Below are 56,585 nucleotides of genomic sequence, written 5' to 3'. Positions count from 1 at the left end.
CGATGGTCTCCTCATCGAAGCCTGCGTCGATGAAGTGGTGATAGCTGACGCTCTCCCATCGGGTTTCGTCGATCGCCGCCAAGTCTTCGGGTCCATCGGAGATAGACACCAGGTGGCTGCCGGCGGCTGGCCGGAATCGTTCCGCATCGCCCCGGGAAAGGAATAGGCATAGTGGTTCTGGGGTTGTCATGTGACCTCGGCATTTGGGTAGAAGACGGACGTTGGCGCCGAAGCCGGCGGTAATGTGCAGGTTGCCAGTTCCTACCGGGACGCAATTTCGAATTCGACCCCTTTCCTGGTCTGCGATGCCTGTTCCATCACTCGTGATGTATGGAAAGCGCGTCGAGCGAGTTCACCCCCTTTTGGGGTGCGAATAAGCGCGCAGCCACCTGCGCGAAGCCTGGAAGATCTATGGAAGGGTTACGCGAGTGAATAAAGCGCGAGCTCCGCGACTGGGCTCATCGTGGGCACAGCGCATCGGTCGGCATCCAGCGAGAGCGCACGGCATGCTGAGCATGTCTACACAGGAGAACGAGATGAAAGCGATTAGCCGTTTGTTTTGGAGTTTGGTAGCTGGCTCCTTCCTGGGTACCGGGATCGCGGTTTTCAGCCAACTGATCGGCAAGGGCGGGGAAGAGCTTGGCTTCACCGCCTGGACGTTCTGGTACTACACAATCGGCCTGGGGCTGTGTGTCGGTTTGCTGGTCGGCTTCGATACCGTCCGTAAGTACGCCGCTTGGATGCTGGCATTCGTCATCGCGATCGGGCTCGTCATGAGCGTCGGATTTGTGGGCATGATGGATGTGCATGCCACCGGCGATATGGTCGAGCGGATGCAACAGCAGCTTGAGACTATGGCGCAGTTGATGGCTCAGGCGGTGATGTATGTGGCGCCGGGCGGGGTGGCCCTGGCCTACGGTCTGGTCGCTTATGACACGGTGCGGTCGGGAGCAGGGCGCCGCTTGGCGGCGCGTTGACTGGCGCATCCATCCGGCTGAGGCCTAGCGATGCGTAGGCCTATCCTCTTAGCTGCGGCGCCCGCCTTCTACCGCGGCGCCAACTGATCGAGGCTTCCAAACGCATCTTGCATCAGCAGCGCTTTCACCGCGCGGGTGCGGCGGGTCTGCAGCAAGTTCGGGGTGCCGCGCAGCATCTCCACAGCGCCGGCAATCTGCCTCGTGCGAGATCTCAGCCAGTTGGCGTCAGAGCTGATCGTGGCCCCAGCGTTGCAGGTCAGCAGGGCCTCGACCTTGTCTCGTAGCTCGTCGGTCATCACCACCCGTCCCAGGATGTGGAAGTCGTTATGTTCAAGCGTACGACAATCGGCGGCGGTCATTGCGGCGAGGTTAGAAGGGATACCGGCGCAGAACGCCTTGGTACCCAAAAGGCCGATCGCCTCCTGCAGCAGCTCGCCCGCTGACAGCGAGCCAGCCTGCAGGGGGATGATCACCCTGGCGCCGACGTCTATCCAGCTCCGTATGTCCCGCGCGTACCGGTGCCAAAGGAGCAGGGTCGCCTGCTGATCGCCCACTACGTCTGGGGCGACGATGCTCAGGTTTTCCGGCCGCAGGGTCGTGGTGCACAAGGCGCGATAGAGCGTGAGAACCCTGGGCCAATCCATGGGCAGCTGCCGGCGGAAAGCCGTGAACGCGCCTGAATCGACGAAGACTTTCCCGCCCCTGTCCAGGTGATCAGGCAGGGCCCGCAGCTGCTGCCTGAGCGTCACTCGATCGGCGACGACCCCAATTGCTATCCCGACGTCGAGAGCGGCTTGCAGGTCGCTGTCGGCGGTGAAGCCGGAATGGAACGCGATATTCCAGGGGAAAGGGGAGGGCATGGTCGGCGACTCGCTTAGGAAAATGCCTACCCTGTCAGCCTTTTGAAATACGCAAGTCACAAGCGCAATAAGTGAAGCTCTAACGCCTCTAGCCCGGTATCTGGAGCGCGGACTTGCATTTTGAAAACTCGTGGGACCGTCGATCTACCCCAACAGAGGTAGTAGATATGACGAACCAGTGGTTTGAAGCGAAACGCCTTGAAAGGCGATGGGCTGTCATCCGTCGTGCCTTGGTCCGACGCGGCACCAACTTGACTCAGTTAGCCGAAGCTAATCAGCTATCCAATTTGCGGACCGCCGCTAGAAAGCCTTTCCCAGCCGCGGAAAGCGCTATCGCGCTAGCACTTGGGGTGACCGTCGAGGCGCTCTTCCCAGAGCGCTATGGAGTCGTTTGGTCTGAGCGTGCCCAGAACACCTTCAATGCGCTCCTCGATCATCTCGGCGGCGCCACTGCTGCACAGGCTGGAATGAAAGGGTTTGGGATACATGTAGCCCAGTGGGAGACGCGGCCGGTTGATCTGGCGGACTACCCGGAGGCCGAGCCGGATCGCCTGCGCTGGATCAAGTCCAATTTGCGTCGACGTCAATTTGTGCTTGAGCACCTTGCCCATCATGCGGGCGCACGCCGGAGCGCGCTCGACGGTCTGGGCAAAACGCCCCATGTCGAGTTGCAGCGGATGATCGCGCGATGCCTGGGCGTCGCGCCAAAGGCCCTATGGCCTGAGCGTTACCACAAGGATGGCGAAGCGATCGTCAAAGGGAGCGACGCTGCGGAGCAGCCGGAGCGTACTATCGAAGAATATGATCGACTCAGCCTTCGGACAGGGCTCTGGTTGCCGTTACGCGATCTTGTTGGCTTGCCTGGACTGCAGGGACGCTTTACCGCTATCCGACGGCACGCAATTGCTCAACGGTGGGTCCTCCGTTCCCGCTTCGAAGTTACTGAAGTGCTTTTCTCGTCGCTACCCGCTGAGACGAAAGTGCACCTGTTATCCCTCAGCTCCGATCCGGAAATTGAGAAGCGCCTGACCCTCGTTCATCCAACTGAGCAAGTGAGCCTGTCATGCGCTCACATGGCAGAAAGCGTGCTCGCGGAAGTGAAATCAGCCGACGGCGGCGTTCATCTCAACCTCAGTGACGGATCCGGCGCAACCTACAACATACGGATCTGCCGCACGGCGATTCCAGCGCTTGCCGTCGCGTTGCTCGGTCAGGCGAGCGATGGCACTGAAGTGCTGGATTAGCAAAGTTAGGTTCAGCCCTTAAAGCGGTAGGAATCGAAACCATCGAGCTCTTTGGCCTTGCCATGCTGTGTAAAGCCAAGGAGCTACGTCCATGAACACAGCTGCAGTCTTTGCCGCGCTATCGCGCGCAGGTATCGAATCCTTCCCCTGGTGCCCGGTTGAGAGCGAGCTTTCGCCAAAGCAGATGCATCGTCTGTTGCAGCGGCTGCTGACTGAGCCCTATGCCGACGGTTACCTCGCGATCAGCGAAGGTGTCGACTACGGTGCGTTAGCCCGGATACTGACCAAGCTTGGAATCCCAGGAGCTCCGGCATTGGTCCGGCGCATGGTAGACCACGCGCTACGGTTGGATGCAGAGGCTGAATTTCTCGCCGCGCACATGGAGCGTATTCGCACCAGAGCTGAGCGGCTCTATCAGGCTGGTTATCTACGCAACGCTCATGTGAACGATCGTAGCGCTGGCGACCATGACGGTCGCACCTATCAGGTGCTCGAGCTCATCAACGAGACGCTGGACCGGTCCAATTTGCGGCAGACCACGCCGAAATGCGTGCGGACTCTCGCCGGCTTGGAAGCTGCGCACCGTCAGACGCTGGGTTGGAGGCGGCACCTACCTCGCCCGGGAGTCCTGGGTTGGCTCGGAGCGATCGCCTTTGCCGATGCCGCTGCGGCGCTTTGGAAAGGACGTCTGATTTACGGCCTGGCAGTGGGCTCGGTAAGCCTTGCACTACTTGGCTTAGCCTGGAGCGAGAAGCGACGTGCGTCGAGGGGTAGGAAACCTCGCGCCGCACCGCGCGACGATTTGATGTGCGTGTCGCCGCCAGCTGTAGGCCAAGTCGTCCAAGTCGAGCGCGGTAACAAGGCCACCTGATGCAGATCATCTTCGGTATCGACGCGGCTGAGCAAAAGAAGAATCGTCAGGTCCCGGTCATGTGGGACAGCGACAAACTGGTGAATGGCCACACCCTCCTGGTGGGGATGTCCGGCTCGGGCAAGACCTACACCTTGCGCAAGATGATCAGCCACATGCTGCAGTCCTGTGGCAGGCACATTCCGCGGATCCACATCTTCGACGTGCACGGCGATCTGTCGATTCCCGGGGCGTCGGAGGTTCGTTTTTCCGAGCGCACCAACTACGGCCTCAATCCGCTTCGCGTGAACCCCGATCCGCACTTCGGCGGTGTGCGAAAGCGCGTGCAGTCCTTCCTTGCCACCATGAATCGCAGCATGCGCCAGATGGGGCCCAAGCAGGAGGCTTGCCTGCGCAATGTGCTGAACGACGTCTACGCCCAGTACGGCTTCAGGCAGGAGGATCCGAGTACCTGGATCGTGGAGGAGGGCGCCGCGGTAGTCATGACTGACGGTAACGACGATCGCTTGTTCATCGACGTGCCCAAGGGCGAGAAGGACGAGGCCAAGGCCCTGGGCGCGCGCTGGTCGGGCGCCCCGTTGTACAGCTGGTGGGTACCGCAGATCGAGTACCAGGGCGCCATCACCCGTTGGCCGCCCAAGCTCATGGGGCGGGCTCATCCCAGTATCCGCGACGCGCTACGCATGGCGCAGAACATCCTACAGCAGTCGTTTCTAGGCTCCGGCGCCGAGGCCGTCACCTACCTGGAGGTGGCCAACCGCGCCGCCCAGGGACACCGCAAGAAGGTGATCCAGGCCCTGCGCAAAGGGCAAAGCCAGTTCGACGAAGAAGCGGAGAAAACGGAGCTCGACAAGAGCAAGCGCAAGGCCATCGACAGCTATACCGCCTATATCGATGCGATCACCACCGGCAAGGAGCTCGACAGCCTGATGCGCTACGACAGCACTGATGTGCTGAAGTCGGTGGTCGATCGGCTGCAGAACCTCGAGGCGATCGGCATCTTCAAGTCGGGAATTCCGCCCTTCGACCCCACCAATCCGGTATGGCGCTACAACATCCACGCCCTGTCGATGGAGGAGCGCAAGCTGATCGTGCTCTTCCGGCTGGAGGAGCTGTTCCTGGCGGCTGTCGAGCGCGGCGAGCAAGACCACATCGTCGACGTCGTGATCCTGGATGAGGCCCACATCTACGCCGACGACGACCCCGAGAGCCCGATCAACCGCATCGCCAAGGAGGCGCGCAAGTTCGGCCTGATGCTCGTAGCTGCCTCGCAAAGCCCGACGCATTTTCCTGAGGACTTCGTCGCATCCGTTGCGACCAAGGTCGTCCTCGGCATCGATGAGATGTACTGGCGCCAGAGCGCCACCAAGCTTCGTTTGCGGGAGGACGCCCTGGCCTGGGTGACCCCGACGAAGACCATGTTGGTTCAGCTGAAGATGAAGGGGGAGACCCAGAATGACTGGTTCTGGTGCACGATTGCTTAAGGGGCTGCTGCTGGCCGCGTTTGCCAGTCTGCCGCTGGCCGGGGCCGTTGCGGCCGAAACGCCGGACGAACTCCCCCTGCTTGATCGCCTGGAGGCGGTGGCCATCCCGATCGGCCGCGGCGCTGTGCTGCAGGACGCTCGGGGCTGCCTGTGGGGGGTACGGCCAGGCCAAAAGGTCCCGCAGCTCGTGGCCATCTCCGATGAGGCTGGCCACGCGTTGTGCCGCGGTGCTGCGTCAGGTGCTGAACCGGGGGCTGAGCCGGAACCGCAGGTGCGCCGCACCCCGCTGGTGAATTAAGCGCGCGATAAGCGATAAGGGGGTCTACTGCGCACTATTGGCGGTATTTGTCTGGCGAGCTATCCCTTCATCGGATCAGCCGAACGAATGACTCGCCGTCCGTATCTGGTGATGCATGCGTTTCCTCTAGCGGTGGCCTCGATGTGCCTGGTAGTGATTGCTGAAGATGAGCCGCTTCTTGTGGAGATGCTGACCGAGATCTTCGAGTCCGAAGGCCTCGACGTCACTGCCTTCGCGACGGCGGACGATGCCTGGCGACACCTGCAGATCGCGGCGCAAGCGCCGGATCTCTTGTTCACCGACGTGCGAATGCCCGGAGCCATGGATGGGTTGGCCCTGGCCAAGCAGGTGATGGCGCGCTGGCCAGCAACTTCGATCGTCGTATCGTCCGGCGATGTCTCAGCGACACCGGAGCTACCGAAGGCCTCGTTCCTTCCTAAGCCGTGGTCGTTCGGTCAGCTGACCACCCTGTGCCGCAACGTCCAGGCGCTCCACCAGCGCCGGGACTAGCCTGCGCGCTGAACAGCTCGGAGTTCTTCGGCACCCGGGCCGTCGAGCATCGACAGCAGGTGCTTCACCGTCTGACCTGGCTGCCGCGTGGCGCTTATCGCCGCGCGCCAGCGCTGGAGAGGATGACCCAAGCTCTGACAGGCGCTCCATGCCCACGCCTGCTGCTGCAGATCGTCAAGCTCAAACCAATTTACATCGTGGCCGTCGGCCGAGTCGGCGTGCAGCCGCTTTGCCTGGGCGGTCACGGCAAGCAGAAACTGGATGTGCTGCTCTGGAGAGAACGTCATGCCGGCGTACCTTTATTTCTGGGGTGGTGACGCCTACTACCGGGCTGGCGGCCGAACCTAGACGGTCTACAGTAGTACGATGACCTTAAGGAGGCGTTATGGCAGACCTTGAGTTTCTTCCCCAGCAAGCGCGGCTGCGCTGGGTCGCGCTGATTGAGCAGATGGCCGTTATGGGCCTTGGCCACCTGGTTCGCCTCTACGGGCAGCTGGAGGGATACATCCTGGCCCTGCTCGATGTCGGTTCGATTACCGCACCACAGCACCGACATCTCGTCCGCCTGGCCAGCGAGTGGTTCGCCCAGTGCCGGGCCGAGTACCTCAAGCGCAAACAGAAGCCTCGGCGGCGGATAGCGGGCGCGGTTCGAGACAGGATCGATGAGAGTCACAGGCGGCCAGAGCGCGCCTGAGCTGAGCTACTTGGCGTGGCAGTAGAGAGCCGCCAAGGAGTGATCGAGCCAGTCCGGCGAGGCCGGTGGCTCGTTCAGCAGGTTCGGGTGCGAAGCTGCCAGGCTGGCGGCGTCGAGCTGCTGGGAGCTCGACGCCCGATCCGCTGACATCGGGCAGCCGTCGACGGCGTTGCCCCCGGACAGCGATCGGCTCAGCGGGCCGGCGGAAAATGCGATGCTGATGGCGCCGCAAAAGCCGACTGCGAGGAGCGTCCCGCTCGTGGTGCCCTGGGTGATTCGCTGAAGAAGGTGCATGCTGCCGAGCTCCGGTTTGATCGACAGCAGCAGGGTAGCCAGGGCCAGTCTTCGAAAAGCCTGAGTTCGACCCAGCGCCGGGCGTTCAAAGCTGCGATGTAGGCTGGAGCGCAGGGTTGACCCACAGGCCGTCGAACCCGCGAAAGAGTGCCGCTGCGCCCATCACGTGCTCGAGGATGTTCTCGACGCAGATCCAGCGTCGCCCGGCTTCTTCGGCGGCCCGCCCGACCATCATGCGGCCGGCGAACAGATCCACCACCAGGTCGTCCGCCTCAGTCAGCCACCGTATGAGGAAGTCCGCCAAGGCGAAGGGGAAGGGCGCGCTGTGCGCTGGTAGTCCGGCTTCGACCAGCGCCTTCCGGTGCTCACGGCCGCGTCTGCAGCTGTGGCCAATCTGCAGCACGTTTTTCGGTATGGCACCCTCTGTGGGCGCCGCGAAGCTACCCGGGCGCAGGCGGTAGGCGCCGTCGCCATAGGAGGTCTGGCGCGTCTCGCCCCCGGCCGCGATGAGCCTGGCTTGCCGATCAGAATGCGGTACCAGGACCCGCCGGTTATTCGCTTTGCATCGAAGCGGATCAGGCGAGAACCAGTAGCATGGCTCCCAGGCAACGTTGAGCTGTTGCCGGCTGAGGCTCGCCCACTGGAGGGGGCCCGGTGCCTTGCTGCGGTTCTCCCACACCAGGCGGTCCATCAGGTGCAGGCCAAGACGATCTTCCAGGGCGATGACGAGACGCTCCAGATACGTGGAACGCGCCGGCGATCGGTGAAGGAAGATGTCGTTGGACAGGTTCAGGACCAGGCTACCGGTGCTGGCAAGGTTGCCCAGCAAGGGCTCGATCGTGCGACAGATGAAGTCGGTGAATTCGCTCGCCTTCGGATTACCGTATCCCCGTGGTTGCTGCAGAGGATAGGGTGGGGAGGTGAGTACGAGGTCGATGCGCGCTTCCAGCCCCTGCAGCGCCTGCGGCGAATGGCCAAACAGCGCCAGGCCCAGCGACGTGCTGAACCCCAGCAGCGTGACCTGCGGCGCCGCTCAATGCATCCCGCGCTTCGCCTTTTCGGTCAGTTGCCACACCCCTCGTTCATGTGGAACGCGCTCGAGGATGCCGCAGGCCTTGAGGGTCTGCTGATGCCAGCTAATCTCGCGCGTTACGGGGCTGCGGGGCTGACCGGCCGCGCCAATTGGCTGCTTGGCGTGAACCTCCCGGTCCTTGAGCCCTGCGGCGGCGCCGACGAGGCGGTAGAGCTCCGCGTTGGCCAGCGGCCGATCCGGACAGTTCCGGAAGGCCGCTTCGACGAGAGGGAAGAGGTCGAGCTGTGGAGATTGGACCATGGTGAGGACGGCTCAAGGTGGAGGGATACGCCTCATCTTTCCAGGCGTACCGGAAATGCAAGGGCGTGGCCTAATCCAGTAGGCGCTCAAGGGCCGGCTGGTAGGCGAACGGCGCGAGCGATCCGCCGATGCGAATCTCCTCGTCGGTCAGGGGACGATGGTGCGGCGCGGTCGCGGTCGCAGCGAACGTCGGGTCGGCCCTCAGGACCTCCAGCAATCCGTAGTAGAGGTAATGGAGCCGGGAGTGGTCGTCGTGGTCGTTGCGGCTGTGCGCGACGGTGATCAGCTGCGACAGCGCCAGTAGTGAGCACAGGTAGCTGGCTGCTTCGAGCGAAAGGGATTCTTCGACCTGGCCTAGGGTCGCCGTCACAAGCCCGTCCTCGACAGGCAGCACCAGGGCGAAAGTCCCGTTGAAGTAGCGGCGAAGCTGATAGGCGCCATTGCGGTACCCGGATCCCAGCACCTGGCGCATGTTGGTCAATACCAGGTCCTCGAACGGTAGGCAGTAGCAACCGAGGAGGTTGTAGAGCTCCTGGGTGGTGGGCTCGCTGGTGACGACGAGCTGCAGCGCGTGATCATTTCTGTGCATAGCAGATTCCTCAAGTTGAACCTGCTCAGCATCCACGAACCGCGGTAAATGCAAACGGCCATTCATGCCGCTTGCGGGACCGGTTCGAAGGGGGCTGTTGACCCTGGGCGCCGGCTTGACTAGGTTGCCTTCCCTTTGGCCTGTTGCGGCGCAGCGCCTAAGGAACCGGAGGCGCGATCAGCGCTCTGACGAGTCAGGTTGCAATTGGCTGCGGATCAATAAGCTACCCATGACCCCGCGCGAGAAGCGCAGCACCTGGGTGGAAGAGAGGATATGGAAGCAGCAACGATGGAAGAGAGCGTGGCGTCCCATACGCCGCGGTGGTCGGATTGGCCGCGATGGATCAAGCAGGCTGTCCCGTTATTCGTGCAGGTGCTACCCGCCTTTGTCGCATTGACGCTGCTGGCAGCGTTCACCACGGTGAGCATTCTGCTCATCTTGGGCAAAGCGGCCTTTCACCTGGTCAGCCTGTGCTCGCCGTTGATCTTCCTGGTGCTGGCGCTCGCGCTCCGGCGTGCAGGGATGCTCGGAGACCGCTCCGTCCTGCGCACGGCCGTGGGCACCGGGTCACCGTGGCGAAATTTCTTTCGGGTAGCGGCGCCGCTTGCCCTGGTCATCGGCATTGCGCTGAACGCGCTGGCGGTCCTGGCGATGCTTGGCTCCGATATCGGCGCCTGGAAGCGCGGGGCGCTACCCCTCACCACCTTGCCGCTGGACCTCTTCAGCGCGGAGAAACGCCCGCTGCTCGTGATGCTCTACACCACCGCGGTGGAACAGCAGCTGAGCCTGATGCCGCTCTTCGTCATCATGGGCGGCCGGCTCGAGCCGTACCTGGTGGCTGCAGTCATGGCCGGTCGAGAGACATGGTCTTCCGCGCGGGCCGTTCAGGCACAGCTCAGCAAATCGCAGAAGCTCGTGCTCGGCCCGATGCGGCTGCTGACGCTGTGCGGAGTGACCCTGCAGGCGACAGCGAGAGCGCTGGATGCCACCAGCAACTGGCTTGGTGTCGCGCTGCTTCTGGTAAGCATCGGTGGCTGGCTGTTCTACTGCTGCCTGATCGCCGTAGCCGCGCGCGACATCACCGACCCGCACCCGCGATAGCGCCTTTCTGCGCGCGAAAAAAAACCCGGCCATGAGCCGGGTTTTTGCTGCTCCGCTTCCGCGGAACAGTGTTGGAGCCTGATGCGCCAGTCGCCTGGGCCCTGCAGTGCAGGGTGGAGGCGGGTTCGCCCGTTCCGACAGGAGATCCTGATCGGATGTAGCGAACCCTCGCACCATCTCTGCAACTGCAGCTGTTTTGTAGGTAAAGATCACCCGGGGCACCGTCTGCTGGCCCCACCGTCGCATAGCGAAAGATTCTTTCGCTATGCGACAGGACCTCTACCGAAGTAGAGCTCCCAGCACTTATGGCAGTGGCCGCCTTCTGGACGTATGAAACCGGGGGCGCGTGGGCATTTGATGCGCGCGCGACAAATCGGCTAAGGATCAGCGGAGTGATCGGCAACCGAGTTGAGTGTAAGAATCTTACAGAGGAGCAGTGGGCCTGAAAGAGCCTGCTGCGAAGAGAGTGCTGCCATGCAGCTGGTGGAGCATCCAAAGCACAGGCGTTGGATTAAGAGCGCCGATGATGACAGCGCCGGCGGTGCCGCACAAGGCCCGCCGGCGTCGGTCCGCGTGATTACTCGCTCTGGAGCCAGCTTTCGACGGTATCGGCACCGTGCTCGGACTTCCAGGCTTTCAGAAGCTTGTGGTTGCCACCCTTAGTCTCGATGATCTCACCAGTTTCGGGGTGCTTATAGCGCTTGAGCGTACGCGCCCGGCGCTGTTGCGGGGCTGCGCCCGAGTTGCTCTTGGACTTGCTGCCAGAGGCAGAGCCGGCGTTGGGGTCCAGGATTGCAATGACGTCGCGCAGCGACTTGTTATGTTCGCCGAGCAGCGCTCGCAGCTTCTTCTCGAAATCGAGTTCTTTCTGCAGGCGTTCGTCGGTATTCAGCTGTTCAAGACGCTGTTGCAATTCTGCAATAGCGGCTTCGGTCTGACGGTATTCTTGGATCAGGGACATCGTGATCTCCTCAAGATTAGGCGGTGGCTGCCGTTATAGCCTTTTCATTTATAAATGACTAGGAAAAAACGCAAATTAATTATTGGGCGTCACGGACGCGCCAATGGCGGTTGAGTTTGGGGGGAATACCCCATTGCGTTTTTGGGGAAGCGTGATTCCATGGATAAAACCAACACAGGAGTAACACCATGAAAATTGTTCGGCTGGTGGCTTTGGCCGCCGCAGTAGCCGCCGTTGCCGGTTGCGCTACCAATAACACGGAGTCGAAGCCGGTACCCGATTCAGCACTCGTTGCTCCCCACTTCAAAGCGTGGGACGGCAAGACATCTAGCCTGATGTTTGCGAACGAAGAACCGCTGCGCTTTTCGAGTAGTGTCACTGCCGCGGATAAGCTGTTCGCAGTGTTTGGTATGCCCAGCCTGAGCACGGTCAAAGAGAAGGGCATCCGAAATCCCTATCTGCGCCAGGCCACCAAAGAGCAAGTGCTAGACGCTATCCGCCCCGCTACCAGCCCCAAGGCGGGCTACAACAACGACGGGTCGCTCATCGCCTACAACCTCATCGGCGGTGGTATCGGCGCTGCCGGGACCGCAATCACAGTGCTGGGGGACGCCACGTTCGATCCCCGGACCAAATTAGGCTTCGCATACTGCTTCGGAAAGAAAACCGAGACGGCCGATCTGAATGATGCCGTTCAAAAGTGTGGTGAAAAGGTCACTGGCCTGGTGAATAGCCTGTTTCAGCCAACCACACGGGTACTGAACATAGGCTTCGGCCAAGTTCGCGCTGGAATCGTCCGGTCCGGGACTGTTAGCAAAGTTGGCGAGATCTTCATTGGAACGGAGGCCTACGCGACTGACGGCTATGCCCCGCAAGACCGCGGGGGATATCCGGCCCGAATCGTAGCGATCCCTATTCAGCAAAAACTGGCTAGCGGTGTAGGCAAAATGACCGGCGCCGAACTAGGTGAGATTGGGCCAGTGGAATGGGCAGAGCTGCTTAAGCAACAGCTTCCCAAGGATATGGCCTTTTATCTCCCCAACGGCGATCAGCCGGTAGCGGTCTACTAACGAGCCGGATATCCAGCATATGAAATATGTAGAGATAGTCTTTGCGGCGACTGTAGTAGGCGCCCTGGTCGGTTGTGCCGGCCAGCCTGCAGCGTTGGACCCGAATGCCAAGGCGGTGACGCCGGCGCCACTGGCTTTGAAGGTGTGGCCGGGCTCCGATAACGCGGTGCAATTTGCCAATGAAAAGCCACTTCAGTTTTCTGCAGATGCAACGGCTGCAGAAAAGATTTTCAGCGTGCTGGGGATGCCGAGTTTTCAAGCGGTCCGCGCTGGGGCCTTTAGCATCCAGGCCGTGCAGAAAACGTCCGCCGAACAGACCCAACAGAACATCAGCTCGGTTGCGAGGCAGGCTCCGGCCAATCGTAATGCTGCTGAGCTTACCGCCTTCAACGCCCTGGGCGGGAATGTCGGTGCTGCGGGCTTGGCGGTCACCGTCCTTGGGAGCAACTCTTTCGACCCGCGAACGGAGATCGGTACCTTCGTTTGCTTCGAGCCCAAGTCCGGTACGAAGGATGCTGCGGCCGCTGTACAGAGCTGCGGGAACAAGCTGCTAGGTATGATCGAGCGGACGTTTGAGCCTATCCGCGCGGACGAAAAATCAACTTCTGCACGCCGCTTCATCGGACCGGTCGCTACGGAAACCGGAAAGAAGATCGCGCAGCTCTACGTCAACACCGAAGGTGTGTTTGTTGGCGATGGGTACGCGCCGGTCGACCGTGGCGCCTACCCGGCAACGGTGGTGGCGATAGGCTTCGACGCGCTGGTGGCAGAGGGCTTCGGGAAGAGGATGGGCTGGGTTGTGGGGGACGTAGGTCAGGTCGACTTGGGGAGTGCGTTAGGAAGGAATTTGCCTCGCAGCACAGCCTTCTTCCTTCCCAACCGCGAAACCCCCATCGCGTTTTACTGATGTGGCCGGGGGGCGGAGCTAGATTGCTCCGTCCCACACGCCTGCGCATAGCGCGGGCACGGCCGGCGCGAACTTGTCAAATCTGAGGTCCCAATGGCAGAACGTGTGTCTCGAAACTGCTTCTTTGTCCTACGCAAAGAGCTTCGCTGCGTCTCTTGCAAGTTCTGGACGCTCTCCCTTGAGTTGCGACAGCTGCAGCGTCGGCTGAACATTCTCGACGCTAAAGGGCAAGGCCTAGGCCTTTCGCAGGTGGACGTGAGGGCCTATCGCGATGTCCAGGTGCTCCAGTGGGCGCTCGAGGAAAGGCTAAAGGCTCTGGCGGTCACGTTGAAGGCATATGGCGAACAGCTTGTCGTGCTCCTTGCCGATATCGGAAAGGACACCACCCCAGAAGAACGAATGGCACTTTTGGGGGGACGGCCACAGGCTGTTTCGAGCACGGCGTGGGCGGGAAGCTGTCTTGAGCAGCTCGCGCTGCGGCACCGGGTCGAAAGCGCTTCGGAGGCCTCTATCAGCGGGCCGATAGCGACTGCCCTCATGGCTCACTGCGGGCAGTTGGCAGTTCCCGTGGCGAGGGGCAGAAGTACTGCAAGGAGGGCGACGGCTTTCCAGGTGGCGCGATCGCGTCCGGTCCGGCTTCGCGTTGTTGACCGGGAGACCTTCTAAAGCGGGTTCCACCCAATACAGGGACGGGACTCGAGACTTTGCGGCGGCCGGCTTGCTTATCGTTTGGGAAACCATGACCTATGGATCTCCCATGAAACCAGCATTGAAAGCTCATCTCCTCACCCTGGTATCCGCCGTAGCTGTCTCGCAGATCATCACTGCGGGCCTGTTCTATTTCGCCGGTGAGGAGTACCTCAACCGCAAGATCGCGGCCGGCATCGAGATTGGCGTGTTCGCCAAAGAGCGCGCCGAGAAGCAGGCCTGGGTCGAGGCACAGTTCGCTCGCTTCGGACGCGCGGCGGACCAGGTACCGAACGATGCCCGGGTTTATGGGGATCTGAAGGCGCGCTTTACCCTCGCCGAATTTTCCGATCTGGAATGCCCATTCTGCAAACGCCTGCACCCAAACCTCAAAGAGATCGTCGATAAGTCCAACGGTGCCGTTAACTGGCAGTGGCGCCATATGCCGCTCGGCTTCCACAACCCCGCAGCCACCGATGAGGCTATCGCTACTGAGTGCTATGCGGAGCAGAAAGGCAACCGGGGCTTCTGGGTGATCCTCGACCAGATCTTCGAAGAGTCGGCCGGTAACGGCGCCGGCGTGAAAGATCTGCCTGGTTTGGTATCCAGACTCGGCGGCGATATGAAGGCATTCAACGAATGCATCAGCAGTGGGAAGGTCAAGGACCGGATAGCGGAGCATGTCCGCATGGGCGAGAAAATCGGAGCGACGGGTACGCCTGCGACGGTAGTGATCGACAACCTGACCGGCGAGAAAGAGTTTGTCTCGGGCGCCCAACCGATCAGCGCGTTTGTCACGATCATGAAGCGGATGATGGCCGCTGAGCAGGCCGCGGCGAAGGCTGAGGCGGACAAGGCGCAAGGGAAACATCAAGACCAGGGCGATGAGGTTTCGCGAAAGATCCTTGGCTTTGGGTCCAAGGCGGACCAAGCACAGTAGGACCCGGTATCTGGTCTGCTGGGCAGGTGCGGGTGTCAGGGTAATCAACCAGTGTGATTGCCCCTGCTCCCAGCCGCGCAATCACCCCTAGCACCTGCCGCGTACCGGATCCATCGCTCGCCCATGCACCCGCGGGCAACGCTGCTCAGCAATGCCCACCTTCACTCAGCGCACGCCGGCGCCGAGCTGGCCAGGGTCATGCGTTTTTCCCTTCTGCCCATCTAAGCGTGCTCGGGTAGCAACGCTAGTCAGCCGCCTCTGCGAGCTCGATCGCTCGCCTCCGGCTTCGCTCGAAATCCCGCATGATCCCCAAGATGACAGAGTTGATGGCCAGCTGATGCTTAGCTCGCGTCGCTGCGACGTAGAGCAGGTTGAGCTCATCACGGCGCGCATCCGGCGCGAGCTCAGGATCCAGGGGGTCGGGATAGTCTTCGCCCAGGTAGACGTGTGTCCACTCAAGGCCCTTCGAGCGGTGCGCGGTCGAGAGGATGACGTCGGCGTCCTTTTCGTCCTTCTGGGTCAGTGCCCGCAGGCGCGCCAGTCGCTTCTCGATGTCCGGGAAAAGACCCACCACCTTAATAAGCCGGGCCATCTCGCGATCCTTGCTTTCCTTGGCCATGGCGAGATAGGAGGTCCAGTCGGCGAAGTCCTTCAGGAGGCGCTTGGACCGTACCTTGTCGGTCTTGCCCTGGCTGAACCAGACCAGGTCCTCCAGGTCGCCGATCTGGTACGCCTCAATGCCACCGACCCAGTAGAGCGTCTTTCCCTGAGGAGCGAACTCCAGCGCGGTCATGATCACCCCAGAGACCGTCCGGCAGAGGTACGCAGCTCCTCGAACGCCGTCGTCGAGCTGAGTTTTGATCTGCGTCGGCCGGCCAGCGCCGATGATCTTCAGCTGCTCGCCCTTGTAGCTCAGGATGATGTTGGCCACGGTGGCCACCGCCGGCCCGAAGCGGAAGGACTTCGTCAGGTAGAGATCGACGGAGTCATCCAGATCCGGATCGGACAAGGCGTTGTCAGCGCCACGGAACGCATACAGCGATTGATGGGGATCCCCGACGAATATCACTCGGCACGACTGATTTTTGATGAGCCCCAGCGTGATGCCGTTCAGATCCTGGGCCTCGTCCGCGAGGATCACATCGAAGCAGTCACTGAGGTCCGGTTTACTCAGGTAGTAGAGCTTGAGATACGCGTCGTGAAGGTGGGGTACGGTCGTATCCTGGGGATCGATCATGCGCCGCCAAACCTCTTTGGCCTGGAGAAAGACTTCCGCAATGAACGCCGGAGGCATTTCGGCCATGGGGCGTCCGTTGTACAGCGGCAGGTGATCCTCGTGGAACTCCTCCAGGTCACTGCAAAGGTACCCGTTGACCGTCGCAATGACCGCGTTGATCAATGCCCAGTCATTCGTTCCCAGGACGGCGCGCATGTCTGCCGGCCGCAACGACGCGCCAAGCTTGTGCTGGAATTGCCGGCCTACTGCTTTGAAGGCCAGCTGGTGGGAAGTCATGCATTTCACGTTGGACGGGAAACGCGCCTTTCCCTCGTCGGCAATGCTTCGGTTGTAGGCGACGTAGAGAAATCTCAACCTCGGGTACCGCTTGGTATAGCCCTCCAGCGAGGTGGTCTTGGAGGCTCCGGCGAAAGCCTTCACGCGGATCCGCGGGGCCTTGCATTCGTGGAACGCTAACTGCTCCGCTGTCCATTGAAATTCCACGCAGCATCCTCCTCTGGCAATGTCCCGATGCTATCGACTGCGGAGGGCGAAAGGCCGGCGGTTCGGGCCGGTAGAGGGCACGAACTGACGGTACCGCTGCGGTGTTGTTGAGTACGCTGGACCCCAATAAGGCCATTTCGAACGTCGCCGTGATGAGAAGCAGGTGTGTGATAGCTGAGGTAGCGTTGATGCTTGTCCTTGGCGGCTGGCTGACACCTGGTATTGCGGTGAGCGCGCTACCCACCGAGCCTGCGGCGCCTGCAGATACCTCTTCCGGCGAGTGGGTTGATCCCATTGCTCTGAACGTCGCGAACCTTCGCACTCGCGCGTGTGCTGGGGATGTTTCCGCGTCCGCCGCCATAGGGCGACTCTACCTGTTTGGCAACGGCACCTTTGAAAGAGACCTGACCCGAGCGATGCCTTTCCTGCGGTACTCCGGTGAAAGAGGAAATAATCAGGCCGCCGCCGATTATGCGATCTCTTTGGTCACGGCCAGCCGTGAGCCCGACATCCTGTTGCGAGCAGCCGAGTGGGCTAAATTTTCGGTTTATAGAAACCCCACCTATCAATCAATGCAGGCGCTGCAGCTCGTGAAATTAGCGGCGAAAGGGGTTGACCTTTCTGCTGGCTTACAAGCGGGGACCCGCAGGGCGATACTTGCTAACTTAGGAACTGTGCCAGATGGTGAAGTTGGTCCTTGCAGAAGCCTATAGCGCTGCGAAACCCTGGGTCTCGTTATTACTCCATGCAGTAGCAGCGATGCTATGGCTCAATGTTGTTCCTTGGGCAGATCCCCTATTGTTGTTTTTTGCTTTGCCCGGTCTGGCATTCGGGGTTTCGATAATAGCCTATACCCTTGTCCTTTCGACACTGCGCCATTTGGATACCAAGAAAAATCGGGCTGGTTACATAAGGCTGTGTCGACTCGCATGGGAAACGCCGGTGGTCGTATCCGAAGAGTTTTCAGAGCCAAACCTGACCCCGCTTCGAAAAACGGCGCTTCCACCATTAGATAGGAACCGATGCTGGTGCTTTGAAGTAATAAGTAACAAGTATCCCCGTTATGTGGCTAGAGGGTATTTGCTTCCAGACGAGGATCGGCTGCACCTGGCTCTGGTGATTGGTCTTCCTGGTCAATGGCACGAGGCGTGCTATTGCACCGCGTCGTGTGACGTAGAGGGATCGGTGTATCGCGTCAACCAGCTTTATGGGCCGTTGAAGGGTTGGATAGGACAGGGTTCCCAAGTTGGGCTTGATTTAAATTCGGATAGTCCATCCATCTATGGCCAGTCGTTTGGGCACTTGAAAGTATCAGTATCGAATGTGCCTCCGGTATTAAGACGTTTCGCCAATATGCCATAAATCGACAGGAGAGGCTTCAGGCGTTCGTATAGGCCTGTCGGCTGGGCAACAGGCCCTATCGGGGTTTCTGCGGCACGCTATTGTTCAGCCTTTCGAACTCTTCCGTCGTGCCCATGTTGAGTACAGCTCGTAAGTGGAAGCGATCATGTTCTGCGTTACCAAGAGCAGCTTCCTTTTGATTGTGGTGGGGATCGTCAGCGAGCCTAAGCGCTACCATCACCTCACAGTGCCCTAACTTTGAAAGCTCGGTAGCAGAAACAGAAAGCTTTTCGCGACGCTTACCTTTCATATTTCCAAACTCCAATGGTTTGCCTGCCTTTACCTTAATCGCACCAAGCAAAAACGCAAGATAGCGTAGCGCGAGTGAGCGCTTGCGTTTTCAATAACAGAGGTATGCTGGTTTTAATAGCGAACCAAGGACTTAGGATATGCGCCAGAACTGGAGTGAACCGATACCCCCACCTCTTCGCGGAGGACAGGTCGTGTTGTCTGAACGGGATATCGAAACCGATGTGCCGGTGCCGATGCACGGGCGGGTAGACCAGGTATTCCTTGCCGGCGGCTGGCTGGTGGTCGTTGACACAAAACGGAGGGCGGCCGCGCGCGTTTACCTCAAAGACGTCATTCAGCTGAGCGTGTACGCAGCGATTCTTTCCCGCCAGAGCCAAACAGTTCTGGGCTCTAACTGGCCCGTGGCGTCGGAGGGCTACGTGCGATTGGTGACCCCACAGGGCGTCACCTATACGGCCGTGCGGCTTCTGCCCAGCAGCGTGATCATTAGCCTGTGGAACCGCTACTGGATATTGAAAGGGCAAGGTGCGAAGGCCCGTCCCAAGATACCGGCGGCGGGGGTGTGCAAGGCTTGCGTAAAGCGTACGGGCTGCCCGGTAGGACAGCGCCTGTGATTGGATGCAACGCGCCCAGCCGAGCTGCTGGGCGTGTCACTTAGTGGCGTGTGGCGGAGGGGGCGGCGGCGCGTGCGTCGATCTGATGGCCGACGCCAATCTCGACCTTCTCTTCGACTTTCGCGATGTGCGCGGCGGCTTCGTCTGAGAGCTTGAGGAATGCCTCGTAATCGGCCTGGGGAATCTCTACTGCAACAGTGCCTTGGGCCACGTTCGGGACCGCTGTAGCTCGTAGCCGCTCGGAAAAGCCGGTGATAGTCGAGGCCATCTGAGAAACAAACCGTTTGCCGATGCGACGTGTCGGCCTACCGATGTCACGCTCGGTGAGACGTACTGGCCTGTTCGGAGCCGGCGTTCCGGGTGCCTGCCCGCCGCCTTCAATGCCGCCGTCGGCGACAGCTTCCTTGGCCAGGAGGGCTACCTGATTGTGGTAGGCCTCGAGGATGAGTTTTTCGGCATCGGACGGGTGTGCGCGGGCAACGTCCAGTGCGGTGTGGGCCTTGATGACACCCTGGTCGATCAGCTGCTGGATCGACTCCGGCAGTCGAAGCAGACGCAGGCTTTCCCGGACATGGGCGCCGCTGAGCTTGATTGCTTTACCGATGGCTTCCGTCGTCCAACCTTCGTCGACCAGCTTCTGATACCCGTGCGCACGTTCAATTTGCGTCAGGGGAAGTCGCTGGTCAGCCGTGAGCGCCCGGACTATGGGTGAGGTGAGACCGCGGGCTTCGTAGACTTCCACACGCTTAATCATCACGCCTCGCTCACGAGCGATCATCGCGGCGCGGATACGGCATACCCCTTTGCGGATGTAGCAGCGGCCGTCGACGACTTGCACCTCGACCATAGGGATATGGTCGTTGTCCATCCAGGCCTCGACCAGGCTTGCGATATGCGCTTGCACCTTAGGCGATTCGTAGATGCGCATTTTGCTTCTGGGGTCCTCTTCCAGAATCGCAGGGTCGAGCCAGGTTTGCGTAGCGGAGCCGACGACCTCCGGATTGGTCGCCCCGATCGCCTTGCAGAAGGCAGTCAGGCTATTGATCGAGCGTTTCACTGGTTCGATGGGTGCTTGGCTGTCGTTCATCTCGGTTTTGCTCCGCGCTACGTACGTCGTGCTCTGATCTTTCGATGGACGTATTGCGCAATGAAACCCGCCGCGAATTCGGCCGCAACTACCAGCGCGACCTTCGCGCCGTTCTCCCCATAGCTCAAGGTGAGTAGGTACCAGCTACCCGGTACCGCTGCCGCTATGAAGCCGAGGAGAAAGGCGATGCTGTCGGATCGATTGGCTGTCGATTTCATTGCAGAAGTCCTGTTGAGATGCTCAATGTACGCAAGGCCGCAATAACGCAAGTCGCGAGTTCATGCCCTGGCCAGGGGTGAACCTGGGCCAAGCGCCGAGTAAGTCGCGGTACCGTCCCTGCAACGTTAAGGGGGATCCCATGCAAAAACTCTTCGTCGCCTTGGTAGCAGGGAGCTTGCTTGTTGCTTGCTCGAGCCACAACAAGGACACCGTGCCGCAGCCGCAGACAACTTACGTTCCAACCCGTCTGGCCCACGAGTTTTACAGTAGCTGGGGGCATGACGGCCGCGGCGGCGCAGCTCTACGGAAGCTGGCGTATCAGCACGTGATGGGAAGCGAGGACGTTGTGATGACGACCCATGGTAATTACCACGATCTGCAGGTGGCGCCGGACGGCCGAGGCCCGAAGGACAGCGTGGCGGTCACCGCGGTCACCTATGGTATGGGGCGTGCGATCGACCAGGCCCTGGCATTCTCGCCGCCGGCGCCTTCAGCTCCGGTCAGCAAGCCGGTGGTTGCCGGCAGCGAGGCCGAATATCTCGTCGCGTACCGAAAGTTCTGCAAGGGTGCCGGTATGGCCCTGACGGAGCGCGAGTGGGAACTGGTGGCAAAGGGCGGTCCTAAAGGTGTGCCGCCTTCTCTCCGCGGGAAGTGCCTGCAAGCGAAGTGATAGGGAGGCGCCGGTCGTTCGCCGGCGCGCCATCGCAGCAGTCCTACTGGCCTGCAATGTACCGGTACAGCGCAGAGCCATAACTCACCCAACCTACCAGCACGCCAGCGGCTATTCCGCTCGCAAGCAGCGCGAGAAACAGGATCGGTAGCTTGAGACCAAGCATCCGCTGGCTTGTCCATGGCAAGGACGTAGCGTCGTCGCGGTGCCGCTCTGGATTGAGGTCAACAGCGATATCGGGATAGTCGTCCGCCTGACGCGACCTTGCGTCGAAGATCACCATGTCTGCTATGGCACCCAATGTCTGCTCGTTTCGGGCGATGCTCGCCTGCGCTTTCCGTAACGACGCCTGCTCCAGTTCGCCCCTTTTCTGTGTTCTGCCACTTCGTGTCATCAAGGTGCTCCGGTCTTAGGAGCAGCGAGTGTATGGCGCCGTCCACGCCCGTTAGCGGCTAATCCTGGCCAATTTCGGGCTGTAACTCAGCAACCCTTCCCCGCTTGACCTGAAAAAATGACATCAACTTTGGAGGCCTTGATGCGTTTTTTCAAAAGATGGTTCGCGCCGAAAAAAACCGCGGCGAAGCCTCTCGCCAGCGTGCGTGATATTCAACTGCTCGACATGAGCGCGCCTGAGATCCAGCAGTACATCCAAGCTGGCGATGAAGCGCTGCTCCGGTACCCGCCGTTTCAACGAGGATGGCCAGCCCGTGTCCCGGGGACAGTGTTGCTGCAGCCTCACAAAGTGACCCTTCAGAAGCTCTCGAGTGGCGTACGCATGCCCAATCGAGGCTTCGATCGCTTACTGCTTCCGGTTTTCGAGGGAGTAGCTGAGTTCGTGCACCTGCTCCCGGCTTCCCAGTCACATCATCACCGGGGCCCAGGTGGGTTACTTGCGCACTCGTTGGAAGTGGCGATGTTCGCGTTCAACAGCTGCAAATGCACTTCTTTCGACTACGCCTTGTATCCGGCGCAGCGATTGGTGAGGGAAAACCGTTGGTACGTCGCCGCGGTGTTGGCCGCTCTCATGCACGACCTGGGCAAGGTGCTTAGCGACGTCGTCGTAGCGGACGAGATGGGCGATCGCCATTGGGACCCTATGGGCCCGTCCATCCCGGTCTGGGCTGCTGAGCACGATATCGACCGCTATTACCTGAGCTGGACGCCGAATCGCCACGGCATTCACCGGGACCTCGCGGCCACGCTCATAGCGCGCTTTCTGCCTCAGGAGCTGCTGATATGGCTGCGGGCTGAAGGCGCGGACATCTACACCGAGATGGTGAATGCCATGTCCGGACGCGAGGGCGATAAAGCCCTCGCGTTGATCGTTTCGAAGTGCGACTCGAAGTCTGTCGAGCTCGACATGCAGAAGCACGGCGGGGACGCATCTCGTCAATTTGGCATGGGCAGCGGCGTGCCGATACCGGCGCTGGTGCTCGATACGATGATTCATTTCCTCGCTACGAAAACGTGGCGGATCAATGAGCCTGGCCAGCGGGTATGGATCATCGGTGGGGAAGTCTATGTCGTATGGTCCCAGTCAGCGGCGGAGGTCGCGGAATACCTTCATTCGCAGGGGGTGAAGGCAATTCCCAGGAGTGCGGACGTCCTCGGCGGCATACTGCTAGATCACGGTGTCGTCGCCAAAGCCGACGATGGCTCGATGTATTGGCACACGACCATCGACATGATCAACGTCGGGCGGGAAAAGCCGATCACCCTCAAGTGCCTGAAACTGGTCAATCCGGAGGCACTCTTCAAGTTCGAAACGCCGCCGGCATCGGTGGCCGCTACTGTGGGGTTACCGCCGAACGAATTGCGCTTCGACTTACCACACGCGCGCGGTACTGCTGCTGCGTCAGTAGAGGTATTGCCGGAAGCACCGCACCAGGAAGGTGTTGATGCCACGCTACCAGCCCCAGCCCCAGCGCCTACCGCTTCCAAGGATAATGGGAAAGACGCTAAGCACCCTGGTGGACCCAAAGCACCCAAAGCGCCTGGTAGGCCGCAAACGGTAGAAAAGGTTGGCCTTGTACCCCGTACGGCGACGCATAGCGGCGGTGGGCTACTGATACAAGGTGCGGCGCCTGGCGACGACATAGCGTCTGGATCTGTTACGAAAGAGCCCCACGTTGTGTCGCTGTCGTCCACGCTCGACAAGCGTTCGTCATCGAAGGGCAGGTCTACCGGTTCTTCGAAAGAAAACGCAGGAAGCCGCGACGGCGGCGCGGCCCTCGCCGAGCAGCCTGATGTCCCCCAACCGGCCCCCACAGGGTCGCCGGCGGATCCCCAGCATCCGCAGTCATCCGCAGAACAGGTGACCGAACGTTCAGGGGCAGTCATACCGATTTCACCTGGTCCAACCGTTCGGCACGCTGATGCGGTCTACGCCCACGATCACTTCGATATCGATGACGAGGTGCTGGAACTCGTTGGCATGGATCTTCCGGATCGGGCCCTGGTAGCGCCGGCGGCCACACCAGCTGATCCAGCCATGCCGGCCGTGATGCTATCCACGCCGCCGACAGAGCATTTACCGCCGATACAGGGCAGTGCGGACAGCCCTGTATCGTCGATGGTCATACCCGCGGCGCTCATTGGCTCGGGCGAATTTAGCTTCGGTCAATTGCGTGCTGTCGGCAGCGCCGAGGGCATTGCGCTACCGGGGGACTCGCCCCTAGCGGTCGAGCTGCCCGCCGAAATGGAGCGGAAACGCTACCCGGTTCTGGATGGACAATCGCCTGACCAACCGAAGGCTACCAGGCCGCCGATGAAAGCAGCGACCGGCGAAATTGACGTCGTGAAAGATTCTTACACTGCCTCCCCAGCCTCTCGTCCAACGCAGAGAGTTCCTGCTCCCAACCAGGCCGTGAACATCGAACCGGACGCGACAGCAGCACCTGGAAGGACGCTGAAAGAATCTCACAGAGGTGAGGACGCTGGACGTGAACCAGCGTCACCACGGCCGAAGGCTCGTTCGGGTGATCCCCGCAATGGGGCGGATACCCGCGCGGCAGCGCCGGTTACGGGCGAAGGCATTGACGACAAGGGTAATAGCGCACTCGCCAGCCAGCCACTACCCGCGGGAAAGGTCGGTGGTAGGGCTGAGCATGCCCCTACTGCACGATCGGCCGGTAACCCAGGGGATGGGAAGCGTCCCGCCGCCGGAAGCCAAAATCCAGCCGGTTCAAGACCAGGACCGTCAAAGGCCACGCGACCGAGCACTTCGCGCGAGCAGCCGCCACCTGGGCTCTTAATCAGTGGCGCGGCTCCTGGACCGGCGCCGATGATCATCGGGCAGCCGCGAAAGCCACGTCCTGCTGTCCAGGATGCTGTAAGCCCACCTCCGCCCAAAGCACCTTTGAAGCCGCTGGAGCGAAAGGCTGTACCCGAGGTTGCCGCTTCAGAGGTCACTGCCTATCTCGCCCTCTGGCCAGCCCTTGCAGCGAAGCTCCTCTGGTACACCCGGCCGGAAAACAAAGACCTGTTGCTGCAGCGAGACGGGAAGCCGTACTGCCTTCATAGCGAGCCAGGGTTTACGCTGGACGACCGCGATGCGCTCATGGCCGCGAGCTGGCTATTCGACGACTTCACCGGCACCTATACCGGCCTACATCGCAAAGGCTTCCTGCTATCGCGGTATCTGGGGGCGCTTCTCGAGCAGGTTACGAGTGGCGCCTATGACCACTCATCTACCGTGGCACGTGACGCTCACGAGGCGAATCAGCTGCAGGCGACCGCCGACGCTGTCCTCTCGAGGTGTCCGCCGAAAAAGACGGACGGGCGGACCCTGGTCTCCATCTCGGACCGCAGGATGCTCCAGCTCGCGTACGAGCTGAAAACCAGCGAACTTACCCTGAGGAGGGCGCTAATCGCGCACTACCCGTACCTCAAGGTCGGAAACAATCACGTCATTGACCTGACTGAGTTTCCCGCATGAGCGAATGGACTTATGAAATGCCCTGGCGGCCGAATTTCGAGGCGATCGAAATTGCGGGCTGGGTCTTGGGTATGGCTGGGACCTGCGCTGTCCATTTCAGCACGAACCTACCTGCGCAGCCGTTCTACCTGTCCTTGGGTGTGATGGGTGGTTTCGCGCTTCGGCGCGTGCCTGCTGCGCTGCACCTGTACCGGGTAAGGCAGGGATTACGTGCGAAGAACGCCGCGATGATGGGCCAAGATGAGCTCATCGAGCAGATGCTCGCCGATCGCGAAAAGATGTACATCGGCGTGGGCTTCAAATGGACGCAGCGTGAAGGTCAGCAGGTATTCGAGCTGCTCAAGCGGGATATCACGAAGCTCATGCCCCCGGTTCCCGAGGGCTTCATGGGCTCACCCTGGATCCACGGGATCTCGCTGCAACCGGATAAGCCGATTGGGTATAAGCACACGCTCGCTTCGCTGCATACGCTGATCGTAGGCACCACGGGTAGCGGGAAGACCCGCCTGTTCGACCTGCTGATCAGCCAGGCCATTTTGCGTAACGAATCGGTGGTCATACTTGATCCGAAGGGCGATAAGGAAATGTCGGAAAACGCGCGTCGGGCGTGTGAGCTTGCCGGTGACGTCAGCCGCTACAAGCACTTCCATCCTGCATTCCCAGATTCCTGCGTACGAATTTCTCCAACGCAGAATTTTGGTCGCGCCACAGAGCTCGCCTCACGCATCGCCGCATTGACTGATGGCGAAGGACCATTCCAGGCCTTCGCCCAGATGGCCGTGAATAACGTCATCCAGGCCATGCTGTTCTGCGACATCTTCCCGACGCTGGTGCAGATTCGCCGCGCACTCGAGGGTGGCCTGGCTCCCTTGGTTATTGAGGCGATCACGGCGTACGGCAAGTCCGTTCACCCAGCCTTCGACGCGCTAGCAGCCGCGGCCGTCAGGCAGGCGAGGACCGACGAGCTCAAGGCGAAGGCCATGATCACTGTCTACCGCAATGAGATCGTGCCGCTGAAGCCAAACTCCGACCTCGAGGGCATCCTGTCCATGTTCGAGCACGATCGCGATCACTTCGGAAAGATGATCGCGACGCTGCTTCCGGTGTTGAACATGCTGACGGCAGGTCACATGGGGCCCATTCTTTCGCCGATCGAAAACGACAGCGGCGACACCCGGGAAATCACCGATTCAAAAACGATCATCGAGAACAACCAGGTGCTCTATCTTGGCCTCGATTCGCTGTCCGACTCGATGGTGGGCTCCGCGATCGGCTCGATCTTCCTCGCCGACCTGGCGGCGGTCGCGGGCCAGCGCTACAACCTTGAAAGCAGCGAGAACCTAAAGCGTCGGCCGGTGAACATCTTTTGCGATGAGGCCGCGGAAATCGTCAACGACCAGCTCGTTCAGCTTCTTAACAAAGGGCGGGGCGCCGGAATGCGCATCTACGTCGCAACCCAAACCATCGCCGACTTCGAGGCTCGCATGGGTTCGCCGGCGAAGGCGCGCCAGGTGCTGGGCAACACCAACCATGTCATTGCGCTCCGGATCACCGATCAGGACACGCAAAAGTACATCGCCGAGAAGATTCCGCCGACGTACTACAAGTACGTCATGCGCACCCAGGGCAACTCGACCAAAGACGATCCGCACATGCACTCGCTGAACGTTGGCGAGCGCCTGATGGACGAGGAGGGAGAGCTGTTCCCAGCCCAACTATTCGGGCAACTGCCTGACCTTGAGTTCCTGGCTATCCTGGCCGGCGGCCAGGTCGAGAAGGGCCGGATCCCGGTCCTGACCAAACCCAAAAATTTCGACAAGGCTGTGGCTCGGGCCCGCCTGCTGGCTGAAGAGGCGGCTTGATCCATGCGTACTCGTTTTGAATCCTTATCTCGCCTGCTCAACGGCGACGCGAAAGCCAAGACCCTGTTGGGAGTTCTCGAGTGCGATTGGCCCACCGCGCTGCAGGTCGTCCCTGCCGCGTTTCGCGTCGAGCAGGAGATGACCAGCGACCCCGACTGTCGGGACGTTCTGACCCGATCGCTGCGCTCGTATCAGGCTGCGCTCGGCAAACCAGATCGAGACCGGCTTGTGGCCTTCATGGGTACCTTCCTGGATGGGCTGGCAGAGCTGCTCGAGCAATCGCCTGCGCCTACTGCGGCGCTCCTCGAGATGCATAAGCGCCTGCTCAGCGAGGTCGAGAAAACCAAGGGTGCGGCGGTGCGGGATCGCCTGGAAGCGCTGCTGCTGCCGCCCGACACGTCGATTGGCGTCGTCTGGCGTAGCATCCAGGAGCACCGCAATGGCTGATATAGAAGAAAAGATGCCCGCCGGAATCTGGCTAACCCTGGCCTTCGTCTGCGTCGAAATCCTGTTGATCGCGTGCATCGTGCCGAACGCATTCATCGACCGGGCGATCTTGAAAGAGCAGGACTGGGGGGAGGCCATGATGGGCAAGGCAGCCAGTGACCAACTGATCGACGATACGGCCAGGCTCTACAGCACCATCCATCTCGAAAGCGGGCTCAATGAGACCGTCCGTGACTTTTTCCTGGGAGGCAAGCAAACGCCTGGGTGGGAGTCACTCGAACGCCAGTGGGGAACATTCATAGCGGGGCGGGGAGAGGCAGTGCTCAAGGTCTGCTACCACATCTACTATCGAAGCCTGCTTTTGCTGATGTGGATGCCCTACATGCTGGTGATCCTTGCGCCGGCCGTGCTGGGCGGATACATGGCCTGGAATATCAAACGCTACAACTTCGATCATTCCTCGCCATTCTTGAACACCTACAGCTCAAAAATCATCTCATGGGTGGTCATGGCACTCGCGCTATCGTTCATCGCGCCATTGCCCATACCCCCAATGATCGTTCCGCTGGTGGTGATCTTCCTGATCCCCATAGCAGCCAGCCTCCTCATCGGTAACCTGCCGAAACGCCTCTGACCTTCCAGCAGGCGAGGCGGGCGCAGCGCCCGGCAACCTTTCTGATCGCCCCGGCCAGGTTTGAACCCTCGGTCGGGGTGGATTGACCGCAAAACGCGCTTGCGCCTGAGCACCATAGCTTCAACAGCTGAGGTGCATCATGAGCTCTAGAATCCCTATCACACTCGCCGGCCTTGCGATCGTCTTGAGTACCGCGTCAGCGCTATATAGCGCTCATGCCCTACGCGAGCAGCAGCAGCTCGTCGACCACCTGAATGGCCAGGTCGCAAGGATCCAGCCGTACGCGTTTTCGCGCTCCGATCTCGACGCGCTCCTTTCCAGGCAAAGCTTATCTGTGGCACCCCCGGCGGCACCGGAGGCACCACCAGCGCCTATGAAGCGTGAGAGCGCGCCTATCGCCGGCGAGCGTCGCTATGGCGATGCTACCGCCCAATTCAGCCTGATCGAGTACTCGGACTTCGAGTGCCCCTACTGCAAGCAGTATTTCGCGGTACCCAAGGCCGTGGTCGACAGCTCGCGCGGCAACGCGTCGGTTGTGTTCAAGCATGTTCCGATCCATGGCGAAGCGTCGCGCCGGGAGGCCTTCGCCGCAGAGTGCGCAGGGGCCCAGGGCGGTAACGATGCCTTCTACCGCATGGCCGGCGCCATCTTCAGTTCGACCGCAGGTAACGGTACCGGGACCGAAAAGCCGCTCGCAGTGATCGCCTCCAGCATCGGCCTGGACGGCGCGGCCCTTTCGCGCTGCATCGACAACCAGGAGCCGCTGCAGAAAGTGAAAGCGGACTTCCGCGAGGCGGTTGAGCTGGGCATCAAGGAAACACCGACCACCATCGTTCGCCATAACCCAAGCAATAAACAAGTAGTTCTTTCTGGCGCCAAAGGACCCGAAGACATTCTTCGCGCCATGGCGAAACTCGTTCAAGGCAATGGAGCCGCTCAATAATGCAGCCAATCGATATCCCCCAATACGTTGATGATCCGCCTCACTTGTTGTTTTGGCAGGCAGATGAAGTTGCTCCTATCGGTATTGGCCTCGTATTTGGCATGTTCACTGGATATGCCGCGGTATGCACTATTGCGGGTTATTTATTGACTCGGTGGTATCGAAAGTACCGAGACGATCACCCGGATGGCTTTATGGTTCATATGCTCTATTGGGCGACGGGATATGCCGGTGCCAAAGCTAGAACCATTCCAAATCCATTTATCCGAGAATTTAACTGAGGTCGCCATGCTGTCTGGCAAATTCAAAAACACCTATCGCGGGACCATGTCGGAGAACGCCTTTCTTCGCAAGATCATCGTCGCGCTGATCCTGGTGGAGGTTCTGACCGTCATCGGCTGGCTGCGCAAAAGCACCGTCGTTGACATGCAGCCCCCGACGCTTGCTGAGCGCGCCTGGGTCGATCAGGACCGTGCTTCGGATAGCTACGTCAGCGCCTGGGCACTCTACATTGCTGATCGACTTGGCAACGTTAATCCGAAGTCTGCCGAGATCATTAAGGCGACGCTCGAGCCATTGCTCGCCAACGATATTTATCAGGACGTGCTCAATAAGATTGATAGCCAAGTCCACCAGATCCGACAAGATCGAGTGACTCTGGAGTTCGAGCCACGCCAGGTCCTGCAAGATAAGCAGGAGCCGACCAAATATTTTATCGTCGGCAAGTCCAAGATGACCGGTCCGAGTGGCCAACCTAAACAACTTGATATGACCTATGAGATCGAGTTGAAGATCAAGAATTACAAGCCGGTCATTGCCTTCCTCTCTGTATATGAGGGCCCGCCGCGCACCGAAGAAGTTAGAAATCGCGAAGCCAAGGCCGCAGATACTCGCAAGCGTTTGGAGCAGCAGCGCAATGAAAACTAATATCCAAACCCTCACACTGATCGGCGTCGCGCTGTTTTCGTCAGCATCGATCGCCAACGCTCGTGAGCTCAACATCCCGCAGACCCCAGTGGCCGAGTCGCGCACTCAGGAAATCGCCGCAGTGCCCGGCCGTGATGTCGACCCGGCCGACTACGGCCTGCAGGAAGCTGACGAGCAGGTGGCGCGCCAGGCTCTGGCCGAGCAGCAGCAGAAGACGCTACCGAGCGCCGCGGCTGCGCAGCCTGCTGTTGCGCCCGCTGCACACGCATCCACTCCGACGGTGGCCTCCAGTACCGTGCAGAAGCAGGACCAGGTCAAGGCAGCGCCCGAGAAGGCGTCTACCGACCTGGTTCATGTCGCCGGGGGCGGCCGTGATCTTCCCGCGGTCCCGGCCTCGGTCGCCAAGACCTCTGGTGCGCCCGAGGCCGCCGCGCCGCCGGTGAGCTCGCGCCAGGATGTGGTGGTGCAGCCAGGCGTCAACACGATCATCCCTGCGGCGCTGTTTCACCTGAACCGCATCGTCACCCCGTTCGAGAACCCGATCGTCCAGACCACCTCCCAGGCAACGATCAAGCAAAAGGGCAACGTGATCTACGTGTCGACCAACAGCGAAAGCCCGGTGACGATGTACATCACTCCCAAGGACGACGAGTCGGTGGCCATCAGCCTGACGCTGGCGCCTCGCAAGGTGCCGCCGATCGAGGCCAACCTGATCATCGGCCAGGTGCCCGGGAGCACCAGCCCGTCCAGCGCCGGTGGCTTCGGTTACGGATCGCGCTACAGCGGGCAGGCCAAGAAGTGGGAGGAGGGCCAGCCCTACATGGAAACCATCAAGGGCATCATGCGCGCCCTCGCCCTGGGCGGTATTCCCAAGGGCTATTCGATGGCCAAACTGCAGAGCGGCGAGAAGCTTCCCGCGTGCTATCAGCAGGGCCTGAACTTCGACTTCAGCCGGGCCCAGGTGATCATGGGCCACAACTTCCGCGTCCTGGTGGGCGTCGCTCAGAACAACGGCCGCGCGCCGGTCATGTTCGATGAAACCAGCTGCACCCATCCCTCGCTGGCGGCTGCTGCGGCCTGGCCGCGCAACATGCTCGAGGCCGGTGAAAGGACCGAGGTTTACATCGTCACCCGTGTGGGCGAGGCGCCGGCGGAAGATTCGTCCCGTCCGAGCCTGCTGAACTGAGGAAGGCACCATGATCAAGCAAACATGGGCCAACCTGAGCCCGCAGAAAAAAAAGTGGACCGTCATCGGTGTGGGGATTGGAGGCGTGCTGTTGTTCGTCTGGGGCCTAAGCAGCCTGGGTGGCGAGGTACAGCGCAAGACCAACGCCAAGCCGACGATCACCAACGTCCTGACAGACGCGGATCCCCGTGGGGTCGGGTTGGATTCGCTCAACGCCGAGCAGCGTGCGCAGAGCAAGGAGCTCAACGACCTCAAGCTGACGCTAAAGAACCTCATGAATGGCACCCAGGCCCAGCAAGCGACCGCCGCGGGCCTCAAAGAGATTCAGGGGCAAATAGGGGAGCTGACGGCCCAGCTTGAGGCAACGCAGGCTGCTCAGCAGAAGGCCGAGCAGGACAACCGCGACCTCAGCAAGCAGCTGCAGGAAGCGCAGTCCAAGGCACCGACTCCCGACAAGGCCGCCGAGCTGGAGCGCAAGGCTGCGCAGCAGCAGACGCAGGCGCAGGAGCGCCAGCGCTACGACCGCACCCTGATGGATCCGAACCGCAACCAGGGCAATTTCTTCGCCAACGCGCCGGCGCCGGAAAAGGAGCCTGAGAAGCCGGGCGCAGCACCCAAGAAGGAAGAGCCGCCGAAGATCATGTCCTACGGGGATGAGGCGCCTGCTGAAGATCCTGATGCCGACGCCAAGGAAGAGGACGTCTACCTGCCGGCCGGCGCCATCCTTTCCGGCGCGATCATCACTGGTATCGACGCGCCCACCGGTAACGGAGCACGGAAAGATCCTTTCCCTGTCCTGCTGCGGGTGAAGAAGGAGGCCGTACTGCCGAACCGCTTCCGCGCAGACGTTCGCGAGTGCTTCCTCATTGCCAGCGCGTTCGGCGACCTCTCTTCGGAACGCGCCTACATGCGGGCTGAGACGATCTCCTGCGTACGAGATGACGGCGGGATCATCGAAAGCGGTATGGACGCCTATGCCTCTGGTGAGGACGGCAAAGCCGGGGTGCGTGGCCGCCTTGTCTCCAAGCAGGGCGCCATCTTGGCTCGCTCGCTGATGGCCGGCTTCATGCAGGGCGTCTCGGACGCATTCAGCGTGCGCCAGGTACCGAGCATCAGCATCGCCAGCAGTGGCAGCGGGACGAATGGCCGGACGGTATCGCCCGTCTATGAGCAGGCCTTCAACTCCCAGGCCATGCAGGGGGCCATGATCGGCGGTACCGGCAAAGCCCTCGAGCGCATTGCGGACTTCTACCTGGAGATGGCCGAGAACCTCTACCCGGTCATCGAAGTGGACGCTGCCCGAGAGATCGACTTCGTCGTCAAGAAGGGTGTGCAGCTCAAGCTGAAAACGCTGAGCAAGAACAAAACCTGAAGCCGGCGGGAGCGCCTAGCTCCCTTCTATTGAACGCCCTGGAAGGGGGCGAATTGCCCCCTTCCAACATCCCTCGCTACGGATACTCAACCTCATGAAAACGAACCTGCGTAAGGCCCTGGGCCTTGCCGCTGCGGCGGCGCTCACCTCGATGATCAGCGGATGCTCCATGTTGCAGATCGGCTCGTCCGACTACGGCTGTAAGGGCATGCCCGATGGCGTGACCTGTATGTCCGCGCGGGACGTGTACCAGCTGACCGAAAACGAGAACTTCCGGCAGATCGTCGACGAGAAGAATGCCCAGAAGGCCGAGGCTGAAAAGCACGGCGGCCACGCCCCGGCGCCGACGGTGCAGCCGGAAGTAGCGGCCGGCGAGCGCTACGTCGTGCCTCGCCCGGCGCGTGATCCGGTGCCGATCCGCAGCCAGGCCACCGTCATGCGGGTCTGGGTCGCGCCCTGGGAGTCGCAAGCCGGCGACCTGAACGTACCTGGCTTCATTTACACCGAGATCGAACCGCGCCGTTGGGAAGTCGGTACGCCCTCCCTGCGGCCGACGCCTTCGCTGCGTCCGCTTGAATCCCACAAAAAGGCGATCCCCGCCTCGTAACCCCCCCAGCCCTCGTAAGGAGACACAACATGCGCCTGAGCAATCCGGCTAAACCCTTGAGCAACCCGGCCCACCGCGCGCGTCGTCAACGCGACCTGGTGAAGTTCGGCGTCGCCCTGCTGCTCGTCGTGGGCGCATCCAGCGCCATGGCAGGCACCGGCGGTACCGACTTCGACGCCGTCTGGACCACGATCAGTGACTGGATGCAGGGCACCCTCGGCCGCGTGGTCGCCGGCGCCATGGTGCTGGTGGGCATCGTTGGCGGCGTCGTGCGTCAGTCGATCATGGCGTTCGCCACCGGTATCGGTGGTGGGGTCGGTCTGTACAACACCCCGAAGATCATCGAATCGATCATGTCGGCAACCCTGCCGGCCGCCAACGACATGGTGTACAGCGCAGCGCCGCTGCTGCAGATCAACTAGGGAGCCGCCCAGGGCTCACCCCTCTGATAGCCGGCGCATGCCGGCTTTCAGGTATCTGAAACTTGCTCGGGAACCGGCCTGTGAACTGGAAGATTTCGAAGGGACTCGTCGCGCTGCTGTTCGCAGGCCTCGCGCACTACACCAACCAGGTCCAAGCTGCTGAATGCACCGAGTCCAATGCGGTGCTGACGCCTGATTCCCGGGCGGTTTTTGCCGGTGCGCAGATCAAGCTCACCTACAGCGCCACGCGCAACAGCTGCACCTCGGCTGGAAGCTACAGCGTCCCGATCCTGATCGGCGCCGGCACGGGCCAGGAAGCAGGCAAGTGCGGCGGCGTGCGTACCAAGGAGGCCGCCAGCTGCAGTGGTACCGTTACGGCTCCAGCCGGCTTCACCGGCCCGTTGGTGCTTACCGTTGGCGATACGCTCACCGAGGTGATCGTTCAGGCCGCGATCGCCCAGCCCACTGCTCGCGACATCGAAATCTCGGTGGCCGAAGACCAGCCCGCGATCGTGCCGCTCGCGTTGGGCGGGGAGGGCGTCACTGCAGAGCAGTTCGAAGTGCTCGATACACCCGATAGCGCCATTGGCCAGGTCAAGGTTGAGGGCAGCACCCTGACCTTCACCCAGGTGCCCGGGTGGAGCGGCATCGTTGCCTTGCAGTACCGCGGCCGCGATCAGCACGGCACCTACTCCAATACGGCCACCATCCGCATCATCACCACGGGGCGAAACGATCCGCCGGTGGTTATCGCGCAGCCCGTCATCATGACGGAAGACGCGCAAATGACGTTTGAGCCAACGGTGCAGGATCCCGACGCGGTGGACATCTACCGCCTGGTGATCGAAGCACAAGGCAAGGGCGTTGCCGGCGAGGTGCTCGCTGACGGGCACCGCATCAAGCTGACCCCCAAGCCAGACTTCTACGGCCAGGACGTCTTGCGCATCAGCGCTGTGGACGCCGCAGGCGCCAAGAGCGCTGTGGTCGATATCCCGATCACAGTCCAGGGCGTCAACGATGCCCCCGTTGCCCAGCCCATCAGCATCGTGACGGACGAGGACACACCGGGGCGCTCCAAGATCGTCTTCACCGATCCGGATGGCGACGGTCCCTACCAATTTGTCGTGAGCGGCCAGCCGGGCGCGTCGATCGGTGGCTGCGGCCTGGACGGCGACTCCGTGGTCTTCACGCCTGCGCCTGACTGGAACGGCAAGACCACGTGTCAGGTGGCCGTCATCGACGCTGGCAGTGCGGCCTCAGCGCCCGTACCGGTGAGCATCACCGTCACGCCGGTAGCAGACAAGCCAGTGGTCGAGAGCAAGACGGTCACCCTCAACCAGGGCGCTACCAGCAGCTTCACCCTCCAGGTTTCCGACGTAGACGCCAACGACACGGCGACGCTGCGCGCAGTATCTGCGGCAGATCCCGCCTTCGGTAGCGTCAGCTTCACGGGAACGACGGCGAAGGTCTCGCTCAACGCCACCTTCGTCGGTACCCGCGAGATTCGCTACGTGGCCAAGGACTCCTTCGGCCTGGACTCGGATGAGGGCGTGATCCTGGTGCGGGTATTACCCGTCGCCCAGGCGCCTGTGGTCGATGCCGCATCTGCCAAGACGGCCATGGAGACGCCGGTCACTGTCGAGCTGACCGCTACCGACCCGAACCACGACGCGCCGCTGACCTTTGCAATTCAGCAGCCTGTCGCTGCGGCAGCAGGAACCGTCAGCCTCGCCGGCAGCCTGCTGACGTTCAAGCCAGCGACCGGCTACTTGGGAACCGCCAGCGCCAAGGTCACGGCGACGGATCCAGGTGGCCTGGTGTCCGCTGCACAGACCATCGCCTTCGAGGTCGTCGGTGACCAGGTCATCGGGACCGATCCAGACAATCCGGACAGCCACACCGTGGTGATCGTCCAGCAACCGGATCCGAGCGTCGGGAAAATCACCACTGAAGGCCTGCGCGTTCGCTTCGTGCCGGTCGACGGCTATGTCGGTACCGCCACCTTCAAGTACAAGCTGCGCGATGCCGCCGGCGCCGAATCGGCTATCAAGGACGGCGCGATCCAGGTCGACAAGACCAACTACGCCCCCAGCGCGGCGAACGCAGCGCTGGTTGCCAACGAGGGCCAGGCCTCCGCGCCCGTCACCCCTGAGGTGGTCGATAAAAACCTCTACGACGCGGGCAAACACACCTTCGCGGTGCCCATCCAGGAGATGCAGGGTACCGCCGAGGTGGTGAACAACCAGCTCGTCTACCATGCCCCCTTTGGCTCGAAGGGCACCACCAGCTTCAAATTTATCGCCCGAGATCCTGCCGGTGCCGAGGTCGTGGGGACTGCAACAGTTACCGTCCGCGGTCGTAACGTCGGCCCTACGCGAGTTGGCCTGAGCCTGGTAACAGACGAGGGCGTCGAGGTGTCCGGTACCCCCACGGTGGTCGATCCCAATCCAGGCGATACCTTCACCTTCGCCGTGCCGGCCACTTCCGCGGGCGGCACGGTGAAAGTGCTGAATGGCCAGGTCGTCTACATGCCCAAGCCCGGTTGGACCGGGACCGAGAGCTTCCCCATCACCGCGACGGACGCCGGTGGGGAGTCTGGCAAAGGCACCGTGACCGTGGTCGTCAAGCCACGCAACCTGGCGCCTGAAAGCCTGTCGGGGAGCATCGTGGTGCGTGAGGGTACGGCGAGCGCGCCTTACTACCCGCGCATCGTCGACCGCAACGTGGCCGATGCCGGCCGTCATACGCTCCGGCTCGTGCAGCAGGCTGCCAATGGGGGCCTGGCCATCGTCGAGAACCGGCTCGTCTACACGCCGGCGGCCAGCTTCGTGGGTACTGATTCCGCCGTCATCGAGGCGACCGATCCTGGCGGCCTGACTGTACAGGGCACCATTGCTCTGCAGGTCGATCGCTTCAATCTGGCGCCGGTCGCGGCCACCCTGCGCATCAGGACGGTCGAGAACACCGCCTCCGCCGCGACCCTGCCAAAGGTCACCGATGGCAATGCCTGGGATTCCTTCACCTATGAGGTGGTGGAACAGCCAAAGTCGGGAGCCGTGGTGGCCACGGCCGGCGGCTACGTGTATACGCCCAACCCGCATTTCGTCGGTAACGACCTGTTCCGCTTCCGGGTGGTGGATAAGGGCGGCGAGTACGTCGAAGCGATGGCTACCGTGGCCGTTGCGCAGCTCAACACCGCGCCGACCGGCCTCACTCCCTCGGTCGTCTATTTCTATGAGGGCGTCGGTGGAAGCCAGCGACTTGCCGCGATCGACGACAACACCTGGGGCTCTCACACCTTCTCCGTGGCCACTCAGCCGGAGCACGGCTACGTGTGGTTCACCGGCGATGAACTCCATTTCAGCACCGACGGCCGCACCGCAACCACCGTCTCTGTCACGGTGACCGATCAGGACGGCGCTGCGGCGACCTTCCCTGTGCGGCTGGCGCCAAGATCCCTCGATGATCCCTTCGACAAGTTGCCGGTCAAGGAGCTGTCCCCAAGCGCATTCAGTACGCCGGCGATCACCAAGGAGTTCACTCACCTGGATGGGCGCCCTGGGCTTGTGATCACCGATCAGCAGGCGCTCGCTGAGCTGGGGACCGACATCATTGCCATGGTCGAGCGCAAGTCGGAGGTTGGCCTGCGCGTCGGCCGTCGGCCGCTGGAGCGCGGCCAGGGTGCGCGCCTGGCCATGGACCGGGTCATGAATGGCTCGCTTGGCGCTGCCGTCGCTGCGCTGCAAAGTGGCGCCGCCGGCCATGGCCGCATTCTGCTGGCACGGGCCGATTTGACCGGTACCGTCTATGCCATCCCGTTCGATGTATGGAAGCTCACCGGTGAGCTCAAGGCGACCCCGGCGACGATCGGCCTGGGGCTCGAGTCGGCCCGGGTCCAGTTCTCAGCCTCCAACTCGGTGTGCACCAACACCGTCAGAGAAGTCTCGGCGCGCGACAGCAATCCCTATGACAAGCCGGTGTGCCTGCTGCAGTTCACCAAGCCGATGCCTGAGGCCAAGGATCTGTCCAGCGACGGTCTGCTGCTGCAGCAGGGCTTCGCCGCGGAGGCGGGCACCTATCCCGTCGAAGCAGCTGCCTACATCGTTGACGACAAGGGGGAGAAGAGCCTGTTGGCGACCTATCCTACCCAGGTGAACGTGGTGCCCATGGCGGGCGCCGTGAAGATGACGTCGAAGTACCCGATGGATACCGTCTATGCCCAGGTCCAGGACCTGGACATCGAGTTCGTCCAGAGCGCAGGACCAACCTGTGATCTGACGGTAATCGAGCGCCGGGCAATCACGGCGGCGGCCTCCTATTCGACCCGGCCGACTTGCCTGGTCGAATGGACCGAAATCCCGCCAGGCCTTGCCATACGGGAGAACTGGGAAAAGCCGGTCCTGCGCGGCGCGGTGACGATGCTCGGCAGCAACCGGATCGCCTGGAAGCTTTCCTCGTTCACGCCCAGCGGCAAAAAGATCGATCTCGGTACCGACCAGTTCGTCTTCACCGCGAAGCAGCCGACGGCCCCGGTGGTGACGTACAAGGGTGCGCAGCAGCTCGGCGATACCCTCCTGGCGGCGCCTATCAGCGGTGGATACGCCGGCGATGCAACCGTGACCGCGGTCAGCGCGCGGCTGACGCTTACGCACAACCTGAACCAGGGTGATTCGATCACTGAGGACATCAACCCGGTCAATGGCGACGTCAGCACCCAGTTGCGCAGGATCTACGCCGCGCCGTTTTCGACGCTGTGGCAGCGCCGGCCCCTCGCCGTGGATGTGGCCTATACCGCTCTGCCCAACATCGCCACCCACTCCGATCTCACGGTGCTGTCCGTTCCGGACGCGAACATCATGCCGGTGATCGACAACGAGAACGGCAAGATCCTCTCGACCGATGCGTTGGAAGTTGGCGTCACGATGGGCGATGCCTACGACAGCCAAGTCCCGTACGACAGCGCGACCATGGGCGAGTGGGAGATTCGCCTGGTGCAGCGGCCGGATTGGAACACCGTTGAGGAGATCGCCGGATGGGTCCGTGCCGACGGTGCTGGCCACGCGGCCTTCGAGGTGCCAGTGGAGAAGCTCGCCGGCAAGAACCTGCGCGTGTACGCCGAAGCACGGGTGGTGTCGCCGGAGCCAGCCTACCAGGAGACGCGCACCTCGCCGCGCCCTTTGAGCATCGTCATCCTCAACGGTGCGGCGCTCGACGGCAGTGTCCGGGCGCTACGCCTCACCGGCGAGGCCCCCATGCGCGTCACTCTCTTCGCGGAGGTGAATAACCGGTCTTGGGCGCGGGACCTGGGCAACGTGCGTTGGGAGATGTCCACCAACGGTGGCGAGTGGCAGACCGTGAGCAATCCAAGCAATGCCCCGCAACGGCTGGCGACGACCCTGCAGAAGGGCAGCTACATGATCAGGGCCGAGCTCACCAACAAGAACAGCGGCGCCAAGTCGATGACCCAGGCCATCGAGATCAACGCCTTCAACATCCCCAAGGGATACCTCGCTGGCCCAGGCAACACCTTCGTCGACGCTCAGGCCACCTTCCAGCTCAAGCAGTCGGAAAAGGGTGACGTCATGGATCTGTCCAACATCGAGGCGCAGTGGAGCCTGGACAAGGGGGTCACCTGGTTCGCCGGCAATGACAGCTACTCGGTCACCCGTAGCGCCGAGGAGCGCGTCTACGTCTTCTCGCGCGTCCGGTTCAAGGACGCGCCTGCAGACGATCCGCTGGCGTGGAAGCTGTTGCGCGGCGGCGTTGCGTTCCGGAAGGTGAAGCCCCCGCGCGTGCAGCTGGTGGGTAACCGCCGGCCAGAAGTGGGCAAGGAGTCGACCTGGGTTGCCCGGCTCGTCATGCCGTACACCAACATGGATCTGAAGGCCTCCGGCGAATTCATCATGCCGGATGGCACATCGATCGTTCCCGGTACCACGGCGGCGTTCACACCGACGGAAGAGGACGTGACTGACAAGCCGACCTACATCACCTACCGAGCGTGGATCGAGGGCTATCGCGACAAAGGTGGCGAGGGGCTGACGCAGCAGCGACTGACCTACTGGGAGTACGAGTGGCCGAAATGGGAGCTGCAGCCGAGCCTGAGCGCCGCCTATGTCCCGGCGACGCTAACCCTGCGGATGAGAAACCTCGGCCAGTTCAAGGCGCTGGAGAACGTCAAATATGACTGGGAGCTGCCGAAGGTTGACGGCTACACCGTGGCCAACGAGACGAACGAGACGCTGCGCATCCTGGAGATGAGCAAGGCCGCGGCCTATCCGTTCAAGGTGCACGTCTCTGATGGCCGCGGCAACTACTCGACGGTCGAGCGTATCGTGACCTTGCTGGATCCGCCCCCGTGGACGGTGTCGCTCCGGTGGACAGGCGATAACAACGCGACCCGGGCGCCCCTGAAGGTCCTGGTCATGCCCTCGATCTCGGGTGGCCATCCCAAGGACAAGGTGCTGTCCATGCGCTACACCCTGGGCGGCAAGCAGCTCGATACCAATGGCTCCCGGTATGCGCGAGCAACGTTGGAGAGCGAGGGCGAGTACCAGATCGCTCTGCAGATCGAGACCCAGATGCAGAAGACCGCGGAGAGCGAAGTCGTCATCGATGTGAAGGAAAACCAACCGCCCAAATGCGAGCTCGACGTGAAGGAAAGCTCGTCGTCCTGGCGCGCCAATGCCAACTGCAAGGATCCGGATGGCCGGATCTCTCGCCATCACTGGTTCGTGAATGATGAGAAGCAGGGGCTCAGCGGGTCGGTGATCACCATCTCGAAGCGCACCTATCCGCAGGCGCCGCACATCGTGCTGACCGCCACGGACGATGCCGGCGCCGATTCCGAGCCTGTGGAGTGGTGATTTTCCGCGGGCGCCGCTATGGCGTCCGCGGGTTCCAACCTTCAATCGGGGTGAACTCAAGACTCTCGGATTCAACGCATCGGTAGCCTGACGGTAACTCAAATAGAGGTGCCGTCATGCTGTGTAAGATTCTTACAAGCGCTGTGCTCGCTGCCAGCGCCTTATCCTTCCAACTGGCTTTCGCCCAGAGCGCAACAGACACGGCACCGCTACCGATCAACGGAATGATCGCCGCCGTGAAAAACGAAAAGTTGGCCTTTGTCAGCGACAACGGCCGCTTTGTGTTCCGCGGCTCGCTGTACGACACCTGGAGCCAGAAGGAAATCACCACCCTCGCTGAGGCCGAGCGAGCATCGAACTACATCGATCTGGCCAAGCTGCGCTTCCGGGTGGACGACCTAGCGCCTTTCACCTTCGGCACCGGCTCGAAAGAAGTGGTCATCTTCACAGATCCGCTCTGCCCATCCTGTCACCAGCTGGTGCAGGACCTGAAGCAGGTGAAGGGCTACACCTTCAAGATCCTGGAACTGTCCGCAATGGGCCCCGATAGCGGCAAGATCGTTCGAAGCCTGCACTGTGCCAAGGACAAGTCCGAGGCGCTTGCTGTGGCCCTGGGCGAGACGAAGCCGCGTGTGGTCGATCAGGTCGGAGACGACTGCGACACCTCCGCTATCGGCAAGCGAATCATCAGCGCGCAGATGTTCGGGGTGAAGGGCGTTCCCTTCATGATCCGTAATGACGGCCTGGTCCGCCATGGGTACGAGAAGGGCAGCCTGGAGCCTTGGCTTGCGGGTGCCAGCCAATGACCAGCTATGTGAAGGGTAACTTTCCGATCGGGGATCTGCTGAGCGTTACGGCGTTCGACGAGGCCAACATGGTCTTTCTCCTCGACGACAACCAGATTGGATTCTCTTTCCTTTGCCAGCCGCTCCCCGGCAGTGATGGGAAGGAAGGCGAGCAGTTGAAATCCGTCCTTAAACAAGCGTGGCCCGCCAACGCAAGTGTCAACTTCTGCCTGTTCGCCTCGCAAAATATCAATAATCCTATCAATGCGATGCTTCGCTTGAGAAATGATACTCCGGAAGGGGTGATCAAGACTGCATTGAAAAATCGCTCGGAATACCTGTTCAAGGGAACTCTGGACCCTATTGACGATTATTCTGGAATCAAGGTCCGTGATATTCACCTTGTAATTACTGTCATGATGCCTATCGCGAATGTCGAACCGACTGACCGTGAAACGCAAATGGCGAGTGAGATCCGCTCCCAATTCGATTCCGTTTTTAAGTCGGTCGGATTGGCGCCGATTGGTATGGGGCGTAATCTCTATCTAGAGGTAATGTCCTCTATCTTGAATCAGGGCGCAGAAGCATCTTGGCGTGACCGAAACGAAATTGAAGCGGATGATGACAAGCCGCTAAAAGTTCAGCTCCTGGATTACGATCGCACGTTGATTCCGCACAAGGATCATCTCCAGATTGGAGATACCCTGGTCAAATGTCTTTCCGTGAAGAAGTTTCCGCGGCGCACGTTGCAGGGAGCGGCCGGATGGTATCTCGGAGATCTGCTCACCGGTGCAACGGGTATTCGCGAAAACTGCCTGATCAGCTTCACGATCTATTTCCCGGAGCAGCAGGGGTTTAAGGACAAACTGGGCGCGAAACGCCAGTGGGTAAATAACCAAGCATACGGTCCTTTGCTGAAGTTCGTGCCAAAGCTGGGCGCAAAGAAGCATGGTATGGATGCGCTGTTCAAAGAGCTTGACGAGGGCGAGTCTGCTGTCCGCTGCAATATGACCATGGTGGTCTTCGCTCCAAACCGTGATCGCCTGATCCGCGCTGCGGCTGAAGCGCGCAACTACATGAGCATCCGCCAATTTACCTTCATGGAGGATCGATTCTTTGTCCTCCCAATATTCCTCAATGCGCTTCCCTTCGGAGCTGATCCTAAAGCTGTTGAGGAGCTTTACCGTTATAAGTCTATGGCTATCACCCAGGCCCTTCCCCTGGTTCCTATCTATGCAGACTGGAAGGGGACCGGCACGCCAACGATGCAGTTCGTATCGCGAAACGGACAGCTGATGTCCTATTGTCTATTCGATTCGGATACCAACTATAACGCTACAATCGCGGCGCAATCTGGTAGTGGTAAGTCGTTCCTGACCAACTATCTGATCACTTCGTATCGCTCGATCGGCGCTCAGGTGTGGGTGATCGACGTTGGTCGCTCCTACTTGAAGTTGGCGAAAGCATTCGACGGCGACTTCGTGGAATTCACCCAGGAGTCTCAAATTTGCCTGAATCCTTTCGAGCTCGTTCAAGATTACTCTGAAGAAGAAGATGTACTGATTGGGCTTTTGAGCGCAATGGCCGCGCCCACCGCTCCGCTCTTGGACTTGCAAATTGCAGGGCTTCGCAAACACACCCATGACGTGTTTGAAAAGTTGGGCGGCGAAATGGTCGTAGACGATGTGGAGAAGTCGCTGCTAAGTGATGAGGATCCGCGTGTTCAGGACATCGGGAAGCAGCTGTATCCGTTCACTCGAGCAGGCATGTATGGCAAGTTCTTCAATGGAAAGAACAACGTTGACTTTAAAAACCCTTTTACCGTTCTCGAACTTGAAGAACTGAAAGGGCGCAAGCATCTGCAGCAAGTGGTATTGCTACAACTAATCTATCAAATCCAGCAAGCGATGTATCTGGGTAGTCGTGACCAGAAGAAGATCGTGATTATCGATGAAGCCTGGTCGTTGCTCACCGAGGGCGACGTCGCCAAGTTCATCGAACACGGTTACCGCCGGTTCCGTAAGTACAACGGCTCGGCGATCACGATCACCCAGTCCGTGAACGACCTGTACGCGAACTCTACCGGCCGGGCGATCGTAGAAAACTCCGCGCATCAGTTCCTGCTCGGCCAGAAGGCCTCCGCGATCGATCTGATCCAAAAGGAAAAGCGCCTCTCGCTCACGGAGGGTGGCTTCAAACTACTCAAGTCGGTGCACACAGTACGAGGCCAGTACTCCGAAATCTTCTTCTCGACCGAACATGGTTCCGGAATCGGGCGGTTGACGGTCGACAAGTATTCCAACCTGCTTTACAGCACCTTCGCGAAAGACGTTGAGGATATTGGGCGTTATACCGACCAGGGTATCCCGACGGCAGAAGCCATCACACGGGTGATGGCTGATCGGGGGCTGGCGGCATGAACCAGACCCTCTCGACGGTCCTGATCTCCGCACTCGTCTCCATGGCGGTGGTCACTGGCTACGCCTGGCTGTTCAAAACGGACGAATTCGGCACCCAGATCGCAATCGTCGATTACGACGCTGCCACCCGAAACGTCGATGTGCGTGACCCGCAAGCGGTAGATGCGGCCATGGCAGCGCTACGCGCCTCGGCGAATAAGCTCGCTGCCAACGGCTTCGTCACCATCGATAAGCGCGCGGTGGTCAGCTATCCCGCAGAGCTTGAGGTGCCAGCGAGCGCGCCGGGAGCTGCGAAGCAAGCCGAGGATGCCGAGTGAACCGCCACCTCAGGTTTCTGCTGAAGGCCCTTCCATTCAGCTTACTGGCCGCCGGCGCGGCCTGGTACGCGACGTCGCGCTACGAGATAGGGATCGATCCGCAGAAGAACACGTGCCTGGACTGGCGGGTGTTCTTGATCGACCGTTATGACCAGACCGTCGAGCGTGATGCCATCTATGCGTTTCGCTCGACCCAGATGGAACCGTTCTTCCGCAATGGCACCAAGGTCATCAAGTACGTCCGTGGCGTGCCGGGTGACCGAGTCATCGTGACCCCCGAGCGGGTAACTATCAACGGTGAGGCCCAGGGCCAAGGCGTGCTGCTGGCCAAACGGCTCGGAAAGCCTGCAAGTCGTTACCGTCGTGACGAGATCGTACCAGCGGACCAGCTCTGGTTCATGGGCACCTCCCTGGACAGCTTTGACTCTCGCTACTGGGGCTACGTCAGCAAGGTCGACGTGCTCGGCCGGGCGTACCCGATATGGTGAGCCTGCGCGCGGTAATAGGTGTCGTTGCGCTGTTGTTTGCCACGCTCTCGGCCGCCGACAGCGCCGTTGAGCAAGAGCAGGCGGCGCTGGAGCATTTCGCCGCTGATCTCAAGGAGATGCAGGTCAGCACTAAGCAGCAGGTCGACTTCACGCTGCGTAACGAAGACTTCAGCTACCTGAAGCAAAGCCAACCGCTGGCAAGCCCTCTCGAAGCGCCCAAGCCGCCGGTAGACACCCGGAAGGTTGTCTACCAGATCCTGGTGTCGTGGTCCCTGGGCGAGGCAGAGATCAAGCAGCTGCTGCAGAACTATGACGGTGACGAGTCGGTAGAGCTCGTCTTCCGCGGTGTGCCCGAAGACATGCCGTTTGCCCTGGCGCTCGCCAAGCTGCAGCGCCTGTCGCTCGAGACCAAGACCAAAACATCGGTGCTGATCAATCCGGTGGTGTTCGAAGAGGCCGGCGTCGACCAGGTGCCGGCGATTCGCAAGTTGGTTGATCAGAAGGCGGTTTACCTGGCGAAGGGCACCACCTCCACCGCGAGCGCGGACGAGGCCTTTGCCCGTCGCAAAGAGCCAGTGCTGTCGCTGGGTCCTCTGGTCGAGATCGCCGAACGTGACCTCATCGAGGTGATGAAAGAGCGGCTGGCCAAAGTCGACATGGAAAAGATGAAAGCGCGCGCCCTGAACACCTTCTGGGACAAGCAGACGTTCGCCGAGCTGCCACGCGCCACCCGGCATCGAGTGCGCGCCCTGGATCCCACGGTGCTGGTGCCTTCGGACATGACCGCGGCAGATGGCACTGTGATCCACAAGGCGGGCGATCGGATCAATCCGCTCGACATGCGTCCCTTCACCCAACGCCTGGTGATCATCGACCCGCTCGACCCGCAGCAGGTCGCCCTGGCCAAGAAGCAGGTTGCGGATTACGGCGCCAAGCAAAACGTCGTGGTGATCGTTTCGCGCGTGGCGCGGGAGCAAGGCTGGGATGGCTTCGCCGCCCTGCAGAACGAGATCGACCACGCCGCCTATGTCCTGCGCGATGACGTGCGCAGCCGCTTCGCCATCGACTTCGTGCCGTCTGTTGTGACGGCCGATCGCCATAGCTTCTACATCGAGGAGTTTGCGCCGTGATCGAGCTTGCCTTGCAGAAAATCCATCATCAGAACGGCGCGGTTCTTGGGCACGAGGTCCTGGCCCGCAAGACCACCGTCCAGGGCGTCCTGGGGCCCGGCGTCTTCATGTCCGGCGCGACCGATGAGGACTGGGAACGCCTGGACGCGGATGTGATCGGCCTGGTCGTAGCGCGGGCGCATGAGTTACCTGCCAGGGGCATCCTGTTCATCAATCTGAGCCCGGCATCGCTGCTCAACCTGCTGCACCTGAACCGGCTCTGTCAGCTGGTCAGCGGCCTTTCGCTTTCCGTGTGCTTCGAGATTCCCGAGCTTTCTCCCCTCCAGGGCGTCGACCTGGAGGAGCGGCTGGTGATGATCCGTCGGCACGGTATCGCCGTGGCCATCGACGACTATGGCCAGGACAGCGCGGATTCGGCCCGTCTCAAACGGCACGCCTGGGACTTCTGCAAGATCGATCTGCCGGCACTGGCCCGCAGTATCAACCTGGACTGGGTCATTGATGCGCGTGATCACTGCACCCGCTGCGGTACCGGTTTGATCCTCGAGAAGGTCGAGCAGGAGCACCTCCTGTGCGAGGTGCTGCTACCGCTCACCGGCGCCGCCCGCCAGGGCTTCGGGTTGTCGATGCCCTTCCTCCTTCCTGCTGCTGCGCTCGCCGCCTCCTGACTCAAGGCCTTTGAACCCATGTTGATTCGCTATGCAGCGGCTCTGATCCTGTTACTGGCCGTTTTCGGCTCCAACGGCGCGCGGGCAGCCGAAGCGTCCACGCCAACAGCGTCCTGCCCGAACGCCGAGCTGTTCAGCGGCAAGCTGTTCACCGACATCTGCTGGGCGTGCCTCTTCCCGATTCGTATCGCCGGCATTTCCATCACGCCAGGCGATGCGCCGCGGGGGGCCTCGAAGAAAAGTCTCTGCATGTGCGAGGACAACCTCGGGATCTGGAAGCCGGGAATCGTGAACTCCATGTGGGAGCCGGCGCGTTTGATCGAGGTGGTGCGCAAGCCGGGCTGCCTGCCTGCGCTTGGCGGCGTGACGCTCGCTATCGGCGACAAGCGACTGTGGGGAACCCACGCCGACGCCACGACCGGCAACCAGGTGAGCCACGAGCGGATGTCGTTCTACAACGTCCACTACTACGCTTTTCCGCTGCTCTCGATCCTCGAGATGTACATGCCCAAGCGTTGCTCACCGGATGGCTATGCGGACTTCGACATCATCCAGCTTTCCGAGATAGATCCCACCTGGACGAACGACGAGTTGGCCTTCTTCGTCAATCCCGAAGCCGCTGCTGTCGCTAACCCGATAGCCCAGGCGGCGTGCACGGCAGATGCCGCGCTGGGTGTGGTCGGTAAGGAGCCGCTGACCTCCCTGTGGTGGTGCGCCGGGACCTGGGGTGAGATCTACCCCATGGCCGGCACCACGCTGCCGAACGATTTCGGCCGGACCACTTCGCTACTCGCTGCCCGGACGCTGGCCACCCAGCACCGGCGCGGCCTGGCACACCTGACGATGGGCGATGACACCCTTTGCCGGGGATCCATCTTCCCGACCATTCCCAAGTCGCAATACAAGATGTCGATGTTCTTCCCGCGCGCAGAGACCAAGAAGGGGCACTACATCGGCGCAAGCCCCCTGACGTGGCAAGGCGGCGAAGGGCGCGCCATTCCCCAGGTCGGCGAAGACGCGCTCTACATGATGTTCCGTTGGAACGACTGCTGTAACACCCTGTGAGGCACCCGATGCGCAATCCAATCTTTGCCCGGGTGGTCGCCGCTATCACCCTGTTCTTTTACGCCTATGCGTGCCCTGTCATGGCCTGGGCCGACAGCGTGACTGCCTCAGCCGCGACCGGCACTGCGACGGCAAAGGAGGCGCTGAACGCCTGGTCGCCACCGTCCGCCAGCTCAACGGAGATCACCTTTGGCTCGGACGCGGCGAAGCAGTCGGTCAGTATCTCGGAGCTGTTCCCCGGGGTGACCGACTCTTCCAACACCAGCGCGCTCAGCAACATCTACGGCGATGACAAGGCGACGATGGCGGCTGGCAGCGATGCCAACCTGCGGCTGACCTCGGAGGAGTCCTCTAGCGGTGAGGCCTATCGCCTGCTGCGCGGTAACGTCTCCCAGACGCGCCCCGATCTGACCAATGATCCGTTGTGGAACAACACCGACAAGATCATCGACAACCAGGCGCTCTTCAACAAGGAGTTCTCGGACTGCAAGCAGAATACGGAGTACACCAAGGGCACGACCACAAAGCATGTGAGCGAGCTCAAGCAGTGCGAACGGGTGACCGATAAGTCCGGCAGCTACACGCTCAAGCATGAGTACCTGGCAGGGGTCGTCCGATACTACGACGGTCCAGCGAACGTCCAGTCTTGCGGTGAGGGCTGCGTCGATATCTGGCTGGGTCAAGTCGGCAACGACTATTGGCGCGGCAGCTGCACCATCTTCGAAAACGAGATGAAGTTCGAGGTCATCAAGCCCGAAGCGATCCAGAGCGCGCAACTGGTCTATGCGAAGTGGGACGACTACATGCAGGTGCTCGTCGGCGGGACCAAGGTATGGTCTGGCCCGAACGAGAACTTCCCCCCGGAGACAGACGGGGCATGCGAGCTCGATACGTCTTGGGAGACGAATCCCGACGTCAACATGACCTCGATTGTCAAAAAGGGAGGTGTCATCCCCTTCAAGATCCGCGCATCGGTCACCGGCCGCGGTGAGGCCTACGCCAAGCTGCGCATTCTCTATGACCCTCAGGAGGTCATCAGCAACGACAACTGGTACCCGCCGGAGGCTGCCGAGGCCGTGACTGCGGTGAACGACGGCGCCTGCCAGGGCAAGTTCGTTTGCAACAAGATGCCTGACGTGGACGAGAACGGTTGCGCGGTCATCAACGGCACGCGGGTATGTGAAAGCAGCTTCAAGAACAAGTCCCCGGCATCCGGAATATCGCCACTGTGCCAGGAGGTATCGGTCGACGCGCAATGCAACTTCTACAAGGGCGACATGCAGTGCTACACCGACGCCCAGGGCAACGAGCAGTGCCCCACCAATAGCGATAAGACTTGTGCGGTGTCCCACGACATGCGTGTGGTGGAGGTGCCGGTATCAGCTCGGTTTGCGGTAGAGGATGCTCCGGGCGCCGGTGAGACCAATCGGGTCGAGGTCGACTTCCTGGCCGGTACCTACCGAAATACCTCCAGCAACCTACGCAGCGACGGCTATGTGGATCAGGCCTCACTGGACGTGATGTGCAAGAAAGGCGCGGACGGCAAGCGGCTTCCGCAACGCTTCGCCGTATCGAGCACCGCGATCTGGACGGGGCACAAGTTTGCCCCCAATACCTTGACCGAGGACTCGCTGAATATCGTTCAGATGCCGACGTGCGACAACGGCCTGAAGATGGTCGTCGACGTGAAAGACACCGGCAAAGGCAGGCCTGGCGCGTTCTATGCTCATGAGCTCAAGCTGAAGAACGTGCGCATCGATGGTGAGTCATTCGGTCCCCAGTACTGCATCGATTCGGCGAACAAAATCCAGAACGGCCAATGCTCAGAGGGCGGCAGTGTCACAGTTACCCGGGGCGTGGCCAGCGGGTGCTTGAACCTGAAGGGGGTGACGATTTGCCCGGGCGATGACATGTACAACGCCATGAAGCCTTCCCCGATCAAGGGCGTCGATAAGCTCTTTCAGAACGTCAAGGTGCAGGGGTGCGTGACCGGCGGACTCAACCTGGACACCTGTACCAAGTTCGAGGCTGACAAGCAGTGCGGCTTCATCTCTCGCCAGTGCGTGGACGGCGCCGAGGGCGAGTCGGGCAAATGCTACGTCACGGAGGAAACGTGGGACTGTGGCCATGAAGTTGAGGTCCCGACGTCTACCTCAAACACCAGCTATCAGTGCGATGGACCTGTTCGTTGCCTGGGCACCGAATGCTTCAGCCCGACGGACGAAAAATCCACCGACTTCGGTTACGCCGCGGCGGCGCTGCAGATTGCCCAGTTCGCGGAGCATGACCTGGACTGCGGTGAGAACCCGACCGACACCTCCACCGACCACAACTGCAAGGTCTGGAAGGGCGAGCCTATGGAGTGCAAAAAGGCGGTCGGCGGTTGGGTCGATTGCTGTGAGGCGCCGGATGGCATCTCGCTCATGGATTACGTGTCGCTGACCATGAGTACCATCAGCCTCACCGAGAAGATGGGCATCATCGATACCTCGGCCGCCTCCTCTGCAGCTTGGACCTTCGGCAAAGAGCTACTCAGTGGCAATGGCTTTGGGACAGCGTGGCAAACCGCCTCGAGTTCTACGACGGGCGCTACAACGATCAGCCAAATGATCGGTCTCGATTTCATCAAGCAGAAAATGATGAACTACGCGGCGGAGTGGACAGCCAATACCTTCGGTACGGCCGCGGCTAATACTATCTTTGCTAGCGGGACCGCAGGAACAGCAGGCACGGGCCAATATGCATCAACTAACGCTGCTACCGGCGCGGTAAGTACCGCGCCGAATGCTACGTTTGCCGCTGGAGTTGCCTCCGCTCTATCCGTCATTATGATCGCGTACACGATCTACACCATCGCAAACATAATGGTCCAGATCATTTGGGAGTGTGAGCAGGCTGAGTTCGCTCTCGCGGCCAAGAAAGAGACCAAGGTATGCCATTTCATCGGAAGCTATTGTGCCTCTAAGTCCCCAATGGGCTGCATCGAGAAGCGAGAGTCCTACTGCTGCTTCAACTCCCCGCTCGGTCGCATCATTCAGGAGCAGGCACGGCCCCAGCTGGGGCGCACTTGGGGTGACGCGGAAAATCCAACCTGCGAAGGGATATCTGTAAACGATCTGTCTAAGTTGGATTGGAGCAAGATAGATATTTCTGAGTGGATCGACATCCTGCAGATCACGAACAACTATCCGACTGCGGACAAGATTAATCTCGATAACCTCACCGGTAATGGCTCTGCATTGAACATGGGCGGAATGGGTAGGAAGAACACCCTTCAGCGTAATAATGAGATCGTAGATAACTTGGAAGAAACATTCCCGGATGTGCGCAACGCATCTGAAAATAGTTTGAGAGGGACGTTCACAGACAAGTAGCTATAAAAAAGGCGCCGTTAAGGCGCCTTTTTTTGGTGAGGTAGATCACGCCGCTGCGGCATCCAGTTCGCTGACAGCGGCTGCGGTTTGCTGGTCGAGGGCGTTCTCTTCGCCGACTTCGCCCACGGTGCGAGCGATCTCTGCGGCATCGGGACTTTTCCGCGCTTTGGCTCGAGCGTCGGTCGCCATGGCCTGCAGCTTGCGCACTACGCGCATGAGCTGGCGCTTACGCTCGTTGCCCGTCATGTCGTTGCGGTCAGAGGGCAGGACGCCGAGCAGCCAGGCCGTCTGGGCCTGCACCAGCATCTCATCGAAGCTCTGGATGATGTGGGCCAGGCGCATGATGAGAGGGGTCGAGATCGTGAAGGTGAACGTAGCCGCGTTGTCGTACCGAGCAACCATCCCTTCTTGGCCAGCGGCCTTCAGGATGGCCACGAAGCGATCGCGCTCGTCGCTGATCTCTTTTTCGAGCTTGAGGATCAGGCTTTCCACGGCCTTCATCACGTCGGCATGGCTGAACGCGTTGTTCCGGTGTGCGAGGGCACGGGCGATAACGTCTACGGTGTAGAGCGCGCGCGCGGCCCCTTCGAAACAGCGGCGATGGACCTGCTGCGCCTGTTCGGTTTTGAGTACGTATTGGGACTGCAGCGTCGGGGCGGAATAGCTTCCTTGGGGTTTGAAATCGCTTCCGTTGGCCATGGTCGGCTCCTTGGGTTGGGGAGCTTCTACCATAAGGTGGCCATCGCCCAGGCCAGGGCCAATTCACCCCGGTGGAGGGAGCGGATTAGGGGGTTTACAGGTGTAGTGGCACAGCGATATTCTGGAGTCTACTTCGCCCAAGCAATGTCGCTTGTGTGTCGTACCCCCTGATTCCATCAGGCGGGTCTATGTGTAGCTGGTCACTCTACTAGCACTATCTGGTCACGATTCGCGGTCGTGACTAATCCCAAAAGGGTTTCTATCCCTTTTGGGATGGAGGCCCTTTTTTTCTTGGAGGCCTCCATTCATGAGAAAGTTGATCCTTTGCATCGCTATCGCGTTTGCCTCCGTGCAATACGTTGTAGTCCCGTCTATACAGTCGTCCCCTGCTGCCAATCAGATCCGCGCGCACCATCAAGCGCTCGAGGAGGCTGGCAAATGAAACTGATTCCATACCTTCTGGTTCTGGCTTTCATCTGGGGTCTGTATCGTCTTTTCAAAAATCGCTCGAAAGCACCTGAACGTCAGGAGCCTACGATCGCCTTGCGAGAAGACATCGACGTTAAGCTTGAGTCGCCGCTCTCGGCCGCTCCAGCAAAAGCAGCACCTGCCCTTGTGATTGACCCGCCTGTTTCTGAACAGCCTCGGCTGCGCGGAGCTACGCGTGTCAGTTCTCTGCCGCCAGCAGTCGACTACTCGGAATACGAGTCGCCGGCCTGGCAGCGTAGCGGCAAGCCGCTCAGTTTCTGAGCCGTGGACTGCCCCTCCGGGGGCAGTGCTGCATGGACCTCCCTTGCGGGTGGTCCACCCAAGCGCCCCCGAAGAACGGGCGTTTCGGTGGACCACCCGACGAGGATTTCCACCATGCGACTGAATGTACAAGCCATCTATGAAGTGGATAGTCGGGAGCTACACCTCGGCGAGAAGTCGGTACCTGTACCTGACCATATCGCCGAGACTGTAGACCCGGACGCTTTGGACCTGCGCCGACTAGCGCGCTGGGCCAAGTCGATAGGACTGATCGCCGCGACCGCGCATGTGGCGGTTTGTCCTTGATCCCGCAATAGCCGAGGGGAGCCACTCCCCTCGGAAGCTTTTCCCGCCTGGCCTTGCCTCAAGCCCAGCCGGAAGGAGCTTCTCCTGCCCAAACCATGACTTTCGAGCACCCTCTGCAGGGCGCTTGATTGCAGCAGCTGAACTGTTTCCGTCAGCACCTCCCTTCCACCCTGCGGGGCTTCTTCCCCATAGGGGCAAGGCGCCTCGGTTACCGGAGATTTCTCATGGCTCGTGGCGTCAACAAAGTCATCCTCGTCGGCAACGCCGGTGCGGATCCCGAAACCCGTTACATGCCCAACGGCAATGCCGTAACCAACGTCACCTTGGCCACCAGCGAAAGCTGGAAGGACAAGCAGACCGGGCAGCAGCAAGATCGAACGGAATGGCACCGCGTCGTGTTCTTCGGCCGCTTGGCCGAGATCGCCGGCGAGTACATCCGTAAAGGCTCCCAGGTCTATGTCGAAGGCACGCTTCGCACGCGCAAATGGCAAGGGCAGGACGGCCAGGATCGCTATACCACCGAGGTAGTCGTCGACATCAACGGCAATATGCAGTTGCTCGGCGGCCGCGGCAATGGCGCTGCCCAGGGAGGTGACTACGACGATCAGCAGAGCGCACCAGCGCCCCAACGATCGCCGCGGTCACAGCAGGCACCGGCGTCGTCGGCGCCGGCGAAAAATCGGCCGCAGCAAGCACCGCGGCCGCAACAGCAGCCTCGCCCTCAGCAACAACCCACCCCAGGAGATTACGACTCGTTCGACGACGACATCCCGTTCGCGAAAGTGCCGTATCTCTGCATGCTGTAACGCTTCAATCCAATAACCCTTGCGGGCGTCTCCCGCTCGGGGGACCTCCGCATCCTCACCGGAGGTTCACATGTCCCGTTCTATCCAATCCCAGAACACTCAGCAGGTAACCCAGCGCGATCAACAGGCGCAGGATCTGCTCAGCGGTATCGAGGCGGAATGCATCCAGATCGTCACCCGTTCGCAGAGCGGCGTGAACTGGGCGCAGGAGGCGTTGTTTGCCTACCACGCCATGCTGTCCAACGAAACGCTGATGAAGTGCGCAATCAACAACAAGCTCAGCTTCAAGCTTGCGATGCAGCAGATCGCAGCGACAGGGCTGACGCTCAATCCCAACGAAAAGATGGCCTTCCTGGTCCCGCGCCAGGGCAAGGTGATCGCTGACGTTTCGTTCCGCGGTTTGATCAAGGTGGCCACCGACAGCCGCGCTGTCGATATGGTGGTGGCGGAGGTCGTCTACAGCGGCGATCGCTTCATCTACCGAGGTGCGACTGCCGAGCCTGAGCATGTCTTTGACCCGTTCCTCGACGTGAGCGAGCGCGGGACGTTTCGCGGCGTCTACACCACCGCCTACCTGGCAACAGGACGGGTCATGGTGAAGGCGATGCGGGCGGCGGATGTGTTCAAAGCACGGGACATGTCGGCGGCCTGGACCTCTCAAGGTCCTGGTAAGCGCGGTCCTTGGGAGACGCACTTCGAGGCGATGGCGATCAAGACGGGTATCAAGTCAGCGCGCAAGTACTGGCCTACGACCAACCCGGTACTCGACCAGGTCATCGATTACCTCAACACCGAAGGTGAGGAGGGAATCGCTGGCACAGCGTTGAGTGCTTTGGACGGTGTTGCGAGTGCGTCGATGGTGCCGGCGTCCGCGCCGGCCTCTCAGGCGCAGGGCGGCAACGTCTATGACCATGTCGGTGACCAGCCGCATGATCGTCGCCAGCAGGAGAGGATCAATGAGCAGGTTCCACGTGAGCAGCCCGGTCGCACCCAGGTGCAGCCGGCCGCTCAAGGTGCTTCTGGCCAAGGACGTGAGGTGACGCGCGAGCGAATCCATAGCGTCTGCGATCGCGCGGCACGAACCCGCAGCTGGGAAGGGGCCTGTTCCTGGGCAGAGCAAAACCTCACGGGTGAGGCTCTGACCTATGCACTGGGTCTTTTCAAGCAGAAGCAAGCCGCGCAAGCACAGGCGGCCTAGCCCAAACCCAACCCTAACGGGGCTTCATCCCCGTTGGGGCTGGGGTCCCTCCTAACCTGGAGGTGATGATGAATATTGTCGACTTGCGCCAGCGCACGCCGGAATGGCACGCCTGGCGCCGGCAAGGCATCACGGCGACCGCGACAGCGGTCATCTTGGGCCAGCATGTTGAAAAGACGCGCTGGCGGTTGTGGGCGGAGCTCACTGGCCGTGTCGCGCCGCTGGATCTGTCCATGATTCCTCAGGTCCGCCTGGGCATCTTGCATGAGCCGTATGCGGTCGCTTGGTTCGAGGAGCGGTACAAGACCACGCTATTGCCGCTATGCGGCGAGTGCGCGACGTTTCCGCTTCTTCGCGCGAGCTTCGATGGCGTCGACGACGACGGTTGCCCGGTCGAGGTAAAGGTCCCCTCGGATAAGAACTTCGATCTGGTGCTGGAGCAGGGCGAGAAGAGCGAGCCCTACCGGCTCTACTGGTGGCAGGTACAGCACCAGATTGCGGTGGCTGGCTCGGCCAGGGGCTATCTCGTGTTTTACAGCACGACCCGGCAGCCCCTGGTGTTCGAGATCCGGCGCGATCCGGACACCATCGAGCTCATCAAGCAGCAGGCGCAGTTGTTCTGGGAGTTGGTGGTCAGCGAGAAGGAGCCTGAGAAGGATCCTCAGCGCGACTACTTCACCCCGGTCGACGGTGCTCTGGTGCGCTGGGCGGCGACGGCGCAGCAGGTACGCGACGTCGACGCCTTGGCGAGCACGCTGCAGGAACAGCTGAAAGCCCTGAAGGGCCAACGCGAAGCTCTGCAGGCGGATCTCGTCGAGCAGATGGGCGGATACATGCTGGCAGAGGCGGAGGGCGTTCGCGTCGTCCGCTATCAGCAGGCCGGCAATATGCGGTGGAAGGATCTCTTCGAGAGCCGGAAGCTGCAGGCGACTGAGGAGGAGCGTCAGCGCTTCCGGCAGGCACCCTCTGAGCGAGTCCGAATCACCCTCGATTCGGATCATCCGATCACGACTGCTGCGCTGGAGGCCATGAGGCTGCCATCGGTTGACCAGGAGACGGAATCTCAGGCATTTTGCCTGTGAGGATGAAGGGGCGCGAAAGCGCCCCTGTCTCTTGCCTGGAACGTTGCGGTAAACCTCCGGTTTACCAGAGCTTTCCTGGATCTGTTCTCTGGCTATGCGGCCCGAGAGCGATAACGCAGCTGTGCGTCTTCACAGCAATCATTGAAACCCTACAGGGGCCACCACGCCCCGTAGGGGAGTGGTGCGCCTCCAACTCACTGGAGATTCACCATGAACCTTTCCTCTTGCGTCCCGATGTCCGCCTACGGTGTTACTGGTACGAACGCTGACACTATGTCGCCTGCGTTCGCTGCCGAGAATCACCCGCTGCTCGAGCTGGTACCCAAGCACAACGCGCAATTCCTGTTCCGCACCGAACTGCGTATGCCCGTGATGAACTTCCTGGCAGCGTCGGGTGGTGACTCGCTGGCACTCGTAGGTCCGACCGGCGCCGGCAAAACGTCCGTCGTCGAGCAGATCGCGGCGCGGATGCGGTACCCACTGCGCAAGGTCAATGCCCACTCCCGCATGGAAATGCCTGAGCTCATTGGTCAGATGTCGTTGCAGTGTGATCCTGTCACCGGTGATCAGCAGACCGTGTTCGCGCACGGGCCGCTGGCGCTGGCGATGAAAGAGGGCAGCATCTTCCTCCTGGATGAAGCTGACTTCCTGGATCCGGCTGTCATGGCCGGCCTCAACGCGGTATTGGAAGGCGGCGCCCTGGTGCTGGCCGAAAACCGTGGTGAGGTCATCGTGCCGCATCCCAACTTCCGCTTCATCATCACCTGCAACACGCGGGGTCAAGGTGATGAGACGGGCCTCTACACGGGTACCTTGTCCCAGAACCTTGCGTCCTGGGATCGGTACCGCATGCTGGAAGTCTCCTACCTGAGCAAGGAGGAGGAGCTCGCGGTTCTGCAGGCGACGCTTCCCCAGGTCGATGCGACGATCCTGAGCACCATGATCGATGTGGCCAATGGAGTGCGCCAGCAGTTCATCGGCAATCCCGACCAGGCGCTTAAGGCTGGCCAATCGGGGCTCACGGTTACCTTCTCGACGCGGACCCTGCTGCGCTGGGCCCGTATCGCGACGACCTACAGCACCGCTGCCAGCAAGCAAGCGAACTTCCCGTTCGCCTGCCCTCTGGCGCAGGCGCTGCGCGAGGCACTGACCAACCGGACGGACAAGCCCATGCGACTGGTGATCCATACCATCGCGAAGGACAAGTTCGGCGCGGCCTGGGCAAATGATCCTGTCGTTCCATCGGTAGTTAAACCGTGACGCTCTACTTTGCGCTGGCCCCCGCGGACCAGAACGAGTTCGAGCAGGCGAATACGCAGTGGTGGGCTGGCCAGGCATTGTCTGGCTTGAGCGCTGCTGCGGCATCTCTCGGAATCTCCGGCGCCTTCGAGGCTGTGCAGGCTTCCTTCGGGAAGCTTGCCGCGGGCTCGGTGGATCCGGAGTACGAGGTCGAAAAGGTTGTGATGCTCATTGCACTCAAGGTAGCTCTGGAGGAGCCGTCGAATCTGACC

At 60.9% G+C, this 56,585-nt stretch carries 55 protein-coding genes (2 of these 55 only partly in view); 42 read left to right on the top strand and 13 right to left on the bottom strand.

The features are described 5' to 3' along the window. Positions 1–82, bottom strand: partial view of a hypothetical protein gene (locus PVZ77_RS19610; RefSeq protein ID WP_273808321.1) — the beginning only. The gene continues 347 nt to the left of window position 1, outside the view; 82 of the gene's 429 nt are visible here — the first part of the coding sequence; the start codon lies at positions 80–82; the stop codon falls past the left edge of the window. A gap of 454 nt (positions 83–536) precedes the next feature. Here PVZ77_RS19610 and PVZ77_RS19605 point away from each other — a divergent pair, with 454 nt between their 5' ends. Next, entirely contained in the window at positions 537–977 is a 441-nt protein-coding gene (locus PVZ77_RS19605; protein ID WP_273808322.1) for a hypothetical protein, read from the top strand. 68 nt (positions 978–1,045) lie between these two features. Here the strand turns inward: PVZ77_RS19605 and PVZ77_RS19600 are convergent, their stop codons facing one another. After that, entirely contained in the window at positions 1,046–1,837 is a 792-nt protein-coding gene (locus PVZ77_RS19600; RefSeq protein ID WP_273808323.1) for a hypothetical protein, read from the bottom strand. A 113-nt stretch (positions 1,838–1,950) separates the two neighbouring features. Here PVZ77_RS19600 and PVZ77_RS19595 point away from each other — a divergent pair, with 113 nt between their 5' ends. From PVZ77_RS19595 to PVZ77_RS19575, 5 genes are all read left to right on the top strand, one after another. Further along, a complete protein-coding gene (locus PVZ77_RS19595) occupies positions 1,951–3,081 on the top strand; it encodes a helix-turn-helix domain-containing protein (RefSeq protein ID WP_273808324.1) in 1,131 nt (376 codons plus the stop codon). A 91-nt stretch (positions 3,082–3,172) separates the two neighbouring features. Beyond that, entirely contained in the window at positions 3,173–3,952 is a 780-nt protein-coding gene (locus PVZ77_RS19590; RefSeq protein WP_273808325.1) for a hypothetical protein, read from the top strand. Continuing rightward, positions 3,952–5,436: an ATP-binding protein gene (locus PVZ77_RS19585; protein WP_273808326.1), complete on the top strand. Its 1,485-nt coding sequence runs from the start codon at positions 3,952–3,954 to the stop codon at positions 5,434–5,436. Before PVZ77_RS19590 ends, PVZ77_RS19585 begins: the two co-directional genes overlap by 1 nt. Further along, the gene (locus PVZ77_RS19580; protein ID WP_273808327.1) at positions 5,408–5,734 is read left to right on the top strand and encodes a hypothetical protein; all 327 of its coding nucleotides are present in this window, start codon (positions 5,408–5,410) and stop codon (positions 5,732–5,734) included. The genes PVZ77_RS19585 and PVZ77_RS19580 overlap by 29 nt, the downstream gene beginning before the upstream one ends. Before the next feature lie 87 nt (positions 5,735–5,821). After that, a complete protein-coding gene (locus PVZ77_RS19575; protein ID WP_273808329.1) occupies positions 5,822–6,244 on the top strand; it encodes a response regulator in 423 nt (140 codons plus the stop codon). Here the strand turns inward: PVZ77_RS19575 and PVZ77_RS19570 are convergent. Then, the gene (locus PVZ77_RS19570; RefSeq protein ID WP_273808331.1) at positions 6,241–6,531 is read right to left on the bottom strand and encodes a hypothetical protein; all 291 of its coding nucleotides are present in this window, start codon (positions 6,529–6,531) and stop codon (positions 6,241–6,243) included. The genes PVZ77_RS19575 and PVZ77_RS19570 overlap by 4 nt on opposite strands. A gap of 98 nt (positions 6,532–6,629) precedes the next feature. Here PVZ77_RS19570 and PVZ77_RS19565 point away from each other — a divergent pair, with 98 nt between their 5' ends. Beyond that, a complete protein-coding gene (locus tag PVZ77_RS19565; RefSeq protein WP_093256629.1) occupies positions 6,630–6,938 on the top strand; it encodes a hypothetical protein in 309 nt (102 codons plus the stop codon). 6 nt (positions 6,939–6,944) lie between these two features. Here the strand turns inward: PVZ77_RS19565 and PVZ77_RS19560 are convergent, their stop codons facing one another. From PVZ77_RS19560 to PVZ77_RS19545, 4 genes are all read right to left on the bottom strand, one after another. Beyond that, entirely contained in the window at positions 6,945–7,232 is a 288-nt protein-coding gene (locus PVZ77_RS19560) for a hypothetical protein (protein ID WP_093256625.1), read from the bottom strand. Positions 7,233–7,317: 85 nt separating this feature from the next. Then, on the bottom strand, positions 7,318–8,169 hold the full coding sequence (locus tag PVZ77_RS19555; protein ID WP_273808430.1) for a site-specific DNA-methyltransferase: 852 nt from the start codon (positions 8,167–8,169) through the stop codon (positions 7,318–7,320). 96 nt (positions 8,170–8,265) lie between these two features. Further along, entirely contained in the window at positions 8,266–8,565 is a 300-nt protein-coding gene (locus PVZ77_RS19550) for a winged helix-turn-helix domain-containing protein (RefSeq protein WP_273808333.1), read from the bottom strand. A gap of 70 nt (positions 8,566–8,635) precedes the next feature. After that, positions 8,636–9,154, bottom strand: coding sequence for a hypothetical protein (locus tag PVZ77_RS19545; protein ID WP_273808334.1), 519 nt, complete (start codon positions 9,152–9,154; stop codon positions 8,636–8,638). Positions 9,155–9,427: 273 nt separating this feature from the next. Here PVZ77_RS19545 and PVZ77_RS19540 point away from each other — a divergent pair, with 273 nt between their 5' ends. Continuing rightward, the gene (locus PVZ77_RS19540) at positions 9,428–10,255 is read left to right on the top strand and encodes a hypothetical protein (protein ID WP_273808335.1); all 828 of its coding nucleotides are present in this window, start codon (positions 9,428–9,430) and stop codon (positions 10,253–10,255) included. A 577-nt stretch (positions 10,256–10,832) separates the two neighbouring features. On the opposite strand, the gene PVZ77_RS19535 is transcribed toward PVZ77_RS19540, so the two are convergent. Continuing rightward, positions 10,833–11,216, bottom strand: a complete 384-nt coding sequence (locus tag PVZ77_RS19535; protein ID WP_093256612.1) for a histone-like nucleoid-structuring protein, MvaT/MvaU family — start codon at positions 11,214–11,216, stop codon at positions 10,833–10,835. 188 nt (positions 11,217–11,404) lie between these two features. Between PVZ77_RS19535 and PVZ77_RS19530 the strand changes: the two genes are divergently transcribed. The 3 genes from PVZ77_RS19530 to PVZ77_RS19520 all read left to right on the top strand — a co-directional run bounded on the left by PVZ77_RS19530 (position 11,405) and on the right by PVZ77_RS19520 (position 14,820). Further along, positions 11,405–12,286, top strand: coding sequence for a hypothetical protein (locus PVZ77_RS19530; protein ID WP_108576209.1), 882 nt, complete (start codon positions 11,405–11,407; stop codon positions 12,284–12,286). A gap of 19 nt (positions 12,287–12,305) precedes the next feature. Then, positions 12,306–13,193 (top strand): hypothetical protein, encoded by an 888-nt coding sequence (locus tag PVZ77_RS19525; RefSeq protein ID WP_273808336.1) that lies wholly within the window; start codon positions 12,306–12,308, stop codon positions 13,191–13,193. Positions 13,194–13,950: 757 nt separating this feature from the next. Then, positions 13,951–14,820 (top strand): DsbA family protein, encoded by an 870-nt coding sequence (locus PVZ77_RS19520; protein WP_108576211.1) that lies wholly within the window; start codon positions 13,951–13,953, stop codon positions 14,818–14,820. Between the two features lie 244 nt (positions 14,821–15,064). Here PVZ77_RS19520 and PVZ77_RS19515 read toward each other — a convergent pair whose 3' ends face one another. Next, positions 15,065–16,540: a 3'-5' exonuclease gene (locus tag PVZ77_RS19515; RefSeq protein WP_273808337.1), complete on the bottom strand. Its 1,476-nt coding sequence runs from the start codon at positions 16,538–16,540 to the stop codon at positions 15,065–15,067. A 188-nt stretch (positions 16,541–16,728) separates the two neighbouring features. On the opposite strand from PVZ77_RS19515, the gene PVZ77_RS19510 reads away from it, so the two are divergent. Together PVZ77_RS19510 and PVZ77_RS19505 are read left to right on the top strand one after the other, a co-directional pair. Further along, positions 16,729–17,253 carry a hypothetical protein gene (locus PVZ77_RS19510; RefSeq protein ID WP_273808339.1) on the top strand — a complete coding sequence of 175 codons (525 nt, stop codon included), beginning with the start codon at positions 16,729–16,731 and terminating at the stop codon, positions 17,251–17,253. Beyond that, positions 17,222–17,902, top strand: coding sequence for a hypothetical protein (locus PVZ77_RS19505; protein ID WP_273808341.1), 681 nt, complete (start codon positions 17,222–17,224; stop codon positions 17,900–17,902). Before PVZ77_RS19510 ends, PVZ77_RS19505 begins: the two co-directional genes overlap by 32 nt. 55 nt (positions 17,903–17,957) lie before the next feature. Here PVZ77_RS19505 and PVZ77_RS19500 read toward each other — a convergent pair whose 3' ends face one another. Continuing rightward, positions 17,958–18,191, bottom strand: a complete 234-nt coding sequence (locus tag PVZ77_RS19500) for a hypothetical protein (protein ID WP_143075309.1) — start codon at positions 18,189–18,191, stop codon at positions 17,958–17,960. Positions 18,192–18,330: 139 nt separating this feature from the next. Between PVZ77_RS19500 and PVZ77_RS19495 the strand changes: the two genes are divergently transcribed. Then, the gene (locus PVZ77_RS19495) at positions 18,331–18,807 is read left to right on the top strand and encodes a PD-(D/E)XK nuclease family protein (RefSeq protein ID WP_093256591.1); all 477 of its coding nucleotides are present in this window, start codon (positions 18,331–18,333) and stop codon (positions 18,805–18,807) included. A gap of 40 nt (positions 18,808–18,847) precedes the next feature. Here PVZ77_RS19495 and PVZ77_RS19490 read toward each other — a convergent pair whose 3' ends face one another. Further along, a complete protein-coding gene (locus PVZ77_RS19490) occupies positions 18,848–19,894 on the bottom strand; it encodes a ParB/RepB/Spo0J family partition protein (protein ID WP_273808343.1) in 1,047 nt (348 codons plus the stop codon). 358 nt (positions 19,895–20,252) lie between these two features. Here PVZ77_RS19490 and PVZ77_RS19485 point away from each other — a divergent pair, with 358 nt between their 5' ends. Next, positions 20,253–20,783, top strand: coding sequence for a hypothetical protein (locus PVZ77_RS19485; protein ID WP_273808344.1), 531 nt, complete (start codon positions 20,253–20,255; stop codon positions 20,781–20,783). Between the two features lie 43 nt (positions 20,784–20,826). Here the strand turns inward: PVZ77_RS19485 and PVZ77_RS19480 are convergent, their stop codons facing one another. Beyond that, positions 20,827–21,177 carry a hypothetical protein gene (locus tag PVZ77_RS19480; RefSeq protein WP_093256579.1) on the bottom strand — a complete coding sequence of 117 codons (351 nt, stop codon included), beginning with the start codon at positions 21,175–21,177 and terminating at the stop codon, positions 20,827–20,829. A gap of 141 nt (positions 21,178–21,318) precedes the next feature. Here PVZ77_RS19480 and mobH point away from each other — a divergent pair, with 141 nt between their 5' ends. From mobH to traN, 20 genes are all read left to right on the top strand, one after another. After that, positions 21,319–24,720, top strand: coding sequence for a MobH family relaxase (gene mobH, locus PVZ77_RS19475; protein WP_273808345.1), 3,402 nt, complete (start codon positions 21,319–21,321; stop codon positions 24,718–24,720). Continuing rightward, a complete protein-coding gene (gene traD, locus PVZ77_RS19470) occupies positions 24,717–26,582 on the top strand; it encodes a conjugative transfer system coupling protein TraD (protein ID WP_273808346.1) in 1,866 nt (621 codons plus the stop codon). Before mobH ends, traD begins: the two co-directional genes overlap by 4 nt. 3 nt (positions 26,583–26,585) lie before the next feature. Then, positions 26,586–27,029 carry a hypothetical protein gene (locus tag PVZ77_RS19465; RefSeq protein WP_074585277.1) on the top strand — a complete coding sequence of 148 codons (444 nt, stop codon included), beginning with the start codon at positions 26,586–26,588 and terminating at the stop codon, positions 27,027–27,029. Then, positions 27,022–27,663 carry a DUF4400 domain-containing protein gene (locus PVZ77_RS19460; RefSeq protein WP_273808349.1) on the top strand — a complete coding sequence of 214 codons (642 nt, stop codon included), beginning with the start codon at positions 27,022–27,024 and terminating at the stop codon, positions 27,661–27,663. Before PVZ77_RS19465 ends, PVZ77_RS19460 begins: the two co-directional genes overlap by 8 nt. Before the next feature lie 139 nt (positions 27,664–27,802). Further along, a complete protein-coding gene (locus PVZ77_RS19455) occupies positions 27,803–28,606 on the top strand; it encodes a DsbA family protein (protein ID WP_273808351.1) in 804 nt (267 codons plus the stop codon). Next, positions 28,606–28,887: a type IV conjugative transfer system protein TraL gene (traL, locus tag PVZ77_RS19450; protein ID WP_074585280.1), complete on the top strand. Its 282-nt coding sequence runs from the start codon at positions 28,606–28,608 to the stop codon at positions 28,885–28,887. Before PVZ77_RS19455 ends, traL begins: the two co-directional genes overlap by 1 nt. 7 nt (positions 28,888–28,894) lie before the next feature. After that, positions 28,895–29,533 (top strand): TraE/TraK family type IV conjugative transfer system protein, encoded by a 639-nt coding sequence (locus PVZ77_RS19445; RefSeq protein WP_273808353.1) that lies wholly within the window; start codon positions 28,895–28,897, stop codon positions 29,531–29,533. Then, entirely contained in the window at positions 29,523–30,719 is a 1,197-nt protein-coding gene (locus PVZ77_RS19440) for a TraK domain-containing protein (protein WP_273808354.1), read from the top strand. Before PVZ77_RS19445 ends, PVZ77_RS19440 begins: the two co-directional genes overlap by 11 nt. A 10-nt stretch (positions 30,720–30,729) precedes the next feature. Then, positions 30,730–32,091 carry a TraB/VirB10 family protein gene (locus PVZ77_RS19435; protein WP_273808356.1) on the top strand — a complete coding sequence of 454 codons (1,362 nt, stop codon included), beginning with the start codon at positions 30,730–30,732 and terminating at the stop codon, positions 32,089–32,091. A gap of 94 nt (positions 32,092–32,185) precedes the next feature. Then, complete coding sequence (gene traV, locus PVZ77_RS19430; protein ID WP_273808357.1) at positions 32,186–32,698, top strand: type IV conjugative transfer system lipoprotein TraV; 513 nt, start codon at positions 32,186–32,188, stop codon at positions 32,696–32,698. Between the two features lie 29 nt (positions 32,699–32,727). After that, on the top strand, positions 32,728–33,120 hold the full coding sequence (traA, locus tag PVZ77_RS19425) for a TraA family conjugative transfer protein (protein ID WP_231357288.1): 393 nt from the start codon (positions 32,728–32,730) through the stop codon (positions 33,118–33,120). Between the two features lie 80 nt (positions 33,121–33,200). After that, positions 33,201–39,986 carry an Ig-like domain-containing protein gene (locus PVZ77_RS19420; RefSeq protein WP_273808358.1) on the top strand — a complete coding sequence of 2,262 codons (6,786 nt, stop codon included), beginning with the start codon at positions 33,201–33,203 and terminating at the stop codon, positions 39,984–39,986. Between the two features lie 116 nt (positions 39,987–40,102). After that, on the top strand, positions 40,103–40,792 hold the full coding sequence (locus PVZ77_RS19415; RefSeq protein WP_273808359.1) for a DsbC family protein: 690 nt from the start codon (positions 40,103–40,105) through the stop codon (positions 40,790–40,792). Beyond that, complete coding sequence (gene traC, locus PVZ77_RS19410; RefSeq protein WP_108582837.1) at positions 40,789–43,191, top strand: type IV secretion system protein TraC; 2,403 nt, start codon at positions 40,789–40,791, stop codon at positions 43,189–43,191. Before PVZ77_RS19415 ends, traC begins: the two co-directional genes overlap by 4 nt. Further along, complete coding sequence (locus PVZ77_RS19405; RefSeq protein ID WP_074585408.1) at positions 43,188–43,508, top strand: hypothetical protein; 321 nt, start codon at positions 43,188–43,190, stop codon at positions 43,506–43,508. Before traC ends, PVZ77_RS19405 begins: the two co-directional genes overlap by 4 nt. After that, positions 43,505–43,996, top strand: a complete 492-nt coding sequence (gene lepB, locus PVZ77_RS19400) for a signal peptidase I (RefSeq protein ID WP_257706728.1) — start codon at positions 43,505–43,507, stop codon at positions 43,994–43,996. The genes PVZ77_RS19405 and lepB overlap by 4 nt, the downstream gene beginning before the upstream one ends. Beyond that, positions 43,990–45,126, top strand: coding sequence for a TrbC family F-type conjugative pilus assembly protein (locus tag PVZ77_RS19395; protein WP_273808363.1), 1,137 nt, complete (start codon positions 43,990–43,992; stop codon positions 45,124–45,126). The genes lepB and PVZ77_RS19395 overlap by 7 nt, the downstream gene beginning before the upstream one ends. After that, complete coding sequence (locus PVZ77_RS19390; protein ID WP_093256538.1) at positions 45,123–45,794, top strand: EAL domain-containing protein; 672 nt, start codon at positions 45,123–45,125, stop codon at positions 45,792–45,794. Before PVZ77_RS19395 ends, PVZ77_RS19390 begins: the two co-directional genes overlap by 4 nt. An 18-nt stretch (positions 45,795–45,812) precedes the next feature. Next, complete coding sequence (locus PVZ77_RS19385) at positions 45,813–46,859, top strand: TraU family protein (protein ID WP_093256535.1); 1,047 nt, start codon at positions 45,813–45,815, stop codon at positions 46,857–46,859. An 8-nt stretch (positions 46,860–46,867) separates the two neighbouring features. Beyond that, entirely contained in the window at positions 46,868–50,233 is a 3,366-nt protein-coding gene (gene traN / locus PVZ77_RS19380; RefSeq protein WP_273808365.1) for a conjugal transfer protein TraN, read from the top strand. Between the two features lie 45 nt (positions 50,234–50,278). On the opposite strand, the gene PVZ77_RS19375 is transcribed toward traN, so the two are convergent. Next, a complete protein-coding gene (locus PVZ77_RS19375; protein ID WP_093256530.1) occupies positions 50,279–50,932 on the bottom strand; it encodes an AcaB family transcriptional regulator in 654 nt (217 codons plus the stop codon). Positions 50,933–51,370: 438 nt separating this feature from the next. Between PVZ77_RS19375 and PVZ77_RS19370 the strand changes: the two genes are divergently transcribed. From PVZ77_RS19370 to PVZ77_RS19340, 7 genes are all read left to right on the top strand, one after another. Further along, entirely contained in the window at positions 51,371–51,682 is a 312-nt protein-coding gene (locus PVZ77_RS19370) for a hypothetical protein (RefSeq protein ID WP_108576343.1), read from the top strand. Positions 51,683–51,796: 114 nt separating this feature from the next. After that, positions 51,797–51,988 carry a hypothetical protein gene (locus PVZ77_RS19365; protein WP_169887004.1) on the top strand — a complete coding sequence of 64 codons (192 nt, stop codon included), beginning with the start codon at positions 51,797–51,799 and terminating at the stop codon, positions 51,986–51,988. Positions 51,989–52,212: 224 nt separating this feature from the next. Then, complete coding sequence (gene ssb / locus PVZ77_RS19360; RefSeq protein WP_273808367.1) at positions 52,213–52,794, top strand: single-stranded DNA-binding protein; 582 nt, start codon at positions 52,213–52,215, stop codon at positions 52,792–52,794. Between the two features lie 70 nt (positions 52,795–52,864). Continuing rightward, a complete protein-coding gene (locus PVZ77_RS19355; RefSeq protein ID WP_273808368.1) occupies positions 52,865–53,992 on the top strand; it encodes a RecT family recombinase in 1,128 nt (375 codons plus the stop codon). A gap of 68 nt (positions 53,993–54,060) precedes the next feature. Continuing rightward, positions 54,061–55,074 carry a YqaJ viral recombinase family nuclease gene (locus PVZ77_RS19350; RefSeq protein WP_074585422.1) on the top strand — a complete coding sequence of 338 codons (1,014 nt, stop codon included), beginning with the start codon at positions 54,061–54,063 and terminating at the stop codon, positions 55,072–55,074. A gap of 210 nt (positions 55,075–55,284) precedes the next feature. Continuing rightward, positions 55,285–56,334 carry an AAA family ATPase gene (locus PVZ77_RS19345; RefSeq protein ID WP_273808369.1) on the top strand — a complete coding sequence of 350 codons (1,050 nt, stop codon included), beginning with the start codon at positions 55,285–55,287 and terminating at the stop codon, positions 56,332–56,334. Continuing rightward, positions 56,331–56,585: the 5' portion of a hypothetical protein gene (locus tag PVZ77_RS19340; RefSeq protein ID WP_257706735.1), read on the top strand. Its footprint extends 210 nt past the window's final position; the window shows 255 of its 465 coding nt (coding positions 1–255); it begins with the start codon at positions 56,331–56,333; its stop codon lies off the right edge, out of view. Before PVZ77_RS19345 ends, PVZ77_RS19340 begins: the two co-directional genes overlap by 4 nt.

It is taken from the genome of Pseudomonas sp. SHLD1 (assembly GCF_028640935.1).
Taxonomy (GTDB): Bacteria; Pseudomonadota; Gammaproteobacteria; order Pseudomonadales; family Pseudomonadaceae; genus Chryseomonas; species Chryseomonas aestiva.
The sequence above is the reverse complement of the archived record's forward strand: the minus strand, read 5'-3'. Positions and strand labels throughout refer to the sequence as shown.

Bases quoted from the DNA above. Each gene is read 5' to 3' on its own strand.
- PVZ77_RS19350 (WP_074585422.1), top strand. From the start codon at position 54,061: ATGAATATTGTCGACTTGCGCCAGCGCACGCCGGAATGGCACGCCTGG.
- PVZ77_RS19545 (WP_273808334.1), bottom strand. From the start codon at position 9,154: ATGCACAGAAATGATCACGCGCTGCAGCTCGTCGTCACCAGCGAGCCC.
- PVZ77_RS19440 (WP_273808354.1), top strand. From the start codon at position 29,523: ATGAAAACTAATATCCAAACCCTCACACTGATCGGCGTCGCGCTGTTT.
- PVZ77_RS19375 (WP_093256530.1), bottom strand. From the start codon at position 50,932: ATGGCCAACGGAAGCGATTTCAAACCCCAAGGAAGCTATTCCGCCCCG.
- PVZ77_RS19585 (WP_273808326.1), top strand. From the start codon at position 3,952: ATGCAGATCATCTTCGGTATCGACGCGGCTGAGCAAAAGAAGAATCGT.
- PVZ77_RS19455 (WP_273808351.1), top strand. From the start codon at position 27,803: ATGAGCTCTAGAATCCCTATCACACTCGCCGGCCTTGCGATCGTCTTG.
- PVZ77_RS19355 (WP_273808368.1), top strand. From the start codon at position 52,865: ATGTCCCGTTCTATCCAATCCCAGAACACTCAGCAGGTAACCCAGCGC.
- traA (WP_231357288.1), top strand. From the start codon at position 32,728: ATGCGCCTGAGCAATCCGGCTAAACCCTTGAGCAACCCGGCCCACCGC.
- PVZ77_RS19415 (WP_273808359.1), top strand. From the start codon at position 40,103: ATGCTGTGTAAGATTCTTACAAGCGCTGTGCTCGCTGCCAGCGCCTTA.
- mobH (WP_273808345.1), top strand. From the start codon at position 21,319: ATGCGTTTTTTCAAAAGATGGTTCGCGCCGAAAAAAACCGCGGCGAAG.
- PVZ77_RS19505 (WP_273808341.1), top strand. From the start codon at position 17,222: ATGGTGAAGTTGGTCCTTGCAGAAGCCTATAGCGCTGCGAAACCCTGG.
- traD (WP_273808346.1), top strand. From the start codon at position 24,717: ATGAGCGAATGGACTTATGAAATGCCCTGGCGGCCGAATTTCGAGGCG.
- PVZ77_RS19575 (WP_273808329.1), top strand. From the start codon at position 5,822: ATGACTCGCCGTCCGTATCTGGTGATGCATGCGTTTCCTCTAGCGGTG.
- PVZ77_RS19500 (WP_143075309.1), bottom strand. From the start codon at position 18,191: ATGAAAGGTAAGCGTCGCGAAAAGCTTTCTGTTTCTGCTACCGAGCTT.
- PVZ77_RS19365 (WP_169887004.1), top strand. From the start codon at position 51,797: ATGCGACTGAATGTACAAGCCATCTATGAAGTGGATAGTCGGGAGCTA.
- PVZ77_RS19535 (WP_093256612.1), bottom strand. From the start codon at position 11,216: ATGTCCCTGATCCAAGAATACCGTCAGACCGAAGCCGCTATTGCAGAA.
- traC (WP_108582837.1), top strand. From the start codon at position 40,789: ATGACCAGCTATGTGAAGGGTAACTTTCCGATCGGGGATCTGCTGAGC.
- PVZ77_RS19550 (WP_273808333.1), bottom strand. From the start codon at position 8,565: ATGGTCCAATCTCCACAGCTCGACCTCTTCCCTCTCGTCGAAGCGGCC.
- PVZ77_RS19405 (WP_074585408.1), top strand. From the start codon at position 43,188: ATGAACCAGACCCTCTCGACGGTCCTGATCTCCGCACTCGTCTCCATG.
- PVZ77_RS19540 (WP_273808335.1), top strand. From the start codon at position 9,428: ATGGAAGCAGCAACGATGGAAGAGAGCGTGGCGTCCCATACGCCGCGG.
- traV (WP_273808357.1), top strand. From the start codon at position 32,186: ATGAAAACGAACCTGCGTAAGGCCCTGGGCCTTGCCGCTGCGGCGGCG.
- PVZ77_RS19570 (WP_273808331.1), bottom strand. From the start codon at position 6,531: ATGACGTTCTCTCCAGAGCAGCACATCCAGTTTCTGCTTGCCGTGACC.
- PVZ77_RS19530 (WP_108576209.1), top strand. From the start codon at position 11,405: ATGAAAATTGTTCGGCTGGTGGCTTTGGCCGCCGCAGTAGCCGCCGTT.
- PVZ77_RS19435 (WP_273808356.1), top strand. From the start codon at position 30,730: ATGATCAAGCAAACATGGGCCAACCTGAGCCCGCAGAAAAAAAAGTGG.
- traL (WP_074585280.1), top strand. From the start codon at position 28,606: ATGCAGCCAATCGATATCCCCCAATACGTTGATGATCCGCCTCACTTG.
- PVZ77_RS19565 (WP_093256629.1), top strand. From the start codon at position 6,630: ATGGCAGACCTTGAGTTTCTTCCCCAGCAAGCGCGGCTGCGCTGGGTC.
- PVZ77_RS19605 (WP_273808322.1), top strand. From the start codon at position 537: ATGAAAGCGATTAGCCGTTTGTTTTGGAGTTTGGTAGCTGGCTCCTTC.
- PVZ77_RS19560 (WP_093256625.1), bottom strand. From the start codon at position 7,232: ATGCACCTTCTTCAGCGAATCACCCAGGGCACCACGAGCGGGACGCTC.
- PVZ77_RS19395 (WP_273808363.1), top strand. From the start codon at position 43,990: ATGGTGAGCCTGCGCGCGGTAATAGGTGTCGTTGCGCTGTTGTTTGCC.
- PVZ77_RS19445 (WP_273808353.1), top strand. From the start codon at position 28,895: ATGCTGTCTGGCAAATTCAAAAACACCTATCGCGGGACCATGTCGGAG.
- PVZ77_RS19590 (WP_273808325.1), top strand. From the start codon at position 3,173: ATGAACACAGCTGCAGTCTTTGCCGCGCTATCGCGCGCAGGTATCGAA.
- PVZ77_RS19465 (WP_074585277.1), top strand. From the start codon at position 26,586: ATGCGTACTCGTTTTGAATCCTTATCTCGCCTGCTCAACGGCGACGCG.
- PVZ77_RS19600 (WP_273808323.1), bottom strand. From the start codon at position 1,837: ATGCCCTCCCCTTTCCCCTGGAATATCGCGTTCCATTCCGGCTTCACC.
- PVZ77_RS19520 (WP_108576211.1), top strand. From the start codon at position 13,951: ATGAAACCAGCATTGAAAGCTCATCTCCTCACCCTGGTATCCGCCGTA.
- PVZ77_RS19370 (WP_108576343.1), top strand. From the start codon at position 51,371: ATGAAACTGATTCCATACCTTCTGGTTCTGGCTTTCATCTGGGGTCTG.
- PVZ77_RS19580 (WP_273808327.1), top strand. From the start codon at position 5,408: ATGACTGGTTCTGGTGCACGATTGCTTAAGGGGCTGCTGCTGGCCGCG.
- PVZ77_RS19510 (WP_273808339.1), top strand. From the start codon at position 16,729: ATGCTTGTCCTTGGCGGCTGGCTGACACCTGGTATTGCGGTGAGCGCG.
- ssb (WP_273808367.1), top strand. From the start codon at position 52,213: ATGGCTCGTGGCGTCAACAAAGTCATCCTCGTCGGCAACGCCGGTGCG.
- PVZ77_RS19495 (WP_093256591.1), top strand. From the start codon at position 18,331: ATGCGCCAGAACTGGAGTGAACCGATACCCCCACCTCTTCGCGGAGGA.
- PVZ77_RS19345 (WP_273808369.1), top strand. From the start codon at position 55,285: ATGAACCTTTCCTCTTGCGTCCCGATGTCCGCCTACGGTGTTACTGGT.
- PVZ77_RS19480 (WP_093256579.1), bottom strand. From the start codon at position 21,177: ATGACACGAAGTGGCAGAACACAGAAAAGGGGCGAACTGGAGCAGGCG.
- PVZ77_RS19525 (WP_273808336.1), top strand. From the start codon at position 12,306: ATGAAATATGTAGAGATAGTCTTTGCGGCGACTGTAGTAGGCGCCCTG.
- traN (WP_273808365.1), top strand. From the start codon at position 46,868: ATGCGCAATCCAATCTTTGCCCGGGTGGTCGCCGCTATCACCCTGTTC.
- PVZ77_RS19460 (WP_273808349.1), top strand. From the start codon at position 27,022: ATGGCTGATATAGAAGAAAAGATGCCCGCCGGAATCTGGCTAACCCTG.
- PVZ77_RS19490 (WP_273808343.1), bottom strand. From the start codon at position 19,894: ATGAACGACAGCCAAGCACCCATCGAACCAGTGAAACGCTCGATCAAT.
- PVZ77_RS19385 (WP_093256535.1), top strand. From the start codon at position 45,813: ATGTTGATTCGCTATGCAGCGGCTCTGATCCTGTTACTGGCCGTTTTC.
- PVZ77_RS19485 (WP_273808344.1), top strand. From the start codon at position 20,253: ATGCAAAAACTCTTCGTCGCCTTGGTAGCAGGGAGCTTGCTTGTTGCT.